This window comes from Pantoea sp. B270 (assembly GCF_018726825.1).
GTDB lineage: Bacteria > Pseudomonadota > Gammaproteobacteria > Enterobacterales > Enterobacteriaceae > Pantoea > Pantoea dispersa.
The window spans coordinates 2905093-2962763 of the sequence record NZ_JAHCSX010000001.1; the positions used below are offsets into that span (position 1 = coordinate 2905093).

The window sequence follows — 57671 nt, forward strand, 5'->3', positions numbered from 1 at the left end:
CAGCTTGGTACCCTGATGGATCAGCTGATAAAACGCGTGCTGCCCGTTGGTGCCGGGTTCACCCCAGATAATTGGGCCAGTCTGGTAATCCACCGGGTTGCCGTCGCGGTCGACGTACTTACCGTTGGACTCCATGTTGCCCTGCTGGAAGTAAGCGGCAAAACGGTGCATGTACTGGTCGTACGGCAGAATCGCTTCAGTTTCGGCACCGAAGAAGTTGTTGTACCAGATACCGATCAGCGCCAGCAGCACCGGCAGGTTTTGCTCCGCCGGCGTGTTCGCAAAGTGCTGGTCCATGGCATGCGCGCCGCTCAGCAGCTGTTCGAAGTTCTCGAAGCCGATGGACAGGATGATCGACAGACCGATGGCGGACCACAGTGAGTAGCGGCCACCGACCCAGTCCCAGAACTCGAACATGTTGGCGGTATCAATACCAAATTCGCCGACCGCTTTCGCGTTGGTTGAGAGCGCGGCAAAGTGCTTCGCCACGTGCTGCTGATCGCCGGCGGTGTTCAGGAACCAGTCGCGCGCGCTGTGGGCGTTGGTCATGGTTTCCTGCGTGGTAAAGGTTTTCGACGCCACGAGGAACAGCGTGGTTTCCGGGCTAAGCGGTTTCAGCGTTTCGGCAATGTGCGTGCCATCAACATTGGAAACAAAGTGCATGTTGAGGTGGTTTTTATACGGACGCAGCGCTTCGGTCACCATGAACGGGCCGAGGTCTGAACCGCCGATACCGATGTTCACCACGTCAGTAATCGGCTTGCCGGTGTAGCCTTTCCACTCGCCGCTGATGATGCGCTCTGAGAAGGCTTTCATCTTCGCCAGCACCGCGTTCACTTCCGGCATTACATCTTTGCCATCCACGAGGATTGGTGTGTTGCTGCGGTTGCGCAGGGCCACATGCAGCACGGCGCGATCTTCGGTGCGGTTAATCTTCTCACCGGAGAACATGGATTTGATGGCGCCCGCCAGATCGGTCTCTTTCGCCAGCGCCTGGAGTTTGTCGAGGGTTTCCTGGGTGATGCGGTTTTTTGAGAAATCCACCAGCATCTGATCATCAAAGGTGGCAGAGAATTTCGCAAAACGATCGGCATCCTGCGCAAACAGGTCTGCAATCTCTACCGATTTCATCTGATCAAAATGCTGCTGCAGCGCTTTCCAGGCTGCGGTTTGTGTCGGATTGATATTTTTCATGGCAACACTCTTGTTGATATAAGAACCGTCATTCCATCCGGGCGCATCCTGTCTGGCCCGGCATGCTGAGCATTTGTTACGGCTTGCACGCGTTTCAGTATGACCACAGTTGCAACTGAAAGGAAAAAATTTGTGACGCCAGCCGCAGCGTTTCAGGTAAATCCGGCGGCGATTGTCGGCCGGTTCGCCGCGCATTACTCTGCGCGGCATCAGCAAAACACCGGTTTTTTCGCACCGCTGACTACTTTAGGCGGCTGGCGGCTTCCGGGTTTGTTTAGCAATGCGCTGCATAAGTGTAAAAATGAATTTTCCCGGCGCCGCAAGGCTGGACAGCGGAACAATTAATCAGTATTTTGTGCGCGCGACTTGCACCTCCGGGTGCAAGCCAGAAGAGGCGCGTCGCCCAGGCAGTGTGTTTGAGGATCCGTATCCAGCGAGAACACATCAGGGGGTGCGACGCCGAGGTGGTGCAACACGCGGAGTGTTGTGCTGTCGGCTGCAGGGGCTGAATCCTCTGGGTTGTCACCAGAAGCGTCCGCAGTCGGACGTTTCGCAAGGTGAAGTGCTTTTGGTGACTCATCTCCTGATCTTGTCTGTCCAATTCTGCTCTTCTCTTGTGCCAAGGCTGTTACCCGATCTTCTCTTCCGCGAATGGGAGGAGATAACCTGACACGAGGTTTTGTTACATGTCTCAATCGTTGATCGTGGCAAAATTTGGCGGCACCAGCGTTGCCGATTTCGATGCCATGAACCGCAGCGCGGACGTCGTGCTGTCTGATGCCAATACCCGTCTGGTGGTGCTCTCTGCCTCGGCGGGCGTGACTAACCTGCTGGTTTCGCTGGCTGAAGGCCAGGAACTCGAGCAGCGCGCTTATCTGCTGGATCAAATCCGCACCATTCAATACGCCATCATCGATCGCCTGCAGTCGCCGGACGTCATCCGTCAGGAGATTGATCGCATGCTGGAGAACATCATCATGCTGGCGGAAGCGGCGGCATTAGCCCGTTCGACCGCGCTGACCGATGAGCTGGTGAGCCACGGCGAACTGATGTCGAGCCTGCTGTTTGTGGAGATTCTGCGCGAGCGCCAGGTGAATGCCGAGTGGTTTGACGTACGCAAAGTGATGCGCACCAGCGACCGTTTTGGCCGCGCCGAGCCGGATGTGGCCGAGCTGAAAACGCTGGCAGCGGCTCAGCTGCAGCCGCGCACCGCAGAAGCGCTGGTGATCACGCAGGGCTTCATCGGCAGCGAAGGCAAAGGCCGCACCACCACGCTGGGCCGTGGCGGCAGCGATTACACCGCTGCGCTGCTCGGCGAAGCGCTGCAGGCGACGCGTGTGGATATCTGGACCGACGTGGCGGGCATCTACACCACCGACCCACGCGTGGTGCCGCAGGCGAAACGCATCGAAGAGATCACCTTTGAAGAAGCGGCGGAGATGGCGATCTTCGGTGCGAAAGTGCTGCATCCGGCGACGCTGCTGCCGGCGGTGCGCAGTGATATTCCGGTGTTTGTCGGCTCCAGTAAAGATCCGGCTGCGGGCGGCACGCGCGTCTGCAACGAGACTAAAAATCCGCCGCTGTTCCGCGCGCTGGCACTGCGGCGCAAACAGACGCTGCTGACGCTGCACAGTCTGAACATGCTGCACGCGCACGGCTTCCTGGCGGAAGTGTTTGCTATCCTGGCGCGCCACAGTATTTCGGTTGATCTGGTTACCACCTCGGAAGTGAGCGTGGCGCTGACGCTGGATACCACCGGTTCAACCAGCACCGCCGACAGTCTGCTGACCCAGGCGCTGCTGACCGAGCTCTCTTCCCTGTGCCGGGTAGAAGTGGAAGAGAATCTGGCGCTGGTGGCGATCATCGGCAACAACCTGTCGAAAGCCTGCGGCGTCGGCAAAGAGGTGTTCGGCGCGCTGGAGCCGTTTAACCTGCGCATGATTTGCTACGGCGCAAGCAGCTACAACCTGTGCTTCCTGGTGCCAACGCCGGATGCGGAAGAAGTGGTGCGCGCGCTGCATAAGAATCTGTTCGAATCTTAATTGACGCATAAGCCACCTGAAGCCGGACAATGTCCGGCTTTTTTTATCTCTGCCGTTCAGCCTGACGCTATTTCGGACAAATGCCAGCGGAATGCCTATGCCTGCCTGGCGATCTTTAGCAGCCGATAGGCATTTTCTGTCGTCGGCCACGCTTATGATAATGAAATGTTATGATCCGGCGCAGGTCGCTGCGGTTCGTTCCCCGCGCGCCGTTTCATCTGTGGCAAAAAACCAATTAAGTAAAACGCTAAGGACATTTCTTCATGCTCGCCAAACTCACCCGCCTGTTTCCGCTCTGGGCCGTACTGCTGTCCGTTGCAGCCTATTATTCGCCGTCCACCTTCCTCGGCATCGGCCGTGGGTAACCTACCTGCTGATGCTGATCATGTTCGGCATGGGCGTGACGCTCAACATTGACGATTTTAAACGCGTGCTGGTGCGTCCGGCGCCGGTGATTGCCGGCACGTTCCTGCACTATCTGGTAATGCCGCTGGCGGCCTGGGCGCTGGCGAAACTGTTCCAGATGCCGCCGGATCTGGCCGCCGGGATGATTCTGGTCGGCAGCGTGGCCAGCGGGACAGCCTCGAACGTGATGATTTATCTGGCGAAGGGCGACGTGGCGCTGTCGGTGACCATCTCGTCGGTTTCGGCGCTGGTGGGCGTGTTCGCGACGCCGCTGCTGACGCGCTTCTACGTAGATACGCACATTCAGGTCGATGTGGTGGGCATGCTGCTCAGCATCGTCAAAATCGTGGTGATCCCGATTGGGCTTGGCCTGATTATTCACCACTCTATGAACAGCGTGGTGCGCCGTGTTGAGCCGTATCTGCCGGCGTTTTCGATGGTGTGTATTCTGCTTATCATTAGCGCGGTGGTCGCCGGTAGCCAGGGCTTTATCGGCTCGGTAGGGCTGATGGTGATCGCGGCGGTAATCCTGCACAACGCCATTGGGCTGCTCGGCGGCTACTGGGGTGGCAAGCTGTTTGGCTTTGACGAATCCACCTGCCGCACGCTGGCGCTGGAAGTCGGTATGCAGAATTCCGGACTGGCGGCCACGCTGGGCAAACTTTACTTCTCACCGCTGGCCGCGCTGCCCGGCGCACTGTTCTCGGTGTGGCACAACCTCTCCGGTTCGCTGCTGGCGGGTTACTGGTCGGGTAAAACGATTGAGAAGAAGCAGAAATAACGGGGCATGCGTACCGGTGGTCATCAATGACGATCGGTTACGCACCATCGTCCTGTTGATGCCGGTGCGCATAAATGCGCACCCTACAAAAAACACGCGATAACCTTGCCGAGGGCGCAATAAATGCGCCCTCTGTAAAAACGCGCAATAATCTTGTAGGGTCGCCATTCATGGCGACCGCAAACACTCAACGGGCAGCGTGGCGTCATAAATAGTCATTCAAAAATATTCCACTGGCGCACTAATCCTCACCTCATATAAATATGCAAGCACCAGGAACCCCTACACGGGCCAGCCCGATTTATTCTTTTTTTACTGATGCAGGAAAAGCCAGAAAAGGAAACAGTAAATAAGGCGCAACGATCAAAAGAATAAATACTCCCCGTGAATATCCCGCATCGTTTATTCTTCTGCTGCCACAAGCCAGCGATGGCAGAACGAAAAGCAGTAAAGGAATCCATGCTATTTCATTCGTGGGTGAAGCGAACACACTGAGATAACAACAAAACCAGATAATCTGGAACATCATAAAAATGATGTAGCATAAGCGGCTATCTTTGCCACTATAATCAAATGTCTTAATCAATCCATTCTTTATGGATGTTAATAAGAGAGTCAGCGCCATTTTATTCTAACCACCACAAAAATGATGAGAGACAGCAAGCTGTTCACCGTCGAAAAACACGTAAAGTAGAGATTTTACGATAAAACGGATAACGCGTGTTGTGAACCTGAATGTTGTCTATTAAATACCAGGCAATAACATGTGTTGAATCATGCCATTCCTGGTATTATTAATTAGCGCCGCCACCATGCGAAACGCTATAGCTTCAGGTAAACCCGAATCCCGTCCAGGAACATCTGCGTCGCCAGCATAATCAGGATCAAACCCATTAATCGCTCCAGCGCGTTGACGCCTTTATCCCCCAGCAGGCGCAGGAACAGGCCGGACATTAGCAGAATCACCACCGTGACGCCCCAGGCAATCAGCAGGGCGCCGACCAGATGCGTCATCTGATTGGGATACTGATGTGACAGCAGCATCAGGGTAGCGAGCAGTGAGGGCCCGGCGACCAGCGGGATCGCCAGCGGCACCAGGAACGGCTCTTCGCCGGCGGGCAGGCCGCTGGTGCTGGTCTCGCCGGACGGGAAAATCATGCGAATGGCGATCAAAAACAGAATGATGCCGCCGGAAATCGATACCGTTTCGGTGCGCAGATTAAGAAACGCCAGGATGCGTTCACCGGCGAACAGGAACAGCAGCATCAGAATCAAGGCGATCAGCATCTCGCGCATCAGCACTACGCGGCGGCGCTTCGGCTCCAGGTGCTTCAGCACCGACATGAAAATCGGCAGGTTGCCCAGCGGGTCCATAATCAACAGCAATAGTATGGTCGCGGATATCATTTCAGTCATCAGAGGTAAACCATCCCTTCAGGTCGGCCACAGCCGTTATAAGTTGTACTGCTGAAAAAGTTAGCGCAATCGAATTAATTCACTTGCCAGAAGTGCTGCATTTTGTAGAGTTGTGGGTCATAGGTAAACCTGATTATTACGCAGACTGGCGCATTGCTGGCGCTGGTCTTTTTTTGCACCACCCAGGCCCCGGCCCGAGTTCCTGAGACGGACAGAAAATGAAGAATGTAGGTTTTGTTGGTTGGCGTGGCATGGTCGGCTCTGTGCTGATGTCACGTATGAGCGAAGAACGCGATTTCGATGTGATCAATCCGGTCTTCTTCTCCACCTCGCAACTGGGTCAGGCTGCGCCGACGTTTGGCGGTAAGTCGACCGGTGCGCTGCAGGATGCGTTTGATATTGAGGCGCTGAAGGCGCTGGATATCATCATCACCTGCCAGGGCGGCGATTATACCAGTGAAGTCTACCCGAAGCTGCGCGAGAGCGGCTGGCAGGGCTACTGGATTGATGCGGCCTCCACGCTGCGCATGAAAGATGACGCCATCATTATTCTCGATCCGGTCAACCATCAGGTGATTCGTCAGGGCCTCGACAGCGGCATCAAAACCTTTGTCGGCGGTAACTGCACCGTCAGCCTGATGCTGATGTCGCTGGGCGGACTGTTCGCTAACGACCTGGTCGAGTGGGCCTCCGTCGCGACGTATCAGGCGGCCTCCGGCGGCGGCGCGCGCCATATGCGCGAACTGCTGACCCAGATGGGCATGCTGCACGACCACGTTGCGACTTCGCTGCAAAATCCGGCCTCCGCCATTCTCGACATTGAGCGCAGCGTGACTGACTTTACCCGTTCCGGCACGCTGCCGACCGACAACTTCGGCGTACCGCTGGCCGGCAGCCTGATCCCGTGGATCGACAAGCAGCTGGACAACGGCCAGAGCCGCGAAGAGTGGAAAGGCCAGGCGGAGACCAACAAAATTCTCTCGACCCGTCACACCATTCCGGTCGATGGCCTGTGCGTGCGCGTCGGCGCGTTGCGCTGCCACAGCCAGGCGTTCACGTTGAAGCTGAAGAAAGATGTGCCGCTGAACGAAATCGAACAGCTGCTGGCCGCGCACAACGAGTGGGTGAAAGTGGTGCCGAACGATCGCGACATCACCATGCGTGAACTGACGCCTGCCGCGGTGACCGGTACGCTGACCACGCCGGTGGGCCGTCTGCGTAAGCTGAACATGGGGCCGGAGTATCTGTCGGCCTTCACCGTCGGCGATCAGTTACTGTGGGGCGCTGCCGAACCGCTGCGTCGCATGCTGCGTTTGCTGATCGACTAAGCGCAGCGCGAATCCAGACAGGCCGGGGTTTCCCGGCCTTTTTTCTTTCCACGGGAGTGCAAAACTTAACCCAAATTGCGCCCGACAAGTGATCAGCTTCCCCTTTTTGCTCGCCCGATAACAATTTTTTGCGTTCCACCCTGGCTTCTGCCAACCCCAAGCTATGATTTAACAGTGATGTGCCGGTTGTTAACTGTTTTTACTTTGCGAATGGAATAGTTGTTGTACACGGCCAGGATCTTTCCCACGGAGGGTGTCCTTCCTTGCTGCTGTATGTATGGCTCATGAAAAGCAGCGCACCTATAGCGACAATCCTGTCTCTCCGGTCGCCTGCGCAAAAAATCATAGGAAGAAAGTCATGTCAGAGCTTCCCGATCGCCATGCGATCAATGCCCTTTTCGCCGGGAATTATGCCGACCCCTTCTCAGTACTGGGGATGCACCAGACCACACAAGGTCTCGAAGTGCGTGCGCTGTTACCGGATGCATCCGAAGTCTGGGTGATTGAAACCAACACCGGCCGCAAATGCGCCCAGCTTAAATGTCTTGATTCGCGCGGCTTCTTCAGCGGCGTGATCCCGCGCCGTAAAAACCTGTTTCGCTACCAGCTGGCAGTCAACTGGCACGGCCAGCAAAACCTGATCGACGATGCCTACCGCTTTGGCCCGCTGCTGGCGGAGATGGATGCCTGGCTGCTGGCCGAAGGCACGCACCTGCGGCCGTATGAAACGCTCGGCGCGCACGGCACCACCATTGATGGCGTTGCCGGCACGCGCTTCGCCGTCTGGGCCCCGAACGCGCAGCGCGTTTCGGTGGTAGGCGAGTTTAACTTCTGGGATGGCCGCCGCCATCCGATGCGTTTCCGCCGCGAACTCGGCATCTGGGAGCTGTTTGTCCCCGGCGCGGTTAACGGCCAGCTGTACAAATTCGAGATCATTGATGCGCACGGTCAGATGCGCATCAAAGCCGATCCGTTCGCCTTCGAGGCGCAAATGCGTCCGCAGACCGCCTCGATGATCTGCGGCCTGCCGCCGAAGCTGGAGATGCAGCCACAGCGCAAAATCGCCAACGGCTTTGACCAGCCGATCTCCATTTACGAGGTGCATCTCGGTTCGTGGCGTCGCCACACCGACAACAATTTCTGGCTGAGTTACAAAGAGCTGGCCGAACAGCTGGTGCCCTATGTCAAAGAGATGGGGTTTACCCATATCGAACTGTTACCGATCAACGAGCATCCGTTCGACGGCAGCTGGGGCTATCAGCCGCTCGGCATGTACGCGCCGACGCGCCGCTTCGGCACGCGCGATGAGTTTCGTCACTTTATCGCCGCTGCCCACGAGGCAGGTCTCAACGTGCTGCTCGACTGGGTGCCGGGCCATTTCCCCAGCGACGATTTTGGCCTCGCCAAATTCGACGGTACCGAGCTGTACGAGCACAGCGATCCGCGTGAAGGCTACCATCAGGACTGGAATACGCTGATCTACAACTTTGGCCGGCGCGAGGTCAGCAACTATCTCTCCGGCAATGCGTTGTACTGGATGGAGCGCTTCGGCATTGATGGCCTGCGCGTCGATGCGGTGGCGTCGATGATCTATCGCGACTACAGCCGCAAAGAGGGTGAGTGGGTACCTAACCAGTTTGGCGGCCGTGAAAACCTCGAAGCCATTGCCTTCCTGCGCCATACCAATCGCACGCTGGGCCGCGCCGCACCCGGCAGCATCAGCGTGGCGGAAGAGTCTACCGATTATCCCGGCGTGACGCGGCCATCCGAAGATGGCGGCCTGGGCTTCTGGTTCAAATGGAACCTCGGCTGGATGCATGACACCCTCGACTACATGAAGCTCGATCCGGTGCATCGCCGCTACCATCATCAGCTGATGACCTTCGGCATGCTGTACAACTACACGGAAAACTTCGTGCTGCCGCTGTCGCACGACGAAGTGGTACACGGCAAAAAGTCGATCCTCGACCGCATGCCGGGTGATACCTGGCAGAAATTTGCCAACCTGCGCGCCTATTACGGCTGGATGTGGGGCTTTCCCGGCAAAAAACTGCAGTTTATGGGCAATGAATTCGCCCAGGGTCGGGAATGGAACTACGACACCAGCCTCGACTGGCATCTGCTGGAGGGGCTGGATAACTGGCACCACGGCGTGCAGCGACTGGTACGTGACCTGAACCACAGCTATCGCCACTTTTCGCCGCTCTATCAGCTCGATTTCGATGCCAGCGGCTTCGAGTGGCTGGTGGTCGACGATCACGAAAACTCGGTCTTTGTGTTTGTGCGCCGCGACCGCGAGGGCAACGAACTGATCGTCGCCAGTAACTTAACGCCGGTGCCGCGCCACAACTATCGCTTCGGCGTGAATCAGCGCGGCGGCTGGCGCGAAGTGCTGAACACCGACCAGCATGATTATCACGGCAGCGATCTGCGCAATCACGGTATCGTCCATACCGATGACATCGCCAGCCACGGGCGCGAACAGTCGCTAAGCCTGACGCTGCCGCCGCTCGCCACGCTGTGGCTGGTGCGGGAGGGCGATTGATGCTCCAGCCGGGCCAGCCGGTACCGCCGGGTGCCCATTATGACGGGCGCGGCGTCAACTTTACGCTGTTCTCGCGCCACGCGGAGCGGGTGGAGCTGTGCCTGTTTGATGAACAGGGGAGTGAGCAGCGTTTCCCTCTGCCGGCGCGCAGCGGTGATATCTGGCACGGCTATGTTCCGGCGCTAAAGCCGGGGCAGCGCTATGGCTACCGCGTGCATGGACCGTGGCAGCCAGAGCGCGGTCATCGTTTCAATCCGGCCAAACTGCTGGTCGATCCCTGTGCCAAAGCGGTATGCGGCGCGGTGCCAGACGACGCGCGCCTGCTGGGTGGTGAGTGGCAGCAGGATGATGCCGATAGCGCTGGCGTTGCCCCCAAATCGCTGGTGATCGCCGACGATTTTGACTGGCAGGACGATTGTGCGCCGCGCACGCCGTGGGGCAAGACGGTGATTTACGAGGCACACGTACGCGGCCTGACGCAGCAGCATCCGGAAATTCCGGAAAGGCTACGCGGGACATATGCGGCGCTGGGGCATCCTGCTATGGTGAGCTATCTGCGCCGGCTGGGTATCACCGCGCTGGAGCTGCTGCCGATAGCCGCGTTTGCCAGCGAGCCGCGCCTGCAACGGCTCGGCCTGAGCAACTACTGGGGCTACAACCCGTTTGCGCTGTGGGCGCTGCATCCGCATTACGCGGCGGGTGAAGCGGGCCAGACGCCGCTGCAGGAGTTTCAGCAGGCGGTAAAAGCGCTGCACGCGGCGGGCATTGAAGTGATTCTGGACGTGGTGTTCAACCACAGCGCCGAGCTGGAAGAGATTGGCCCGACACTGTCGCTGCGCGGCGTCGACAACGCCAGCTATTACTGGCTGGGCGATAACGGTGAATATCACAACTGGACCGGCTGCGGTAATACGCTGAACCTCAGCGATCCGCAGGTGCTTGACTGGGCGCTGGGCGCGCTGCGTTACTGGGTGCAAACCTGCCACGTTGACGGCTTTCGTTTCGATTTGGCCAGCGTGCTCGGGCGCACGCCGGATTATCGCCAGGATGCGCCGCTGTTTGTGGCCATGCAGGCCTGCCCGGTGCTGTCGCAGGTGAAGCTGATCGCTGAACCCTGGGATATCGGCCCCGGCGGCTATCAGGTGGGCAACTTTCCGCCCGGCTTCGCCGAATGGAACGACCATTTTCGCGATACGGCGCGCCGCTACTGGCTGCACGGTGAGTTGAGTAACGGTGATTTTGCCCGCCGCTTTGCCGGCTCCAGCGATGTATTTCAGCGCGCGGCGCGTCTGCCGCACGCCAGCATTAATCTGATCACCGCGCACGACGGCTTCACGCTGCGTGACGTGGTGAGTTATAACCAGAAGCATAATCAGGCCAACGGCGAGGATAATCGCGACGGCAGCAGCAGTAATTTCAGCCATAACCATGGTTTTGAAGGGCTGCAGGGCAACTTCGATGTGGTCGAGCGGCGGCGGCGCAGCGTGCATGCATTGCTGACCACGCTGCTGCTGGCGCAGGGCACGCCGATGCTGCTGGCCGGTGACGAACGCGGTCACAGCCAGCACGGCAACAATAATGCGTACTGTCAGGATAATCCGCTCACCTGGCTGAACTGGCAACAGGATGATTTTGGACTGGTCGACTTCACTGCCGCGTTAATCCGGCTGCGTCAGCATATTCCCGCGCTGACGCAGGACAGCTGGTGGCAGGAGGGCGATGGCAACGTGCAGTGGTTGAATGCCAGCGGCAAACCACTGGAAAGGGATGAGTGGGAACAGGGGATGCACAGACTGCAGATCCTGCTCTCCGGCCGCTGGTTACTAACGATAAACGCCACGGATTCGGTGAGTGACCTTGCCTTACCAGACGGAGAATGGCGAGCCATTCCTCCTTTCGCCGGGGAAGATAACCCCATCCTGACAACTGTCTGGCACGGGCCCGCACACGGCGTGTGTGTGTTCCTAAAGCAATCATAAGGAGTCAGACATGGTGAAATTAGATAGAAACGACCCCCTGATGCTGGCGCGCCAGCTCCCTACACAGACGGTTGCCCTGATCCTTGCTGGCGGGCGCGGTACGCGCCTGAAAGATCTTACCGCCAAACGCGCCAAGCCTGCCGTGCACTTCGGCGGCAAGTTCCGCATCATCGACTTTGCGCTCTCCAACTGTATCAACTCCGGGATTCGGCGCATCGGCGTCATCACCCAATATCAGTCACATACGCTGACGCAGCACATTCAGCGCGGCTGGTCCTTGTTCAACGAAGAGATGAATGAGTTTGTCGATCTGCTGCCGGCGCAGCAGCGCGCCTCGACCGAACACTGGTATCGCGGTACCGCCGATGCGGTCACGCAGAATCTCGACATCATTCGCCGCTATAACGCGCAGTACATCGTGATTCTCGCCGGGGATCACATCTACAAAATGGATTACTCGCGCATGCTGCTCGACCACGCCGATCGTGGCGCTAAGTGCACCATCGCCTGTCTGCCCGTACCGCTGCATGAGGCCACCGCATTTGGCGTGATGGCAGTCGATGCGGACAACAATGTAATCGATTTCGTTGAGAAACCGGCGCAGCCGCCGTCCATGCCGGGCGACGAAAGCAAAGCGCTGGCCAGCATGGGCATCTACGTGTTCAACGCCGATTACCTCTATGAGCTGCTGGAGGAGGATTTGCAGATCGCCGACTCGAGCCACGATTTCGGTAAAGATCTGCTGCCGAAGATCGTCGCCAGCGGCGAAGCCTACGCGCACTCCTTCACGCTGTCGTGCGTACAGAACGACGAAAACGCGGAACCTTACTGGCGCGATGTCGGTACGCTGGAAGCTTACTGGCGCGCCAACCTCGATCTGGCCTCGGTGACGCCCGAACTCGATATGTATGACCACGAATGGCCGATTCGTACCCACATGGAGCCGCTGCCGCCGGCCAAATTTGTCCAGGATCGATCCGGCAGTCACGGCATGACCATGAACTCGCTGGTCTCCGGCGGCTGCATTATTTCCGGCTCGGTGGTGGTGAATTCGGTGCTGTTCCCGCGCGTGCGCGTTAACTCGTTTTGCAATATTGATTCGGCGGTGCTGCTGCCCGATGTGGTTATCGGGCGATCGTGCCGTTTGCGTCGCTGCGTCATAGACCGTGCCTGCGTCATTCCGGAAGGCATGGTGATTGGCGAAAATCCGGATGAGGATAGTCGCCGTTTTTACCGTTCAGAAGAGGGCATCGTACTGGTGACGCGCGCCATGCTGGCCAAATTGGCCGCTGCGGGTCAGTAAGTGACGAAAGGCAAAGAACATTGCCGCGTGGAACGCGGGCGATAACACAATAGGGGTTCAGGATGCAGGTTTTACATGTCTGTTCAGAGCTTTTCCCGCTGCTAAAAACCGGCGGACTGGCTGATGTCGTCGGCGCATTGCCTCAGGCACAAATTGCCGAAGGTATGGACACGCGGGTGCTGATTCCGGCGTTTCCGGATCTGCGTAAAGGGATTCCTGATACCGAAGTGGTGGCGGAGCTGCAAACCTTTGCCGGGCCGGTCCGCTTGCTGTTTGGGCCCTTCAACGGCGTGGGGATATATTTGATTGATGCGCCGGGACTGTACGATCGTCCCGGCAGCCCGTACCACGATACGTCGCAGTTTGCCTATGTCGATAACTACCTGCGCTTTGCGCTGCTCGGCTGGATGGCGGCCGAGCTGGCCAGCGGGCTGGATACTTACTGGCAGCCGGACATCGTGCACGCGCACGACTGGCACGCCGGTCTGGCCCCGGCCTATATCGCCGCACGCGGACGTCCGGCGAAAACGGTGTTTACCGTGCATAACCTGGCGTATCAGGGGCTGTTTTCCGCGCGACATCTGGACGAAATCCAGATCCCGCGCGCCTATTTTGAAATGCACGGGCTGGAATTCTACGGCCAGATTTCTTACCTAAAGGCCGGCCTGTTTTATGCCGATCATATAACTGCGGTCAGCCCGACCTATGCGCTGGAGATCACCCGGCCGGAGTTTGGCTATGGCATGGAAGCGCTGCTGGAGCAGCGGCTGCGCGAAGGACGGCTGAGCGGTATTCTCAACGGCGTCGATCCCGGCATCTGGGATCCGGCACATGACCTGTTGCTGACCGCCCGCTACGACCGCGACACGCTGGAGAGCAAAGCGGAGAATAAACGTCAGCTGCAGATTGCCATGGGGCTGAAGGTCGATGACAAAGTGCCTGTGTTCTGCGTTATCAGCCGTTTAACCAAACAGAAAGGGCTGGATCTGGTGCTGGAAGCACTGCCGGGACTGCTGGCGCAGGGCGGGCAACTGGTGCTGCTAGGTCAGGGCGATGCGGAACTGCAGCAGGGCTTCCTCGCCGCAGCCGCTGAGCATCCGGGCAGCGTCGGCGTGCAAATTGGTTATCACGAAGCGTTCTCGCACCGCATTGTCGGTGGCGCGGACGTCATTATGGTGCCCAGCCGTTTCGAACCGTGCGGTCTGACGCAGTTGTACGGCCTGAAATATGGCACGCTGCCGCTGGTCAGGCGCACCGGTGGACTGGCGGATACCGTACAGGACAGCTCGCTGGAAAACCTCGCCGACGGCGTAGCCAGCGGCTTCAGCTTCGAAGACAGCAATGCCTGGTCACTGCTGCGCGCGATTCGTCGTGCTTTTGTTTTATGGTCCCGTCCTTCACTCTGGCGTTATGTTCAGCGCCAGGCGATGGGGATGGATTTTAGTTGGCAGGTGGCAGCACAAGCCTACCGCGATCTTTATCAACGCTTGCTGTAATGAGAGATTGGGATACCGCATATGAACGCACCTTTCACCTATGCCTCACCCACGCTGACGGTTGACGCCCTCAAGCACTCAATCGCCTATAAGCTGATGTTTACCATTGGTAAAGATCCGTCGATCGCCAACAAGCATGAGTGGCTGAACGCCGCGCTGCTGGCGGTACGCGATCGCATGGTGGAGCGCTGGCTGCGCTCCAGCCGTGCGCAACTGTCGCAGGATGTGCGCCAGGTTTATTACCTGTCGATGGAGTTCCTGATGGGGCGTACGCTGGGCAATGCCTTGCTGGCGATGGGCATCTATGACGATCTCAACCAGGCGCTGGATGAGATGGGACTCGACCTCAGCGAGCTGATGGAAGAAGAGAACGACCCCGGACTCGGCAACGGCGGTCTTGGCCGGCTGGCGGCCTGCTTCCTCGACTCGCTGGCCACGCTGGGCCTGCCCGGGCGCGGCTACGGCATTCGCTACGATTACGGCATGTTCAAACAGAACATTGTTGACGGGCAGCAGCGTGAATCGCCGGATTACTGGCTGGAATACGGCAACCCATGGGAGTTCCAGCGCTTTAATACCCGCTACAAAGTGCGTTTTGGCGGGCGGTTGCAGCATGAAGGCAGCCGGGTACGCTGGGTTGAGACCGAAGAGATCGTGGCGATGGCTTACGATCAGATCATCCCTGGCTTCGACACCGATGCCACCAACACGCTGCGGCTGTGGGGCGCGCAGGCCAGTAACGAAATCAACCTCGGCAAGTTCAATCAGGGCGACTACTTCGCGGCGGTGGAAGATAAAAACCACTCGGAGAACGTGTCGCGCGTGCTCTATCCCGACGACTCGACCTACTCCGGGCGCGAGCTGCGTCTGCGCCAGGAGTATTTTCTCGTCTCCGCCACGGTGCAGGATATCCTCAATCGCCACTGGCAGATGCATGAAACCTGGGACAACCTGGCCGACAAAATTGCCATCCACCTCAACGATACCCATCCGGTGCTAGCGATTCCCGAGCTGATGCGTCTGCTGATTGATGAGCACAAGTTTACCTGGGACGACGCCTTTGAAGTCACCTGCCAGGTGTTCTCGTACACCAACCATACGCTGATGAGCGAAGCGCTGGAGACCTGGCCGGTGGACATGATCGGCAAGATCCTGCCGCGTCACCTCAGCATCATTTTCGAAATCAATGACTACTTCCTGAAGACCATTCAGGACTACTATCCGGACGACTGGGATCTGATGGCGCGCATCTCGATCATCGACGAAAACGATGGTCGCCGCATCCGCATGGCGTGGCTGGCGGTGGTGGTTAGCCACAAAGTTAACGGCGTGTCGGAGCTGCACTCTAATCTGATGGTGCAGTCGCTGTTCGCCGATTTTGCCCGTCTGTTCCCGGGGCGCTTCTGCAATAAAACCAACGGCGTGACGCCGCGCCGCTGGCTGGCGCTGGCCAACCCGGCCTTGTCTGAGGTGCTGGATGACGCGATTGGCCGCACCTGGCGTACCGATCTGGCTCAGCTGAGCGAGCTGGTGCCGCACATTGACTATCCGGCCTTTATTGAACAGATTGCCGATGCCAAGTTCGCCAACAAAAAGCGCCTCGCGGAGTGGGTGGCGAAGAATATGGATATCGTGCTGGATCCGCAGGCGCTGTTCGACGTGCAGATCAAGCGTATTCACGAATACAAACGTCAGCTGCTGAACGTGCTGCATGTCATCACGCGTTACAACCGTATCAAAGCCGATCCGACCGCAGAGTGGGTGCCGCGCGTCAATATCTTCGCCGGGAAAGCGGCGTCGGCCTATTACGTCGCCAAGCACATCATTCACCTGATCAACGATGTCGCCAACGTGATCAACAACGATCCGCAGGTGAAGAACAAGCTGAAGGTGGTGTTTATCCCTAACTACGGCGTCAGCCTGGCGCAGATCATCATTCCGGCGGCGGATCTCTCCGAGCAGATCTCTACCGCCGGCACCGAAGCCTCCGGCACCAGTAACATGAAATTTGCGCTAAACGGCGCGCTGACCATCGGTACGCTGGACGGGGCCAACGTGGAGATGCGCGAGCACGTCGGCGCAGAGAATATCTTTATCTTCGGCAACACCACGCCGCAGGTGGAGAAGCTGCGCACTGAGGGCTATAACCCGCGCAAATACTATGAAGAGGATGCGGAACTGCACCAGGCGCTGACGCAAATCGCCAGCGGCGTCTTCAGTCCGCAGGAGCCGGGGCGCTACCGTAACCTGTTCGACGCGCTGGTCAACTTTGGCGATCACTATCAGCTGCTGGCGGATTACCGCAGTTATGTGGATACCCAGGATAAGGTGGATAAGCTTTATCGTCAGCCGGAAGAGTGGCAGCGGCGTGCGGCGCTGAACATCGCCAATATGGGCTATTTCTCCGCCGACCGTACCATTCAGGAGTACGCGGATGAGATCTGGCATATTTCGCCGGTGAGGTTATAAAAAAGGTCGCCATGAATGGCGACCCTACAAAATATGACCCGATGCGCATTGATGCGCATCGGATACAATCCCACAACCGCTGCTGTTTGTCACAGGGTGCGCATTAATGCGCAACTGGCACAATCCCACAACCGTTGCTGTTTGTCACAGGGTGCGCATTGATGCGCAACTGGCTCAATCTCACAACCGCTGCTGTTTGTCGTAGGGTGCGCATTAATGCGCATCGGGTAACGGCTTACTTCAGAGTAATGCTCTTCACAATCGCATCGGCATCGCTCTGCGCCTGCTGCTGATTGTCGGCGGGCAGGGTGATCTGCAGCGTCAGCAGTTTACCGTCCACCTTCGCCAGAATAACCGAGGACCAGGAGGTCTGGTTATTGGCGGAAATCACCGTATCCAGCTGCTGTGCCGGCTGGTCTTTCAGCGTCACCGCTTTGTTCGACACCACCTGCAGCTGCGGATCGCGGTTGCGCTGCTGCTGCTCCAGACGCTGAGCCAGCGCATCCAGTCCTTCACTGGTCGGATCGCCCGCAATCACGATAATCGCGCGCTGGCCGGTTTCATCAGCATACACGTGCATATTGGTGGATTCCGAACCCAGCTTGCCGCTCTTATCCGACATGCCTGCTGGCAGGCTGAAACTCAGCTTACCGTCCATCAGGTTCACAGTCTGTGCTGACTGACTGGCGCTGGCGCCGTTGCTGTTTGCCGCTGTGTCGTCTTTCTTCTGATCACACGCCGCCAGGCCTAACACCAGCAGGCCGATGCCCGCATATTTCACTAAGTTACGCATTCTTATCCCTTCGTAAGGTTTCCATCAGCCGTTATCAAAACGGAATCGGTGCTTAAAAGCAATCAGCGCTTTGTCAGGAAATCTTAGCGTGCCGTGGCGTTTCGTCTACGTTCAATTAGCCGAAATTCATCTGGCGCTGAGCCGAACGTTCCGCCAGGCGCTTAAGTGCCGCATTGAGCAGAACACCGTAAGCAGGCAGGAAGAAAACCATGCAGATCAGCACTTTGAAGCTGTAATCCACCAGTGCGATCTCCACCCAGTGGCTGGCCATGAACGGGTCCGGACTCTTATAAAAGGCGATAAAGAAGAAGGCCAGCGTATCGCTGATATTGCCGAGGAACATGGCACAGGCAGGCGCAATCCACCATTGCGGCAGTTTACGCAGACGGTTAAACACGTGCACATCAAGGATCTGCCCCAGCGCATAGGCCATAAAGCTGGCGCAAGCGATACGCGCCACGAACAGATTGACCTCCTGCAGCGAGGCCCAGCCCTGCCACGCGCCCTGATAAAACACGCACGACACGATGTAGGAGATAAACAGCGCCGGAATCATCACCGCAAGGATAATGCGCCGTGCCAGCGGTGCGCCAAAAATTCGCACGGTGAGATCGGTGGCGAGAAAAATAAACGGGAAGCTAAACGCACCCCAGGTGGTGTGGAAACCGAAAATCGCGACCGGCAGCTGCACCAGATAGTTACTGGAGGTAATCACCAGCAGGTGAAACAGCGATAGCCAGAATAGCGCATGCATGCGCTGACGAGCAGAGAAGTTGATCATAAAGGCCTTTTTTTAAAAATGGGGTGAGGGAACCCAATCCCCTTCATCGTTGGCATTTTTGCTGCGTTGGCCGCGCTTGCGTACCCCGGTCACTTACTTCAGTAAGCTCCCGGGGATACGCGCACTTGCCGCCTTGCAGAAAAGCCAACGATCTTGGGGATGTCTGGTATTGCTTAATAAAAAATCGGACGGCATCTTAGCGTGTTGCGCAACAAATGCAATGGTTAATTTTAGCGCAATCGTTCTCGCCTTGCGCGCGCGCTGTAGCGCGTTAGAATGAGCGCCCACCCTGAATAAAGACAGAGAATCATGAGCGATCCTTTTTCCGCTGCGGACCATACGCTTGATGCGCTTGGGCTGCGCTGCCCGGAGCCGGTGATGATGGTGCGCAAAACCGTGCGTACCATGCAGGCGGGCGAAACGTTGCTGATCATCGCCGACGATCCGGCGACCACGCGTGATATTCCCGGCTTCTGCCGCTTTATGGAGCATCAGCTGCTGGCACAGCAGACCGAGAGCCTGCCGTACCAGTATCTGATCCAGAAAGGCGCGGATGCCTGATCGCGGCATCCGCCCGCCTCAGCGCTGACGCAGCAGGCGCAGCGCGTTGGCGGTGACCAGCGCGGTGGCACCCGAATCGGCCAGCACCGCCAGCCAAAGGCCGGTAAAGCCGAGCAGCGTGGTGACGAGGAAAATCGCCTTCAGCCCCAGCGCCAGCGCAATATTCTGACGGATAATGGCGCGCGTGCGGCGTGCCAGCTGCACGGTGCGCGGCAGAATCGCCAGGTTATTCTGCGTCAGAGCCGCATCGGCCGCTTCCAGCGCCACATCGGTGCCGCTGCCCATGGCAATCCCCAGCGTCGCGGCCTTCATGGCTGGCGCATCGTTGATGCCATCGCCGACCATCGCCAGCGGCTGCTGTTCGCCCAGTTCACGTACGGCGGCTACCTTATCCGCAGGCAACAGACCGGCGCGATAGCTGATGCCGAGTTCGGCGGCTATCGCGGCGGCGGCGCGCGGATTATCGCCGGTCAGCATCACGCTGCGAATTCCCAGCGCCTGCAGCGCCGCCAGCGCACTGCGGGCCTCCTCGCGCAGCAAATCCTGCAGCGCCAGCAGCCCGAGCGGCTGTGCTTCGCGCAACAGCACCACCACGGTTTTGCCCTGTGCCTCCAGCTGCGCAATCTGCTGCTGCTGCGCGTCACTCAGCGCCGCCGCATCACGCGGTGCCAGCAGTTGATGCATCACGCCGTCGATTTGTGCGCGAATGCCGCTGCCGGCCAGCGTTTGCTGATGCTGCGCCGGTGGAATCACCTGCTGCTGGCGCTGCGCTTCCGCGACTATCGCCCGCGCCAGCGGATGGCCGGAGCCCTGCTCGATAGCGGCCGCGAGGCTGAGCAGCTGCTGCTGTGTATCCGCGCCAAACGGTTGCACGTCGGTGACCTGCGGTTTACCGGCGGTCAGGGTGCCGGTTTTATCAAACGCCAGCGCCTGCACCCGGCTGAGGCGTTCGAGCGCCGCACCGCCTTTAATCAGCGCGCCCTGGCGAGCCGCCGCCGCCAGGCCGGAAGTGATAGCGGCAGGCGTGGAGATCACCAGTGCGCACGGGCAGCCAATCAGCAGCAGCGTCAGCCCTTTGTAGATCCACGGCAGCCAGTCGCCTAATCCGAGCAGCGGCGGCAGCACCATCACCAGCAGTGCCAGCAGCATGATGGCCGGCGTGTAGAGGCGGCTGAAGCGATCGATAAAACGCTCCACCGGCGCGCGGTGACTTTCAGCTTCTTCTATCAGCTGCAGAATGCGGTCGATAGCGCTGTGGCCCGGCTGTGAGGTCACGCGCAGCGTCACCAGCCGATCCACGCTGGTTGCGCCTGCCATCACGGCATCGCCCGGCTGATGGGCCACCGGTAGCGATTCGCCGGTCAGCGCGCTTTCATCAAAGCTGGCGCTGGCGTGCAGCAGCTCGGCATCGGCGGGCAGACGACCGCCTGCCGCCACTTCAATCACATCGCCAGGCTGCAGCGCCGCCAGTGCCACCTGCTCACGCTGTGTGCCATTGACGCGCGTGGCGGTGTCCGGACGCAGCGCCATCAGCGCGGTGACGCCACGGCGCGCCCGCGCGGCGGCATAGGCTTCCAGCCGTTCTCCCAGCTGGAACAGCAGCAGCACCATGGCAGCTTCGGCATGGGCGCCAATCACCAGCGCGCCCGCGGCGGCGAGGGTCATCAGGGTTTCAATGCTGAACGGTGAGCCGCTGCGTATGGCCTGCCACGCGCTGCGGGCTACTGGCACCAGACCAACCAGCGTGGTAAGCACAAACAGGCGATCGCCCCACAGCGGCGTGAGCTGGCTCAGCAGCCAGCTGGCGATCATCAACAGCGTGAGCAGTATGAGCGAGGCATTATCGCGCCAGCGGCGCGCCGCCGGTGCGGGGTTCTCAGTGGATTTCAGGCTAAAGCCGGCGTGGTTAACGGCCTGTTCGATAGCCGGACGAATATCGCTGTGCGCCTCCACCAGCAGATTTTCACTGGCGAATATCACCCGCGCGCTGGCGACCTGCGGCAGCTTTTGCACGGCGGTTTCGATTTTGCGGGCGCAGCTCGGGCAGTCCATGCCGGCAATCTGCCAGCGGAACTGATAGGGCGCGGATGCGCGCCTGTCGCTGTCGGCGGCGTCGCCGCCGGGACTGTCGTCATCGCTGGCGCAGCAGCCGCAATCGCTGGACGCGGCCACCGGTTGCGCGGCGGAAATCTTCAGGGATGCAGGCTGAACGCTGCGTACCGCGCACAGCGGTTTTGGCTGACGGTGTGATTTGCCACAGCGGCAAGAGTGGGCATGTTGATGCATGTGACCTCCGGTTGCAGAAGCGGGCCGATGCCCGCAGTCTGCATGCTACACTCTGGAGTGGACTCCAGAGTCAAGCGGTGAGGTCACTTTTTTCAGTACAGCCACAGTGAACGCACAATCATGAAGTGACCGGCGAAGTAGCAGGCGGCAACGATGGCGCTGTCAGCGCTGAAGCGGCGGCGATAGTGCGAGATAAACCACACGATATTAGCCAGCAACAGTAGCACGGCCCCCACTAGCAGCGAGAAGCTGTAATCGGTCGGACGGAAGAAGTAGTTTTCCGCCGCCATCCAGTTCATCACCAGCGTCATGCCAATCAGCGTACAGATCGGCCAGCGCAGCGTATCCAGTTTTGACCAGATAATGGCGATCACGATGATACCAATCACCAGGAAGGTGAGCGGAATCGGCCAGAAGAAGCTCATGGTCATGTGCGCGGCAAAGCTGATGGTGTACAGCAGATGCGAAAGGAAAAAGGCGCCGAGCGCATACAGCATCTGCTGACGCGGCAGCAGGGTTAACGCATCGCCCACCAGCGTGGCGACCAGGCCAGCCAGAATCAGGTAGTCGGTGGTGTTAAGCGTGGGAGCCTGCCACGCCCAGGCAACCAGCAACAGCAGCGTAACGGGTTTGAACAGCCAGCGCTGCCACTGCGGGCCGCGGTAGGAGGCATCGACATACAGCCAACCGGAAAAAAGGACTGCAAGGAAAGACCAAAGCATTTTTTCTCCCTTTTGTGAACGTGTCGCCCACATTGATGAATTTTCCCAAAATCGCGATCTCAGTTTAAGTTACTGGCGGCAAATGTGACAATCGGGCAACTCTGGTTGTATGCTTTGGCGTCTTTTATCTGTTAACCCCCGACGTAAAGTGCGAGAGAAAACATGAGCAAACCACCGCTAATCTTTTTTATCGTCCTGGCTGTAATTGCCATCCTGGCAACCCGTCAGTTTATCAAGCAGCGCCGCGAAGCCGCGGTCAACGACGCTTCACCGGTGCGCTCAATGAGTGTGGAAGTGAAAACCAAGCGAGAGTTTCCGGCCCCCAATCGCCGTTCGCGTCAGCGCGAAGAGATTGTGGCGGAAGAGATGAAGTATGAAGCCTGGTTCCATCCGCTGAACGGCGCCGGTGATTTTAAGGTCAACGTCAGCGCCAGCGATTATCACCAGATGGACAAAGGCGTGAAGGGCGAGCTGAAAATGCAGGGCACGCGCTTTGTCAGCTTTACCCCGGCGCAATAGGCACTAAAGCGCACGGGGCTGAAGCCGCGCGCGCTGTCTTGAGTTACGACGGATAGTGCTTTTTCTGCCACGCCAGCAGTTCAAATACGCCAAAGAAGAAGATTTTCGCCTGCGTGGCGCGGCTCAGCTTTGGCGCTTCCTTTGGTTGCGTGGCACGCAGCAGCACCAGCTGCAGGCCGTGCATCACCACCATAAAGAACAGCGCAACATGGACAAAGTAGCGCAGCGGCGTCGGGAAGGGGTGCACCAGGTTAAGCAGCAGAAATGCCCAGACGCAAATCATCAGCAAACGTCCCAGATTAAGCCACATCATCGGTCTCCTGTTGGCGTTGATAGAGGCGATAGGCCACCTGACCGGCAATCTTCTCGCGATACAGATCCCAGTTAGCCGGTGCCAGCGGGGTGCCGTGCTCCACTTCGCTCTCAACATAAATCAGCGCGTGGGCGGCGAGCCAGCCATTGTTCTCCAGCAGCGTTAGTGTCTCCTGCAGCAGGCCTTTGCGGAACGGCGGATCAACAAACACCACGTCGAATGGCTCGCCAGGCTGGCTTAGCCACTGCAGCGTATTGGTCTGGACGACGCTGGCGTTACTGGCGCGCAGCGTGTGCAGGTTTTGCGTCAGCTGCTGCGCCACGTGACGTTCCAGTTCCAGCAGGATCGCGGAGGCGGCATAGCGCGATAGCGCTTCTAAGCCCAGCGCGCCGCTGCCGGCATAGCAATCGAGGCAGCGCGCCTGCTGGATATCCGGCGCCAGCCAGTTGAATAGCGTTTCACGCACGCGATCGGTGGTCGGGCGCAGGCCGGCGCTGTCCGGCACCGGCAATTTGCGGCCGCGCCACTGTCCGCCAATCAGGCGAATCTGGCCTGCCGCGCCGCTGTTGCGGGGGGATTTACTCATTTCGCTCACAACTCGTCATAATTTGTTGCGTAGTTTAACGGGCGTAGCAGGCAGAAGAAACGTTAAAAAAGGGTGCTGTGGTGCGCTGGCAGGAAAGTGTTAGACTACTAAGTTGATAAAGCGGACGTAATTGCCTGATTTTTACGCCGCTCACGCGCGAAAAAGTGAATTTTTTATCCCCTGGGAACAGCGTGCTACCGGGAATAAGCCATCGAGGAGTGTGGTCACACAATGGCAAAAGAGAAAAAACGCGGCTTTTTTTCCTGGCTGGGCTTTGGCAAAGAAGAGCAGCAGCCAGCGGAAGAGCAGGCGCAGCAGCAGCCGACCGATCAACCGGCACCCGCCGCTGAAGAGAGCGCGTTAGCAAGCGCCGAAGCGCAGGCCGCCGAAACCGTGATCGTCACTGAGCAGGTGGCAGAACAGCAGGCCGAATCGTCGGTTCACGCCGACGCTGAAATGCATCCCGTTGCGGAAGCAGAAACCGCAGCCGAATCCAATGCTAACGCTGATGACGCAGAAACCACTGCCGTCAGCGCGATTGAAGAAGAGGTACTGCCGGAAGATCATCCGCAGCCGGAGCTGATGCCGGTTGAAGAGGAGCCGCAGGCTGAAGAACTGATTATTGAAGCACCGGTTTTCTCTGAGGAGCCTCAGCCAGAGGACGCAGAGGACGCAGACGCACCGCTGAGCGATGAAGAGCTGGAAGCGCTGGCGTTAGCGGAAACCTATGCCGAAGACGCGGCAGAAGAGCGCGTGGCGACAGACACCGTGAGCGATCTGCCGCTGGCGGCCGCGCCGATTGTGGCCCAGGAGCAGGAGCGCCCCACCAAAGAGGGCTTCTTTGCCCGCCTGAAACGCAGCCTGGTCAAAACGCGTGAAAACCTCGGATCCGGCTTTATCAGCCTGTTCCGCGGCAAAAAAATCGATGACGAGCTGTTTGAAGAGCTGGAAGAGCAGCTGCTGATTGCCGATGTCGGCGTGGAAACCACGCGCCGCATCATCACCAGCCTGACGCAACAGGCCAGCCGTAAGCAGCTGCGCGATGCCGAAGCGCTGTATGGCCTGCTGAAGGCTGAAATGGCCGGCATTCTGGAAAAGGTCGATGCTCCGCTGGACGTGGCGGGCAAAACACCGTTCGTTATCCTGATGGTCGGCGTTAACGGCGTGGGTAAAACCACCACCATCGGTAAGCTGGCGCGTCAGTATCAGGCGCAGGGCAAGTCCGTCATGCTGGCGGCGGGGGACACCTTCCGCGCGGCGGCAGTAGAGCAGCTGCAGGTCTGGGGCCAGCGCAACAATATTCCGGTGGTCGCGCAGCATACGGGCGCGGATTCCGCGTCGGTCATTTTTGACGCCATCCAGGCGGCGAAATCGCGCCACGTTGACGTGCTGATCGCCGATACCGCCGGCCGCCTGCAGAATAAAGCGCACCTGATGGAAGAGCTGAAGAAAATCACCCGCGTGATGAAGAAGCTGGACGAAGAGGCACCGCATGAGGTGATGCTGACGATTGACGCCAGCACCGGCCAGAACGCCATCAGCCAGGCGAAGCTGTTCCACGAAGCGGTCGGCCTGACCGGTATCACCCTGACCAAGCTCGACGGCACTGCAAAAGGTGGCGTGATCTTCTCGGTGGCCGATCAGTTTGGCATTCCGATTCGTTATATCGGTGTCGGGGAAGGCATCGAAGATTTACGGCCGTTTAAGGCCGCCGACTTTATTGAGGCACTGTTTGCCCGAGAGGAATAATTGGCATGATTCGCTTTGAAGAGGTCAGTAAGGCTTATCTGGGAGGACGCCAGGCGCTGCAGGGCGTGGATTTCCATTTGCGTCCCGGTGAGATGGCGTTTCTGACCGGCCACTCAGGCGCGGGGAAAAGTACCTTACTGAAGCTGATTTGTGGCATTGAGCGCCCGAGCGCCGGGCAAATCTGGTTCAGCGGTCACGATATTTCCCGGCTGCGTCACAGCGAAGTGCCTTTCCTGCGCCGCCAGATCGGCATGATTTTCCAGGATCACCATTTGCTGATGGATCGTTCGGTCTACGACAACGTAGCGATTCCGCTGATTATTTCCGGGGCCAGCGGCGAGGATATTCGCCGTCGCGTGTCGGCGGCGCTGGACAAAGTCGGCCTGCTCGACAAAGCAAAAAGTTATCCGATTCAGCTCTCTGGCGGTGAACAGCAGCGCGTCGGCATTGCCCGCGCGGTAGTGAATAAACCGGCCGTGCTACTGGCGGATGAACCGACCGGTAACCTCGATAACGCGCTGTCGGAAGATATTTTGCGCCTGTTTGAAGAGTTCAACCGCGTGGGCGTTACGGTACTGATGGCGACGCACGACATCGGGCTGATCGCACGCCGCAATTATCGCGTGATGACGCTTAATCAGGGACGTCTGCACGGAGGCCACGATGGTCAATAAACGTAACAAGCGTCCGGCTGCGCCGAAAGCGGCGAAGCAGCCGTCAAAGAGCAAAGCGCTGAAGGGCGGCTGGCAGGAGCAGTGGCGCTACGCGTGGCGCGGTACCCTGTCCGACATGTATCGTCAGCCGCTGGCGACGCTGCTGACGGTAATGGTGATCGCGATTTCGCTGACGCTGCCCAGCGTGTGCTACATGGTGTGGAAAAACGTCAGCCAGGCCGCCGCACAGTGGTACCCGGCGCCGCAGCTGACGGTTTACCTCGACAAAGCGCTGGATGACACGGCGGCAGAGAACGTGACCGCCGAGCTGAAAAAGCTCGATGGCGTGGACAAGGTGAACTACCTGACGCGTGAAGAGGCGCAAAGCGAGTTCCGCAACTGGTCCGGCTTTGGTGGTGCGATGGATATGCTGGAGCAGAACCCGCTGCCGGCGGTGGCGATCATCACGCCGAAGCTGAACTTCCAGAACTCCGATACCATGGCCAATCTGCGCGATCGCGTGGCGAAAGTGCAGGGCGTGGATGAAGTGCGCATGGATGACAGCTGGTTTGCGCGTTTAGCCGCACTCACCGGGTTGGTGGGGCAGGTGGCGTCAATGATCGGCCTGCTGATGGTGGTGGCGGTGTTCCTGGTGATTGGCAACAGCGTGCGCCTGAGCATTTTTGCCCGGCGTGACACCATCAACGTACAGAAGCTGATTGGCGCGACCGATGGCTTTATTCTGCGGCCTTTCCTCTACGGCGGCGCGCTGCTAGGTTTCAGCGGTGCGGTGCTGTCGCTGATTCTGTCGGAAGTGCTGGTACTGCGCCTGCAGTCGGTGGTGGCGCAGGTCGCCTCCGTCTTCGGCACCAGCTTCGCGCTGGAGGGCTTTTCATGGGATGAAGGTCTGCTGCTGCTGTTAATCGCGGCCATCATCGGCTGGATTGCCGCGTGGCTGGCAACGGTGCAACATTTACGTCGTTTTACGCCGCAGTAACCCATAGCAACGATTTTTTGATATACTCTTCCTCTGCTGCCGACGACCTGGGAGCAGAGGATTTCTCCGATTTCCCCCGCCGTCATCTGTGTGTAAAATATTCACTGCTATAATTGAACTTGTGGATAACTTTGACGTCCAAGTAGCACAGATTGCTTTTGGTTTTCACGCGTCGTTGACATAATGTAACGGCTGCGCAGGGAAACGAGCAGCAAGTCCATTGAATTTGTGAGGGTTTGAATGACCAAAGAAATGCAAACTTTAGCGATTGCTCCTCTGGGCAACCTGGAATCTTACGTCCGGGCTGCTAACAACTGGCCGGTATTAACGGCAGAAGAGGAAAAAGCACTGGCTGAGCGGCTGCATTACCAGGGCGATCTGGATGCAGCTAAGACGCTGATCCTGTCTCACCTGCGCTTTGTTGTTCATATCGCTCGTAACTATTCCGGTTACGGCCTGCCGCAGGCGGACCTGATCCAGGAAGGTAACATCGGCCTGATGAAGGCGGTGCGTCGCTTCAACCCGGAAGTCGGGGTGCGTCTGGTGTCGTTTGCCGTGCACTGGATCAAAGCGGAGATTCACGAGTACGTGCTGCGTAACTGGCGTATCGTGAAAGTTGCCACCACCAAAGCACAGCGCAAACTGTTCTTTAACCTGCGTAAAACCAAGCAGCGTCTCGGCTGGTTCAATCAGGATGAAGTCGAAATGGTGGCGCGCGAGCTGGGTGTCAGCAGCAAAGACGTGCTGGAAATGGAGTCGCGCATGGCGGCCCAGGATATGACCTTCGACATGTCATCTGATGACGATGCGGGCGAAGGCAAGCCGATGGCACCGGTGCTGTATCTGCAGGATAAAACCTCTGACTTTGCCGACGGCATTGAAGAGGATAACTGGGATGCGCACGCTGCTGACAAGCTGAGCGATGCAATGCTGAGCCTTGATGAGCGTAGCCAGCACATTATCCGTGCTCGCTGGCTGGATGATGACAACAAAACCACGCTGCAGGAGCTGGCCGACCAGTACGGTGTGTCTGCCGAGCGCGTGCGTCAGCTGGAAAAGAACGCCATGAAGAAACTGCGTATGGCGATTGAAGCCTGATTAACGGCTGACAGATAAATGGGGCGACCACCGGGTCGCCCTTTTTTATGCGCGCAATAACCTGCGATGACTTATGACCTGTGCGGATTACAGCACGGTCGCCATGAATGGCGACTCTTCAGGACGCGCATTCATAGGCATCGTTAATCACGATCCCACGCAATCTGTACGCTCGTTCGCAATCCCCGTAGGGTGCGCATTCATGCGCACCGTTAATCACGCTCCTGCGCCACATACGTATTCATGCGCACCGCTCTGCACGGCGTAAATTCGCCGCTTAACGCACCCACCCGTCGCTCTGCGCGCGAAAGCCACACGCCTGCATAAACGCCGCGCGCACGCGCTGATCGTCTTCGCCGTCATCGGCAACCCACCAGTGATCCAGCGCGCTGTTCTGCGCTATCGTCTCTTCCAGCAGATATTGCCCTACGCCGCGCCGCCGCGTGACTTCACGCACTTCCAGCTGCGTAATCTTGCCCAGCGTGCCGCGAATCTCCAGCCGCAGCGCCCCAAGCAGGCGATCGTTAAAGCGCGCCGCATACAGCCGCTGCGCTTCACTGAGGCTGGCTTCCAGCTGCGCGATATCCTGCTGCGGCCAGACTTTGGCTAAATCCAGTCGATCCTGCGGCGTCAGCGTGTTGATGCGCTGAATAGTGAGCTTCATAACCCTTACCTGTACTGGCAGAAAGGCCTTAGTGTAGCGAATTTAGACAGTCAGAGCGCTGTCACTTTTTTGCGATGAAAAGAGGTCAAATGCCAGCCACTTTGCCAGGATTGTGGAGTAAGCCAGCATCGATCGCTGAAAAAGCCAGCATAACGCGCTGGCCTGGTGGTGAAAAACCGGCCATAAAAACCAGAGTAATCTGCTGTTCCCGTCAGCTTTTACTGAATATGTCAGTTGATTTACAGAAGAAAGTTCCTGTTTAATAACCTGAAAAATAAAGCCTTCTTAACAAAAAATGCCAGAAAAGAGCGCTAACTCATTATTCTCAAATCAGTTTTGCTCTTTGACTGGCAGATAAATAACCAATCACAACAGACACGACACAACAGATGGGGAAGTTCGCATGAAAATGAGTAAAGGACGCGCATTACTGGCGGGTTGCGTAGCGCTGGCGATGAGCCATGCGGTACTGGCGAAAGACATCAAAATTGCGATTGTCGGTGCGGCAACCGGCCCGGTGGCGCAGTACGGTGACATGCAGTTCACCGGTGCGGCCCAGGCGATCAAGGACATCAACGCCAAAGGCGGCGTAAACGGCGACAAGCTGGTCGGCGTAGAATATGACGACGCCTGTGACCCGAAACAGGCGGTTGCGGTGGCCAACAAAGTGGTCAATGACGGTATCAAATACGTTATCGGCCACCTGTGCTCCTCCTCCACTCAGCCAGCATCAGACATTTATAACGATGAAGGCATTCTGATGATCACCCCGGCGGCTACTGCGCCTGAACTGACCGCGCGCGGCTATGCCGACGTGATGCGTACCACCGGTCTGGATTCCGATCAGGGCCCGACCGCTGCCAACTACATCCTCGATCAGATCAAACCAAAACGTATTGCCGTGGTGCATGACAAGCAGCAGTACGGTCAGGGCCTGGCGGAATCCGTGCAGAAAACCCTGAAGGCGAAAGGCGGCAACGTGGTGCTGTTCGAAGGGATCACCGCTGGCGATAAAGACTTCTCCACGCTGATTGCGCGCCTGAAGAAAGAGAACGTCGACTTCGTTTACTACGGCGGTTACTACCCGGAACTGGGCCAGATTCTGCGTCAGGCCAAAACCGCCGGTCTGAAAGCCGGCTTTATGGGACCAGAAGGGGTCGGCAACGCTTCCCTGTCTAACATCGCGGGTGACGCCTCTGAAGGCCTGTACGTGACGCTGCCGAAGCGCTACGACCAGCTGCCAGACAACAAAGCGATTGTGGACGCGATCAAAGCCAACAGCGCATCAAACCGCAAAGATCCAACCGGCCCGTTCGTCTGGACCACCTATGCGGCTATTCAGTCACTGGTGGCGGGCATTGAGCGCAGCAAAAGCGATGAGCCTGATGCGATTGCTAAAAACCTGAAAGAGGGTGCGCCGGTACCCACCGTGATGGGTAACCTGAGCTGGGACCAGAAGGGCGATCTGAAGGGCTTCGAATTTGGCGTCTTCAAATGGCACAAAGACGGTTCTTCTACCGCAGTTAAGTAAGCACGCTCCTGAATTGTCCCTCTCCCGATGGGCGAGGGCAGGGTGTGGCACCGCGCGCACGCGCTGAATGAGGCGCTGCGACGCGGTGCTCTCACCCTAACCCGGTGCCGAACGCACCGGGGATTTCCCGTTTACATGCAGGTCCTCACTATGTCCGAGCAGTTTCTCTATTTCATTCAGCAGATGTTCAACGGGGTCACCCTCGGGAGCACCTACGCGCTGATCGCCATCGGTTACACCATGGTTTACGGCATCATCGGCATGATCAACTTCGCCCACGGCGAGGTATACATGATCGGCAGCTATGTCTCCTTTATCGTGATCGCCGCCCTGATGATGATGGGTATCGACACCTCGTGGCTGATGATTGCCGCCGGGTTCGTGATGGCGGTGATTATCTCCAGCGCCTACGGCTGGAGCATTGAGCGCGTGGCGTATAAGCCAGTGCGCTCCTCCAAACGCCTGATCGCGCTGATCTCGGCGATTGGTATGTCGATCTTTCTGCAGAACTACGTCAGCCTGACGCAGGGCTCGCGCGATCTGGCGCTGCCCAGCCTGATCACCGGCCAGTGGACGCTGGGTGAGAGCAACGGCTTTGCCGCCACGCTCACCACCATGCAGCTGGTTATCTGGGTCGTCACCTTCCTCGCGATGCTGGCGCTGACGCTGTTCATCCGCTATTCGCGCATGGGCCGCGCCTGCCGTGCCTGCGCTGAAGATCTGAAAATGGCCAGCCTGCTGGGCATCAACACCGACCGCGTCATCTCACTGACCTTTGTGATCGGCGCAGCGATGGCGGCCGTGGCTGGCGTGCTGCTGGGGCAGTTTTACGGCTCCATTAACCCGTTCATCGGCTTTATGGCCGGCATGAAAGCCTTTACCGCGGCGGTACTGGGCGGCATCGGCAGCATTCCGGGCGCGATGATTGGCGGCCTGGTGCTGGGCATTGCGGAAGCGCTGACATCAGCCTATCTGTCGACCGAATATAAAGACGTGGTGTCGTTCGCGCTGCTGATCGTGGTGCTGCTGGTGATGCCAACCGGTATCCTTGGCCGTCCGGAGGTGGAGAAAGTATGAAACGCCTCGGTCTGGTTAACGCCGTGGTCTCCACGGTGATGCTGCTGGTACTCGCCAGCTTCTTTATGGGTATGCGCCTCGATCTCGACGGCACCAAACTGGTGGTGGCGAATGCGGGCACCGTGCGCTGGAACTGGATCTTCCTCGGCTGCGCAGTGGTGTTTGTATTCCAGCTGCTGCGTCCGCTGTTGCAGGGCAAGCTCAAACGCAGTGGCAAAGGGCTGGTGCTGCCGGGTTTTGACGGTTCGACACCAAAGCAAAAACTGCTGATGCTGCTGGTGATTGTTGCCGCCGTCGCCTGGCCCTTCTTCGTGTCGCGCGGCAGCGTGGATATCGCCACCCTGACGCTGATCTACGTGATGCTCGGCCTCGGCCTGAATGTGGTAGTGGGCCTGTCCGGCCTGCTGGTGCTGGGCTACGGCGGCTTTTACGCCATCGGTGCTTATACCTTTGCGCTGCTGAATCACTATTACGGCTTTGGCTTCTGGGAGAGTCTGCCGCTGGCGGGTATTGTCGCCGGTGCCTTTGGCCTGCTGCTGGGCTTCCCGGTGCTGCGGCTGCGCGGTGACTATCTGGCGATTGTGACGCTCGGCTTTGGTGAGATCGTGCGTATTCTGCTGCTGAACAGCACATCAATCACTGGCGGTCCCAATGGAATCGCGCAGATCCCCAAGCCGAGCCTGTTTGGTATTGAATTTGGCCGGCGCGTCAGTGAAGGCGGCTGGACCACCTTCCACGAGCTGACGGGCCTGGCGTACGATCCCAATCATCGCGTAATTTTCCTTTATCTGGTGGCGCTGCTGCTGGTGGTGCTGACGCTGTTCGTCATCAATCGTCTGCTGCGCATGCCGCTGGGGCGCGCGTGGGAAGCGCTGCGTGAAGATGAGATCGCCTGCCGTTCGCTCGGTCTCAGTCCGACGCGCATCAAGCTGACGGCCTTTACCATCAGCGCGGTGTTCGCCGGTTTCGCCGGTACGCTGTTTGCCGCGCGTCAGGGCTTTGTCAGCCCGGAATCTTTCACCTTTGTCGAGTCCGCGTTTGTGCTGGCGATTGTGGTGCTGGGCGGCATGGGTTCGCAGCTGGCGGTGATCCTGGCCGCGATTCTGCTGGTGGTGTCGCGCGAGCTGATGCGTGATTTGAACGAGTACAGCATGCTGGTGCTCGGTGGGTTGATGGTACTGATGATGATCTGGCGTCCGCAGGGGCTGCTGCCGATGAAGCGTCCGCACCTGAAGCTGAAACAGGCAAAACAAGGAGAGCAGGCATGAGTCAGCCTTTATTAGCCGTTGAAGGCCTGATGATGCGCTTCGGCGGCCTGCTGGCCGTCAACAACGTGGCGCTGGAACTGCATCCGCAGGAGATCGTCTCGCTGATTGGCCCGAACGGGGCGGGGAAAACCACGGTATTCAACTGCCTGACCGGTTTCTATAAGCCAACGGGCGGCACCATCAAACTGCGCGATCAGCCATTGCAGGGCCTGCCGGGGCAGAAGATCGCGCGCATGGGCGTGGTGCGAACTTTCCAGCACGTGCGCCTGTTCCGTGAGATGACGGTGATTGAAAACCTGTTGGTGGCGCAGCATCAGCATCTGAAAAGCGGCGTGTTCTCCGGGCTGTTTAAAACCCCGGCGTTCCGGCGCGGCGAGAGCGAAGCGCTGGACTGCGCGGCCAGCTGGCTGGAGCGCATTGGTCTGCTGGAGCTGGCTAACCGCCAGGCCGGCAACCTGGCTTACGGCCAGCAGCGCCGGCTGGAGATCGCCCGCTGCATGGTGACGCGTCCGGAAATCCTGATGCTCGACGAACCGGCCGCCGGCCTCAATCCGCGTGAAACGCACGAGCTGGATGAGCTGATCGCTGAACTGCGCGGCGAACACAAGGTGACGGTGTTGCTGATTGAACACGATATGAAACTGGTGATGGGCATTTCTGACCGCATTTATGTGGTGAATCAGGGAACGCCGCTGGCCAACGGTACGCCGGAAGAAGTGCGTAACAACCCGGATGTGATCCGTGCTTATTTAGGTGAGGCGTAACATGGCGAACCCGATTTTAACTTTACAGGGTGTCAGTGCGCACTATGGCCCGATCCAGGCACTGCATAACATTAATCTGCACATCAGCCAGGGCGAAATCGTGACGCTGATTGGCGCTAACGGCGCAGGCAAAACCACGCTGCTCGGTACGCTGTGTGGCGAACCGCGCGCCACCAGTGGCACCATCACCTTTGATGGCAAAACCATTACCGACTGGCAGACGGCAAAAATCATGCGTGAAGCGATTGCCATCGTACCGGAAGGCCGGCGCGTGTTTTCGCGCATGACGGTGGAAGAGAACCTGGCGATGGGCGGTTTCTTCGCGACGCGTCAGCAGTATCAGGAGCGCATTGAGCGCGTTTATCAGCTGTTCCCCCGGCTGGCGGAGCGCAAAGTGCAGCGCGCCGGCACCATGTCCGGCGGTGAGCAGCAGATGCTGGCGATTGGCCGCGCGCTCATGAGCCAGCCGCGCCTGCTGCTGCTGGACGAGCCGTCGCTGGGTCTGGCGCCGATCATTATCCAGCAGATTTTCGACACCATCGAACAGCTGCGTAAAGAGGGCATGACCATCTTCCTCGTCGAGCAGAACGCCAACCAGGCGCTGAAGCTGGCCGATCGCGGCTACGTGCTGGAGAACGGCCACGTGGTGCTGGAGGATAGCGGTGAAGCGTTGTTATCCAATGAAGCGGTGAGAAGCGCGTATTTAGGCGCCTGACCTGGCTTACTTGTCAGATTGCGGTTGGGCAGTGCTCGCCATCCTCACGTACTAGATGTACGCTGCGGTGGCTGCGCGCTGTCCGCCCGTCATCTGACTGCGCCGCCGACGGTCATTAACCGGAGTGCGGAATAACCAATAATTCCCACCCACTTACACTCCATCGCCCCTGCGCTTATCCCGTCACACTCCCGTCATAATCCTGTTATTTTTCCGTCATTTCCTCGTGTCATGTTACTTCGCGAACAAAAAATGCGTGATATCGCGCGCGCCACAAGCACAGGAAACCCTTATGTCCGCTTTTACGCTTCGTCCCCGCCTGATGAGTCTGCTGCTCGGTCTGGCGATCAGCGGTAATGCGCTGGCTGCTACCGAAATCCCTTTCTGGCACTCAATGGAAGGCGAGTTAGGCAAAGAAGTCGATTCTCTGGCACAGCGTTTTAACCAGGCTCACCCGGATTACAAAATCGTTCCGACCTATAAAGGCAACTACGAGCAGAGCCTGGCCGCGGGTATCGCTGCGGTGCGCAGCGGTAAGGCACCGGCCATTCTGCAGGTTTACGAAGTGGGCACCGCCACCATGATGGCCTCTAAAGCCATCGTGCCGGTGCATGAAGTGTTTAAAGACGCCGGCGTGCCGATGGACCCGAAACAGTTTGTTCCTGCCGTTGCCGGTTACTACAGCGACAGCAACGGCCAGCTGATCTCACAGCCGTTTAACAGCTCCACGCCGGTGCTGTACTACAACAAAGACGCGTTCAAAAAAGCCGGTCTTAACCCGGATCAGCCACCGAAAACCTGGCAGGCGCTGGCACAGGATGCCGCCGCGCTGCGTAAAGCCGGCATGAGCTGCGGCTATGCCAGCGGCTGGCAGGGCTGGATTCAGATCGAAAACTTCAGCGCCTGGCATGGCCTGCCGGTTGCCACCAAAAACAACGGCTTTGACGGTACCGACGCGGTGCTGGAGTTCAACAAACCCGTGCAGGTGCGCCACATCCAGCTGCTGGAAGAGATGAATAAGAAAGGTGATTTCACCTACTTTGGCCGTAAAGACGAGTCGACGTCCAAGTTCTATAACGGCGACTGCGGTATCACCACCGCCTCATCCGGTTCGCTGGCCGACATTAAGCATTACGCCAAATTCAACTTTGGCGTGGGCATGATGCCGTACGATGACACCGTGCCGAACGCACCGCAGAACGCCATTATCGGTGGCGCCAGCCTGTGGGTGATGAAAGGCAAAGATGCAGCGACTTACAAAGGCGCGGCGGAGTTCATGAAGTTCCTCGCCCAGCCGGATATCGCGGCAGAATGGCACCAGAAAACCGGTTATCTGCCGATCACCACCGCGGCTTATGAGCTGACCAAACAGCAGGGCTTCTATGACAAAAACCCGGGCGCGGACATCGCCACGCGGCAGATGCTGAATAAAGATCCGCTGCCGTTCACCAAAGGGATGCGTCTGGGCAACATGCCGCAGATTCGTACCATCGTCGACGAAGAGCTGGAAGGCGTGTGGACCGGGAAACAGTCGCCACAGGCAGCGCTGGACAACGCGGTGAAACGCGGCAACGAACTGCTGCGTCGCTTTGAACAGCAAGTGAAGTAACTCCGTAATGGCGGGATGGACGGGTATGTCCGTCCCGCTGTCTCTTTCTGACGAGCCTGCTATGTCCTCATCATCACGTCCGGTTTTCCGCGCCCGTTTGTTGCCGTATCTGCTGGTGGCCCCGCAGCTGGCGATCACCGCGATCTTTTTTCTCTGGCCCGCCGGAGAGGCGCTGTGGTACTCGCTGCAAAGCATCGATCCGTTTGGCATCTCCAGCACCTTTGTTGGCCTTGATAACTTCCGCCGCCTGTTCAGTGACGACTACTACCTTGATTCGTTCTGGACCACCCTCGTGTTTAGCGCGCTGGTGACGGTATGCGGCATGACATTCTCGCTGCTGCTGGCGGCGCTGGTGGATTACGTTATCCGGCTGAAAAAGCTCTATCAGACGCTGCTGCTGCTGCCGTATGCGGTAGCGCCGGTGGTTGCGGCAGTACTGTGGATGTTCCTGTTCAATCCGGGGCTGGGGCTGTTCAGCCATCTGCTGAACCAGTTTGGCTACAACTGGAACTATGCGCAGAACAGCGGTCAGGCGATGTTCCTGATTGTATTAGCGTCGATCTGGCAGCAAATGAGCTACAACTTCCTGTTTTTCTTTGCCGCGCTGCAGTCCATTCCTAAATCGCTGGTGGAAGCCGCGGCGATTGACGGTGCCGGACCGGTGCGCCGTTTCTTTCATCTGTCGCTGCCGCTGATTACGCCGGTCAGCTTTTTCCTGCTGGTGGTGAATCTGGTTTACGCCTTTTTCGACACCTTCCCGGTGATCGATGCCGCTACCGGCGGCGGGCCGGTCCAGGCCACCACCACGCTGATCTACAAAATCTATCGCGAAGGCTTCACCGGACTCGATCTCTCGTCGTCCGCCGCGCAGTCGGTGGTGCTGATGCTGCTGGTTATCGGCCTGACCATTCTGCAATTCCGCTTTGTCGAGCGTAAGGTGCAATACCAATGATTGAAAACCGACGCGGGCTGGATATCTTCGCCCACACGCTGCTGGCGCTGGGGGTGCTGACCATTCTGTTCCCGCTGTACGTGGCGTTTGTCGCCGCGACGCTGGATAACAACGCGGTGTATCAGGTGCCGATGACGCTGGTGCCGGGCCCGCATCTCATCGACAACATCACCCACATCTGGCGCGATGGCGTCAACGGCAGCGCGGCGTTTGGCCTGATGATGCTGAACAGCCTGATCATGGCGCTGGGCATCACCGTGGGCAAAATCACGGTGTCGATGCTCTCGGCGTTTGCGCTGGTGTGGTTTCGCTTTCCGCTGCGCACGCTGTTTTTCTGGCTGATCTTTATCACCCTGATGCTGCCGGTAGAAGTGCGTATTTTCCCGACGGTGGAGGTGATCTCCACGCTGCACATGCTGGACAGTTACAGCGGTCTGACATTGCCGCTGATGGCCTCCGCGACCGCCACGTTCCTGTTCCGCCAGTTTTTTATGTCGCTGCCGGATGAGCTGATTGAAGCGGCGCGCATTGACGGCGCCAGTCCGATGCGTTTTTTCTGGGATATCGTGCTGCCGCTGTCAAAAACCAATCTCGCCGCGCTGTTTGTCATCACCTTTATTTACGGCTGGAACCAGTATCTGTGGCCGCTGCTGATCATCAACGATGCCGACCTGAGCACTGCCGTGGCGGGGGTGAAAAGTATGATCAACACCAGCGGCGGTCCGACGCAGTGGAACGAAGTGATGGCGGCGATGTTATTAACCCTGATCCCACCGGTGGTGGTGGTGCTTGTGATGCAGCGCGCTTTTGTGCGTGGCCTGGTGGAGAGTGAGAAATAGATGGCAGCGGTAACCCTTCAGACCGTTACGAAATCGTATGACGGCAAAAACCAAATCATTCAGCCGCTGAACATCACCATCAATGACGGTGAGTTTATGGTGATGGTCGGCCCGTCCGGCTGCGGGAAATCGACGCTGCTGCGCATGGTGGCCGGGCTGGAGCGCGTCACGTCGGGCGATATCTACATTGATGATCGGCGCGTCACCGACATGGAGCCGAAAGATCGCGGCATCGCCATGGTATTCCAGAATTACGCGCTCTACCCGCACATGACGGTGGGAGAAAACATGGCTTACGGCCTGAAGATCCGCGGCATGGGCAAGGAACAGATTACCCAGCGGGTGATGGATGCGGCGCGCAGTCTGGAGCTTGATCACCTGTTGCAGCGCCGTCCGCGCGAGCTCTCCGGCGGCCAGCGTCAGCGCGTGGCCATGGGCCGCGCCATCGTGCGGGAACCGGCAGTGTTTCTGTTTGATGAGCCGCTGTCGAACCTGGATGCGCGCCTGCGCGTGCAGATGCGTCTGGAGCTGCAGCAACTGCACCGCCGGCTGAAAACCACCAGCCTGTACGTCACGCACGATCAGGTTGAAGCCATGACGCTGGCGCAGCGCGTGATGGTGATGAATAAAGGCGTGGTGGAGCAGGTGGGCACGCCGGTGGAGGTGTATGAGCGTCCGGCCAGTCAGTTTGTTGCGTCGTTCATCGGCGCGCCGGCGATGAACCTGCTACCCGGTCAGATCAATAGCGATGGCTCGCGCTTTACGCTCGACGCGCTCAACAGCCTGCCGCTCGGCGCCGGCAAAGCGCGATGGGCCAACCGTCCGCTGACACTCGGCATTCGTCCCGAGCATATTCAGCTCAGCAGCCGTGAGGCCGGCGGTGTGCCGCTGGTGGTGGATACGCTGGAGATCCTCGGCGCGGACAATCTTGCGCATGGCCACATTGGCAACACGCGGCTGGTGGTGCGTTTGCCGCACAGCGAGCGGCCACAGGCTGGCAGCAGCCTGTGGCTACAACTGCCGCCAGATGCGTTACACTTCTTCGATTCTACCCATGGAAAGCGTCTGGAATGAGTGTAAAAAACTGGCCCTATCCGCACATTGTTGCGCATCGCGGCGGCGGCAAGCTGGCCCCGGAAAACACCCTGGCGGCGATTGATGTCGGCGCGCACTACGGTCATACCATGATCGAATTCGACGCCAAACTGTCACAGGATAAGCAGATTTTCCTGCTGCACGATGACACGCTGGACCGCACCAGCAACGGCTGGGGCGTGGCGGGCGATCTGCCGTGGCAGCAGCTGGCGCAGCTGGATGCCGGCAGCTGGTTTAGCCGTGAATTTGACGGTGAACCGCTGGCATTGCTGAGCGAGGTGGCGGCGCGCTGCCGCCAGCATCAGATGATGGCCAACATTGAGATCAAACCCAGCAGCGGTACAGAGGTAGAGACCGGACGTGATGTGGCGCTGGCCGCACGAACGCTGTGGCAGGGACAAACGGCACCGCTGCTGTCCTCGTTCTCGTACGCGGCGCTGGAAGCGGCGATGCAGGCCGCGCCGGAGCTGCCGCGCGGCCTGCTGCTGGATGAGTGGCACGACGACTGGCAGGCGCTGACCGCCGCGCTCGACTGCGTCTCAATCCATTTAAATCATCGCTTGCTGGACGCCGGACGCACCGCCGCGCTTAAAGCCGCCGGTCTGCGTATTCTGGTGTATACCGTGAATCAGCCCGCGCGGGCGCGCGAGCTGCTGAGCTGGGGCGTGGATGCCATCTGTACCGATCGCATTGATGCTATCGGCCCGGACTTCCGTTAATTGCCGTACTGCGTCTGCGCATTGCTGTTCTGCTGGCCCGGCTGCGACTGAATCACGCGCTGCCGGGCGCTATCGCGCCGCTCCTGCAGCTTACGCTGCATCTCCTGATTTTGCTGCTGCTGATCCTGACGCAACTGCTGCTGCTGTTGCTGCTGCTGGACCTGCATGCGCGTCTGCATCCGCTGCTGGCTTGGGTTATAGCCGGGTTGATTCGGTTGGTTAGTGTTGTTCAGCATGTTCGCCATGCCGCTCAGCGGCATCAGTGCCGCGATAACAATCAGCCATTTTTTCATGGTGTTCCTCCATCAGTGCGGCCTGCTGTGTGAGGTTGCTCGCCACCCGGCAGCAACCGCCGCAACCATAAGTTTATGCGATATCACAAACCCCAAAACCAGGAGTGCACCTAATTTGGCTTAACTGCTATCTTTTTTACAGTATTTGCAAACACTTGCAGCAATCAATAACAAATGTAAACAACTGAAAGGATGGTGGCGGGATGAGGATACATAACGGTGTGCGCCAGTTCGGCTGGGCGCTGTTAATGAGTTTTACCGTGGTGCAGGGGGCGCAGGCAGCGCCAGCCAGCGCACCGCCGGTGTCATATGGCGTCGACAGCGACACCTTTCACCCGGTGAAAGCGCAGCACGGAATGGTTGCGTCAGTGGACGCCATGGCAACCCGGGTGGGCGTCGATATCCTCAAACAAGGGGGTAACGCGGTAGATGCAGCGATTGCGGTGGGCTTTGCGCTGGCGGTCACTCACCCGCAGGCGGGCAACCTGGGCGGTGGCGGCTTTATGCTGCTGCGCACCGCTGCCGGCCGCACCACCGCCATCGATTTCCGCGAGATGGCGCCGGCGCGTGCCTCGCGCGATATGTTCCTGGATAAGCAGGGCAATGCGGATAGTAAGTTATCACTCACTTCTCATCTGGCGTCCGGCACGCCGGGAACCGTAGCCGGTTTTGCCCTGGCGGCGCAAAAGTATGGCACGCTGCCGCTCAGCACGCTGCTGGCGCCGGCGATCAAGCTGGCGCGCGACGGCATCATCGTTAACGATGCGCTGGCTGACGATCTCGCTACCTACGGTAAAGAGAACCTGATCAACCACGACAACAGTCGCGCCATTTTCTACAAAGTCGACGGTCAGCCTTACCAGAAGGGCGATCGCCTGGTGCAGAAAAACCTCGCGCACAGCCTGCAGCTGATTGCCCAACAGGGGCCGGATGCTTTCTACAAAGGCAAAATTGCCGATGAGATCGCTGCCGAAATGGCGCAGCACGGCGGACTGATTGGCAAGGCGGATCTGGCGGCCTACCGCGCAGTGGAACGCAAGCCGGTAAGCGGCAGCTACCGTGGCTACGAGGTGTTCTCCATGCCGCCACCGTCGTCCGGCGGCATTCATATCGTGCAGATCCTCAATATCCTGGAAAACTTCGACCTGGCGAAATGGGGCTTCGGCAGCGCGGACGCGATGCAGGTTATGGCCGAAGCGGAAAAATATGCCTACGCCGACCGCTCCGAGTATCTCGGCGATCCCGACTTCGTTAAAGTGCCGCAGCAGGCGCTGACCAGCAAAGCCTACGCCAAAACGCTGGCCCAGCAGATTGATGTCAACAAGGCGCGCCCCTCAGCCGACATCAAGCCCGGCAAGCTGGCACCGTACGAGAGCAATCAAACCACCCACTTCTCGGTGGTGGATAAAGACGGCAACGCGGTGGCGGTGACCTATACGCTGAATACCTACTTTGGCAGCGGCGTGGTGGCCGGTAACAGCGGCATTCTGATGAACAATGAAATGGATGATTTCTCTGCCAAGCCGGGCACGCCAAACGTCTATGGCCTGGTGGGCGGTGAGGCGAACGCGATCCAGCCGGCCAAACGTCCGCTGTCATCGATGTCGCCAACCATTGTGGCGAAAGACGGTAAAACCTGGCTGGTGACCGGCAGCCCGGGCGGCAGTCGGATTATCACTACCGTGCTGCAAATGGTGGTGAACAGTATCGATTTCGGTATGAACGTGGCGGAATCCACCAATGCGCCGCGCTTCCACCATCAGTGGCTGCCGGATCAGCTGCGCGTCGAGAAGGGCTTCAGCCCGGATACGCTGCGTCTGCTGGAAGCAAAAGGTCAGCATGTCAAAGTGCTGCCAGCGATGGGCAGCACGCAGAGCATCATGATTGGCCCGGACGGCATGCGCTACGGCGCGTCCGACCCACGCTCGGTGGATGATTTGAGTGCCGGGTATTAACGTCGCGCAATAAATTGCGCCGCTACCTCACCGTGCACCGGCCGGTAGCGGCGCGATTCATCGCGCATTCCCTTTCAGACGCGCCATGTAGTGCGTATCGATCATCTGGCCGTCGCGGACCGCGAAACCTCTGGCGGTACCTTCAATCTCAAAACCAAACTGCTGATACAAACCCATGGCCTGGTGGTTATCCGCAAACACCGTCAGTTCAATCCGCGTGACCTGCAGCCAGTTGTCGCACAGATCCACCATCGCCGCCATCAGCGCTTTACCCACGCCGCGCCGATGGAATGCCGGATCAACGCCCATGCCGATAGTGGCGCAGTGACGGCGGCGTGCCACCGCCATAACTTCCAGCGTCAGCTGACCGACAACCTGCCCGTCAATACAGGCCACCAGCATGGTGACATGGGGACGGGGATTCGCGAGCCGCTCCTGCCAGAGTGACGGTGACTGATACGGCAGATGCAGCGTGCCCGCCTGTGTTTCCGGCTGGCTATAGATACGCGTCAGAACGGCGGCATCTTCGGGCGTTGCGTGACGAACAGTAACCTGACTCATAAAGCAGCTCCTTGCACTCAGTGAATGAAATCCCCTTTAACATCAGGGAATTCGCGCGCAACGTCAACGGTAAAAAAATCGGGAAAGGGCTTTACAGACGCGAATGATAATGATTATTATTGTCAACGCGAATCCGGCTGCGTCTCCTGACAAACCGGGTAAGCACGACATTGCTCACATTGCTTCCAGTGTTTCTTAGCCAGCTCGGGTGCTGGCTTTTTTTTGCCTGCGCCTCAGCCGAACGCCGTCCTCAGCATTTTATCCCTCTTCTCCTTCCGTGGCCGCAACGGCATAACATGACAAAAAAATGATAAACTCAGCGTATCTCTGACCTCAGGCGCACACGATGAAGAAGAAAAGACCGGTATTACAGGATGTTGCCGATCGCGTCGGCATCACAAAAATGACCGTCAGCCGCTACCTGCGGAACCCCGATCAGGTCTCTGCGGCGCTGCGCGACAAAATCGCCGTGGCGCTGGATGAACTCGGCTATATCCCCAACCGTGCGCCCGACATGCTCTCTAACGCCACCAGCCGCGCGATTGGCGTGCTGCTGCCCTCGCTCACCAACCAGGTGTTTGCCGACGTGCTGCGCGGCATTGAAACCGTGACCGATGAAGCGGGCTATCAGACGCTGGTGGCGCACTTCGGCTATAACCCGCACAAAGAGGAGCTGCAGCTGCGTTCGCTGCTGGGCTGGAACATTGATGGCGTGATCCTGACCGAACGTTCCCACACGCCGGGCACGCTGCGCATGCTGGAAGTGGCGGGCATTCCGGTGATCGAAATGATGGATTGCGTCACGCCGTGTCTTGATATGGCCGTGGGCTTCGACAACGTCGAGGCGGCGCGGCAGATGACGCATGCTATCCTCAGGAAAGGCCATCGTCACACCGTCTATCTGGGCGCGCGCCTCGATGAGCGTACGCTGCAAAAGCAGCAGGGCTACGAACAGGCGATGCGCGAAGCCGGGCTGACGCCACACAGCGTCATGATGGAAGATGCCTCCTCCTTCAGCGCCGGTGCCCAGTTGCTGCGCGAGGCGCAGAAGCGCTATCCGCACACTGACAGCCTGTTCTGTACCAATGATGACCTGGCGGTAGGCGCGATGTTTGAGTGCCAGCGCCAGGGGTTGCGCGTGCCGGAGCAGATGGCGATCGCCGGCTTTCACGGCCACGACATCACGCAGGTGGTCAATCCGCGGCTGGCTACGGTGCTGACGCCACGCGAACGCATGGGGCGTGAATCAGCCGCCATGCTGCTGGCGCGGATTGGCGGCGATCGCAGCGTGACCGCGCCGCTGGATGTCGGTTTTGAGATTGCCGAAGGTGGCAGCATCTGATTTTGGCGATTTTTTGAGTCAGTTCACACTTTCGTGCTTTTCCGCCTGACAAGGGTTGCCAGCGTCTGAGCGCGCTCGGACAATGGCAATCAAAATTGTTATCGGTAACATTGGCAGCTTAACCTGCCGGAGCGCAAAACCATGACCACGCCATCTCCATCGCACCACGTCTTTATCCTGATGGGTGTTTCCGGCAGCGGAAAGTCTGCCGTCGCCAATCAGGTGTCTCATCAGCTCAGCACCGCGTTTCTGGATGGTGACTTCCTGCATCCGCGCAGCAACATTACCAAAATGGCGGAAGGCCATCCGCTGAACGACGACGATCGCCAGCCGTGGCTGCAGGCGCTGAATGATGCGGCGTTCGCGATGCAGCGTACCCAGGCGATCTCGATCATCGTCTGTTCAGCGCTGAAAAAGTCCTATCGTGACATCCTGCGTCAGGGCAATCACAACCTGAAATTCATCTATCTGAAGGGTGATTTTGCCACCATTGAGTCTCGTCTCAAGGCGCGCAAAGGCCACTTCTTCAAACCGCAGATGCTGGTGACACAGTTTGAAACCCTGCAGGAACCGGGTGCCGACGAGCCGGATGTACTGGTTGTCGATATCAATCACTCACTGGATGAGGTAGTTGCGGCCACGGTTGCGACCATCGAGGGCGCAATCAACAAGGGCTAGTCATGAGTACCGCAACGCTGGTGTTAACCGCAGCAGGCTCTGTCCTGCTGCTGCTGTTTTTGGTGATGAAAGCGCGGATGCACGCCTTTGTCGCCCTGATGTTAGTATCGATGGGTGCCGGTCTGTTCTCCGGTATGCCGCTGGATAAAATTGCCGAGACCATGCAAAAAGGCATGGGCGGCACGCTCGGCTTTCTCGCCATTGTGGTGGCGCTGGGCGCCATGTTCGGCAAAATTCTGCATGAAACCGGTGCGGTCGATCAGATCGCCATTCGCATGCTGAAAACCTTTGGCGAGCGGCGCGCGCACTATGCGATGGGCATTGCCGGGCTGATCTGTGCGCTGCCGCTGTTCTTTGAAGTGGCCGTGGTGTTGTTGATCAGCATCGCCTTCGCGGTGGCACGTCGTACCCACGATAATCTGGTTAAACTGGTGATCCCGCTGTTTGCCGGTGTCGCCGCCGCGGCGGCCTTTTTGCTGCCCGGACCGGCACCGATGCTGCTGGCGGCGCAGATGCACGCTGACTTTGGCTGGATGATCCTGCTGGGGCTGTGCGCGGCGATCCCCGGCATGCTGATTGCCGGTCCGCTGTTCGGCAACCTGATTGCGCGCCATGTGACGTTCAGCGCGCCGCCGGAAGATCATCAGCCGGACGTCAGCGAGGGCCAGCTGCCGTCGTTTGGCTTTAGCCTGTCGCTGATTCTGTTCCCGCTGCTGCTGGTCGGGCTGAAAACCATCGGCGCGCGCTTTACCACACCGGATTCACGTCTGTATGCATGGCTGGAGTTTATCGGCCATCCGTTTACCGCCATCCTGCTGGCGCTGCTGGTAGCGATTTACGGCCTGGCTTACCGTCAGGGCATGGATAAAGAGAAGGTGATGCAGGTATGCGGCAGCGCGCTGCAGCCGGCGGGGATTATCCTGCTGGTGATTGGTGCGGGCGGCGTGTTCAAGCAGGTGCTGGTGGATTCCGGCGTTGGCCCGGTGCTGGGCCACGCGCTGACCGGTGCCGGCATGCCGATTGCGCTGGCCTGTTTTATTCTCTCCGGCGCGATTCGGGTGATTCAGGGCTCGGCCACGGTGGCCTGTTTAACCACCGTCGGTCTGGTGATGCCGGTGATTGAACCGTTGCATTACAGCGGTGCGCAGCTGGCGGCGCTGTCGATCTGCATCGGCGGCGGCTCGATTATTATCAGCCACGTCAACGATGCCGGTTTCTGGCTGTTTGGTCGCTTCACCGGTGCCACCGAAGGCGAGACGCTGAAGACCTGGACGCTGATGGAGACGATTCTCGGCACCACCGGCGCCATCGTCGGGATGATCGCGTTTAGTTTGTTGTCGTAATGGCAATGCGCAATAAATTGCGCCGTTACAGATTAATGCACAGCCTGTAGCGGCGCGATTTATCGCGCGTTGTAAAAATGATCAATCCACCTCGCGCTCATCGTCCGGCTGGTCCAGCACAGTGTACGCCACCGCGCAGAACAGCGAATTCAGGCGCTTCATATCTCCCAGCAAACCTAAATGCAGCGAACTGGTTTCGATGCTTTGCACATTCTGCCGGTGCAGGCGCTCGACGTGGGCGTGGGAATAACGGCGAATCAGGATGCGGAAACGGTGCTTGGCACGGCGCAGGCGCTTGGCGCTGGTGACGTCGTGTGACAGAAACACCGACAGGCTCAGGCGCAGGTTGCTTAACACCTGCTCCTGCAGCGAATTCAGCTCTTCCAGCCCTTCCGGCGAAAACGCCCGGCGCGCCTGCAGCGATTTGTCCGCTACGTCGGCGCTCATGCGTTCGATAATGTCGCCTGCCTGCTCCAGATTCAGCGCCATCTCAATCACCTCGGCCCAGCGGCGTGAATCCTCTTCCGCCAGATCCTCCTTCGGCATGCGCGCCAGATAGAGCTTAATGGCGGTGTACAGCACGTCCACATCATCATCCAGCCGCCGCACTGCGCGCTCCTCGCGCAGTTCGCCCATCACCACCTTGTTGAAGCTCTCCAGCATCTGCTCCACCACATCGCCAATGCGCAGCGTTTCCCGCGCCGCGTTGGCCAGCGCCAGCGCCGGGGTATCCAGCGCGCTGCTGTCGAGGTGCTTAGGCTTGAGATGGGTCTGGTTTTCCGCATCGTCGGCGATCATGCGGCGGCACAGGCGCGCCATCGGTTCGGCAAACGGCACCATCACCAGACAGCGCACCAGGTTGTAGAACACGTGGAAGAAGATCACCATCTCTTCATCGTTAACCGGCAGCTTATCCAGCAGGTCGGCGATGTAATCGACAAACGGCAAAATAACGATGCTGCCAATCAGCTTGAACAACAGGCTACCGAGCGCCACCCGCTTGCCGGCAGCATTCGATCCGCTGGCGTTGATCATCGCCAGCAAGCCGCTGCCGAGGTTAGCGCCAATCACCAGACACAGCGCCACTTTGAACGAGATAACGCCGGTGGCGGTCAGCGTGGCGGTAATCAGCACCGCGGCCAGGCTGGAGTAGCTGATTATGGCGAATACCGCGCCAATCAGCGCATCCAGCATGATATCGCCGGTCAGCGTGGAGAACAGCACCTGTACGCCAGCGGCCTGCGTAATGGGTTTGGCGGCGGCGACAATCAGCTGCAGCGCCAGCAGAATCAGCCCGAGGCCGATGGCCGCGCGTCCGATCTGACCGGCGCGCGTCTGTTTGCGGCTGAGGAAAAATACCACGCCAAAAAAGATAAACAGCGGCGACAGCCAGGAGAGATCGAAGGTCAGGATACGCGCCATGATGGCGGTCCCGACGTCAGCTCCCAGCACCACCACCAGCGCGGGCGTCAGGCTGACCAGATTCTGCGCCACAAACGAGGTGACTAATAACGTGGTGGCGTTACTGCTCTGCACCAGCGCGGTAACGCCAATCCCGGCAAGAAACGCCATCGGTTTTTTTTCCACGCTGCGGCTTAACACGCGACGCAGATCGGCACCGTATACGCGCATCACGCCGGTGCGGACAATGTGGGTGCCCCATACCAGCAGGGCGACGGCGGAGAGAAGGTTAAGCAGGGTTAGCACGAATAAAGGCTCCTATGCGCCAGGCAGAAAACAGGCGGCTGCCTGCCTGGCGATAAGCACAGCCGATAAATACCTGCGTCGCGCTGCGTTGCCAATTTTTCGTTTAATTTAAGCGACCTGGCGCAACGTCGACATCTCTAACTGTAGTCCAATCTGCATGCCGGCGGGGTGTAAATCTGCCACGCTGCGGTTGAGCACATCCACCGACAACTCGACCTGATTCGCCAGCACGCGATAGCGGATCACGTTCCCGAGCAGGCTATGGCTGAGAATGGTGGCCGCGATGCCTGCCTGCGGTGCGCACAGCTGGATGGATTCCGGACGAATCGCCACCTGGCTGCTGAACGGCTGGCCGGTCAGCTGCGTTGCCTGTTCGGCGCTCAGCAGGTTGTAGTTACCAATAAAGCCCGCGGCGAACAGATCCACCGGCTGGGTATAGAGCGTTTCCGCGTTGCCGTTTTGCACAATGCGACCGCGATTCATCAGCACAATACGGTCCGACAGCGTCAGCGCCTCTTCCTGATCGTGGGTGACAAAAATGGTGGTCAGCTTCAGCTCCTGCTGAATGTGGCGAATCTGCTCGCGCAGATGGCGGCGAATGCGGGCGTCCAGCGCCGACAGCGGTTCATCCAGCAGCAGCAGGCGCGGCCGCGTCACCAGCGAACGCGCCAGCGCCACGCGCTGACACTGGCCGCCCGACAACTGGTGCGGATAGCGGCGCGCGAAGTCGGTCAGTTCCACCAGCGCCAGCGCTTCCATCACGCGTTGCTGAATCTCGCCGGCGGGCAGTTTCTGCATCTTCAGGCCAAACGCGACGTTCTTCTCCACCGTCATATTGGGAAACAGCGCATAGCTCTGGAACACCATGCCAATGGTGCGCTTTTGTGGCGGCAGCGGCACCAGATCCTGGCCCTGCAGCAGAATGGTGCCGCTGTCGACATCGGTCAGGCCGGCGATGCAGCGCAGCAGTGTTGACTTGCCGCAGCCGCTCGGGCCGAGCAGGGTGACAAACTCACCTTCGTCGGCGCTGAAATCGATGTTTTCAAAAATGGTGGTGGGGCCGTAGCTTTTATTCAGTTGGGTAACGTTCAGGTAACTCATGGTCAGCCTCGTTCAGGATTGAGGGCATTGGCCAGCCAGGTGACCAGCAGGACAACCGCAAAATAAGAGATCACCAGCGCGCTGGTGAAATGCCCGCTGCCGTTGCGCATGTTGTAGAGATAAACCTGCAGCGTTTCATAGCGGGTGCCGACCAGCAGGTTAGCAAAGACAAACTCACCAATCAGAAACGAGAAGGAGAGCAGCACGGCAATAAACACCCCTTTGCGCAGATTTGGCAGCACCACAAACAGGGCTGCCTGCCAGGTGCTGGCGCCCAGCAGATGAGCCGCGTCAATCAGCTCTTTCAGGTTGATGGCCTGCATATTGTTGGCAATGGCGCGGTAGATAAACGGCAACGCAATGGTGAAGTAACAGCCGATGAGAATCCACGGCGTGCCGGTCAGCATCAGCGGGCCCGAGGAGTAGAGCTGCAGCAGCCCGACCGACGAGACTACCGGCGGCACGGCAAACGGCATCAGAATCAGCACGTTCATCACCGCGTCCAGTTTTGGATAGTAGTAAGCGATTACAAACATCGCAGGCAGCACCAGCAGCAGGGAGAACAGCAGCGCACCCACGCAGATCAGCAGCGAATGACCGAGCGCGGTGAGGAAGCGCGGATCGCTCCACAACTGCGTCAGCCACTTCAAGGTAAAGCCCTGCGGCAGAATGGTATCGCTCCACTCGCTGGAGATGCCGTACAGCAGCGTCGCCAGCAGCGGTGCGGCGAGCACGATCAGCAGCAGCCAGACAATCAGGCGATGGTAGAGTTTTTCGACGCGAGACATGTCAGGACTCCTGTACGCGGGCATGCAGATAGCTGCGACGCACCAGATACTGCTGCACCACGGTAATCAGCGCCATAATCAGCACCAGCAGCATCGCCAGCGCGCCGCCGGTATTGGGATCGAGCGAGATATCGCCTGACACCAGCGCGGCGATGCGCACTGGCACCACGTTGAAGTTGCCGGTGGTCAGCGCGTAAATGGTGGCGTAGGCGCCCAGCGCGTTGGCCAGCAAAATCACAAAGGTGCCGAGCAGCGCCGGAAACAGAATCGGCAGGCCGATGTGCCACCAGTAGCGCCAGCGGCTGGCACCGAGCAGTGCCGCCGACTCTTCCCAGTCTTTCCGCAGCCCGTCAAACGCCGGGTAGAGCAGCAGAATACCGAGCGGAATCTGGAACCAGGTGTAAACCAGCACCATGCCGTCGCGCGAAAACAGTTTAAAGCTGTCCAGCCAGCCGTAGTGGCGCAGCAGCAGCGTCAGGCAGCCGTTCAGTCCAAGCAGGATGACAAAGGCGAAGGCCAGCGGCACGCCGGCGAAGTTGCTGGTCATATTGGTGAACGACAGCAAAAAGCGCTGAAAACGCCCGGTGCCGAGCTTGTGCAGCGAATAACCGGCAAGCAGCGCGATCAGCAGACCGTAAACGCTCGACCACAGTGAAATATCCAGCGACAGGCGAAAGGCCTGCAGGTAGAACGGTGAAGTGAGGATATCGCTGTAGTTATCGATGCCCCAGCGCTCATTGATATCGCTCCAGAAGCTGTTGATGGCAATCCACAGCAGCGGCGCGAGCTGGAAGGCGATCCAGAACAGCACGAACGGCAGCAGCAACAGCGAGGCCAGGGTTTTGCCCTTCATCAGCGCGGCTCCGCCAGCAGACCACGACACAGCGGTTTGTCGTGCGTGACGCCGAGCAGGGTGCAGACGGTGCCGCACAGGTCGGTTTGCTGCGGTTCCAGGTCGGGCTGCAGCGAGAAGCCGCGGCCAAAAACAAACAGCGGCACCTGCGTCTCTTCCGGCAGAATACCGCCGTGCGAGCGATCGTCGTTCATGCCGTGGTCGGCGGTGACAATCACCTGATAACCGGCGGCCAGCCAGCCGGGCATCCACTGCGATAGATAGCCATCCGCCATTCGTGCCCGGTTACGGTACTGCGGTGATGACAGGCTGTGCTTGTGCCCGGCATCGTCGATGTTCATTGGGTGAATCAGCAGGAAATCGGGATCGTGCTGCAGGCGCAGGCTTTCGGCATCCTCAAACAGATGCGAGTCGGGGTAACCGTCGTCCCAGTAGAAATGGCCGTACTGGATCGGCAGGTCGGGCGCGTTAGTGTGGCGGTCGCGCGCGGCGTTAAACGGCGAGCGGTTATACAGTTCGCTCACCCAGTGATAAGCGGCAGCGGCGGTAGTGAGTCCGGCGTCGCGCGCGTAGTGGAAGATACTGCGCTGAGTGCTCAGGCGATTGACGCCGTTGTGAATGATGCCGCTGCGCACCGGCGGAATGCCGGTCAGAATGCATTCGTACAGCGGACGCGACAGCGACGGCAGTTCGCAGGTCAGCGTGTAATAGTGACCGTTGCCCTGTTTGCATTCGGCAAACAGATAGCCCATGGCGTGCTGCGCCACCTGATTACTCAGCCCATCGAGTACCACCAGGATTGTTTTCATCCCCGCTCCCTCAGGTGCGCATGAATGCGCACCCTGTAAAAATTGGTGATAGGTACCGGCGCAATGTATTGCGCATTGCCGGAAAACGGATGCGCGATACATCGCGCCGCTACGGTATGTGCGACTGGCAAAACGTCTGCGTTACTGCTTCATGTTAATCACTACATTCTCCTGCCACAGACGCGGCAGCAGTTTTGAGGTCTTATCCCAGGCAGCCTGATCTTTGATCGGGCGGGCATTTTTGTATTCGGACTGTGGCAGCAGCTTGGCCTGCACGTCTGCCGGCAGCGTTAAATGCTCGGCGCGAATCGGGCGCGCATAGCCTTTCGCCAGGTTGATCTGGCCCTCATCCGACAGAATGTATTCACGCGCCAGCTTCGCCGCGTTCGGGTGGCGGGCGTATTTGTTGATAATGGTGGTGTAGCCAGAAGTCACGGACCCGTCCGACGGAATCACCACTTCGTAGCGATTTTTATCAATCTGATCGCGGTAGTTCAGGCCGTTGAAGTCCCACACCACGGCGACCTGAATCTCACCTTTTTCGATGTTGGCGATCACCGGATCGGTCACGCCAAGGCGGCCCTGTTTCGCCAGCTCGCCAAAGAACGCCAGCGCCGGCTTGATGTTCTTCTCGTCACCGCCCAGCGCATAGCTGGCGGCGAGGACGCCGTTTGCCGCCTGAGCTGCCGTGCCGACGTCGCCGATAGTGACCACATACTTACCTTTTTTCAGATCGGCCCAGCTGTGCGGTGCGTCTTTCACCTGCTGCTTGTCGATCAGGAAAGCGATGGTGCCGGTGTAGGCCAGCATCCAGTTGCCATCGGCGTCTTTCGCCCATGCCGGAATCTGATCCCAGTGCGTCGGTTTATAGGGTTGCGCCACGCCTTTGGCGACGGCAATCGGACCGAAAGCGGCGCCCACGTCGCCGATATCGGCGCTGGCGTTATCCTGCTCGGCGGCAAACTTCGCCAGCTCCTGCGCCGAAGACATATCGGTATCGCTGTGCTTCAGACCATATTTGGTGCTGAGATCGTTCCAGGTATCTTTCCAGTTAGCCCAGGTGTCAGGCATACCGACGCTGTTAACCTGGCCTTCGGCGCGCGCGGCTTTTTCCAGTGCGGCAACATCGTTATCGGCGGCATGCGCGGCGGGCAGCGCAAGCAGAACAGCACTGGCTACTACAGAAGAGATAAACGCTTTCATCTCGATTGCTCCGGGTGTAAGTTGTGGGTCGTCGTGGTCTAGTCCAGCAAGAACCGAGCCAATGTAGCCCGGATAGATGAAGGTTTTATGACCGGGGTGTTGAAATGGGATGTGGCGCGTCGTTCCACATGCGGTTACAGCGCGCTAAAGCGTGGGATGTGCCTTGTCACATTGTAGTCATCGAACTGTCATAGTGCAGATTTGCCCCAAAATGAGGCTGAAAAAAATGTCGTCGAAAACCGCAGATGTGATCGCCGCCGCACTATGCGAACGGATTGAAAACGGAGAGTTTGTCACCAGACGATTGCCGGCCGAGCGCGCGTTGAGCGAACAATATTCCACCACGCGCATCACGCTGCGTGAAGCGCTTGGCCTGCTGGAAGCGCAGGGCGTCATCTACCGCGAATTACGGCGCGGCTGGTTTATTGCGCCGCCGCGTCTCATCTATAACCCGGCACATCACAGCCACTTTCACGCCATGGCGCTGCAGCAGGGGCGCATTGCCAGCACTGAGGTGATGGAGGCGCGCGAGGTGCCGGCGCAGCTGGCAATTGCGCGTCATCTGCAACTGCTGGAAGGCGATCAGGTGTACCGCATTCGCCGCCTGCGCCGCATTGATGGCCGCGCGGTGCTATACGTCGAGCATTACCTCAATCCGGCCTTCTTTCCCGGTCTGCTGCGTGAAGATCTCACCCGCTCGCTGACCGATCTGTATGACCAGCGCTACGGCATTCACTACGGCGGCGCACGGTTTACCATTGTGCCCGGTCCGCTTCCGGCGCGGGCGGCGCCCGCACTGAACGTGGCGAGCGGTACGCCCGGCCTGCTGATTACGCGTATCAACCGTGACCAGCATAAGCGGGTGATTGACTGCGACTGCGAGTACTGGCGTTATGACGCGCTGTGCGTTGATGTTGAGGTGTGATGTATTGTGATTTAGATCACATTACAGCATGATAGCGCCAGAAGAATCTCGTCATCTGAGGCGCAAAATAATGACAACAAAACCAGCGGCGGGGCAGCTTATTGCTTCGGTATTACAGTGGGTACTGAACATTGGCCTGGTGATTCTGGCCGTTATTCTGGTGGTGTTTCTCGGTAAAGAGACCATTCACCTGGCGAATGTGCTGTTCAGCACCGGTGAGCAGGCGTCTTCGTATCTGCTGATCGAAGGCATTGTGATCTACTTTCTCTATTTCGAGTTTATCGCGCTGATTGTGAAGTACTTTCAGTCCGGCTATCACTTTCCGCTGCGCTACTTCGTCTATATCGGCATCACGGCGATTATTCGTCTGATCATTGTCGATCATAAAAATCCTTTCGATACGCTGTGCTACTCGGCGGCCATTTTGATTCTGGTGGTGACGCTGTGGCTGGCCAACAGTAACCGCCTGAAACGCGAGTAATTCCTCCCGCGACGCCAGCGTGGCACAAGCAGATGTGTCACGCTGAGCGCGGTGCGCTACACTAGGGCAACTTTTTTACCGGAGATGTCCTGATGTCGCATGACGCGCTGCGCCAGTTACGCGCACTGCACTGGCTGCCAGCCTCTTCCCCGTTACTTTCACCGCCGCTGCTTGACTGGCTGCTGGAAGAAGACTCAATGACGCGCCGCTTTGAGCAGCACTGCCAGCAGGTTACCGTACAACTGCTGCGGGAAGCGTTCATTACCGCCGATGAGATGCCGCAGGAAGCGGCGTTTCTGCCTGCCGACACGCGCTTCTGGCTGCGTGAAATCGTGCTGTGCGGTGACAATGAACCCTGGCTGATTGGCCGAACCGTGGTGCCGGAGAGCACGCTGAACGGCCCGGAACAGATGCTGCAAAATCTCGGCACGCGGCCACTGGGACGCTACCTGTTTTCCTCCTCGACGCTGAGCCGCGATTTTATCGATCCGGGCCAGATTGATGACCTGTGGGGACGCCGCTCGCGGCTGCGCCTGTCCGGCAAACCGCTGCTGTTAACTGAACTGTTTTTACCGGCGTCGCCGCTGTACCGCGCGCTGAAGCAAGGATAACGCCCCGTGCAAAAGACTTTAACCATGAGCAAATGGCAGGCCTATAGTCGCCTGATGCGTATTGATAAACCGATTGGCACGCTGCTGCTGCTGTGGCCGACGCTGTGGGCGTTGTGGCTGTCCGGCATGGCGATTCCGCCGCTATCGGTGCTGCTGGTGTTCGTACTGGGGGTGTTTGTGATGCGCGCGGCGGGCTGCGTGATTAATGATTACGCCGACCGTAACCTCGACGGCCACGTGAAACGCACCGCCGCGCGACCGTTAGCCAGCGGCGCGGTAACGGAGAAAGAGGCGAAGCTGCTGTTTACCGGCCTCGGTCTGCTGGCGTTCCTGCTGGTGCTGACCATGAACCGCATGACCATTCTGCTGTCGTTTGGCGGGCTGGCGCTGGCGTGGGTTTATCCCTTTATGAAGCGCTATACCCATCTGCCGCAGGTAGTGCTGGGCGCGGCGTTTGGCTGGGCGATTCCGATGGGCTGGGCGGCGGTTAGTGAGTCCTTACCCTTTGTCTGCTGGCTGGTGTTTCTTGCCAATATTTGCTGGACGGTGGCTTATGACACCCAGTACGCCATGGTTGACCGCGACGACGATCTGAAGATTGGCGTGAAATCGACGGCGATTCTGTTTGGGCGTTACGACAAGCTGATTATCGGGCTGTTACAGCTGGCCGCGCTGGGCCTGATGGCGCTGGTGGGCATTTTACTGCATCTGAACGGTGCGTTTTACTGGTCGCTGCTGCTGGCGGGCGGGCTGTTTGTGCATCAGCAGAAACTGATCGCCGGGCGTGAACGTGAGCTGTGCTTCCAGGCATTCCTCAACAACAACTACGTTGGCCTGGTGCTGTTTATTGGCGTGCTGCTCAATACCCAGCCGTTTGTCGCGCTGTTTTGATGGTGGGGTGATTAACCCCGGCGGTGCGTCGGTCGCCGCAGTGGGAAGCGCGTTCTTTCCGCGTCTGAATTCTGACAACGAAAACCGCGGCGCAATCTGGCGTGTGACAGATGCGCCGCGGTTTCCAGTCGTCCATTAGTCGTGCGCCACGGCACTCTCAATGGTCAGACGGACATCGCTGGTGACCAGTTCGGCCAGCATCTGCCACATCATATTGGTACGTTCAGCATCCGCATCACCGGAATCACTGATATAGCCTTCATCACGCAGCGACAGCACCAGCGCGGTAAAGACCGCCTTATCAAAGAACTCCGGCGCATTGATACCGTGCAGCACTGACAGACGCTGAGCCAGCGTGCGGCTCTCTTTCTCCAGCGTGCCACGGTTAATGGTCGGCTTGGCGCTGAGAATGGCGAAGGTAATGGCGAAACGCTGCAGCGTTTCACGAATCCCGGCCGCCAGCAGCTGCAGCGTACGGTAACGCGCCGCACTCATTTTCAGCTGGCCTTCCTGTACGGTAATCAGCCCCTGCCGCGCCATTTCGGCGCAGAGCGCATTCAGCAGGGCCGGCAGTTCGGCACTGTCCCAGCGCAGGAACAGTTCGCTCTTCAGCATCGGATAGACCAGGCTGACCTGACGCAGCAGTTCCGCCTCGCTGATCTCCCGATGCTGCTGCACGATAGCGGCAATCAGCGACGGCATCACCAGCATATGGTGGATGTTGTTGCGATAGTAGGTCATCAGCACCGCCTGCTCGCGCGGCAGAATGATGATCTCGCCAATACTGTCCTGCTCGGTCTCGAACTTGTTCATGCCCATGGCGTGATCGAGCAGCGCTTCAGCGCTGAGATCCGGCACGGTTGACTCGGGTGAGTACGGCACATTGCGCAGCAGCTGGGTATAGCACTCCAGCTGTTCCGTCAGCTGTTCACGCGTCAGCGAGCGCTGGCGCGATGCCAGCAGCGCGGTCACGCACAGGTTCATGGCGTTGGCCGCGCCGGCTTCGTTGATGCGAACCATCAGACGTGCCGCGATATCGTTCACTACCGGCGTCATCCACGCCGGACGCTGAGGATCGATAGGGTCAATCGCGTCGCGCCACTCCGGAACCTGTTTATTGAGATAGTTAACCAGCGACAGCGGCTCACCGAAGTTCACATAGCCCTGGCCGAGGTTACGCAGCTTGCGCAGGCCGCGCACCATCTGCATGAAGCCCTCTTTCTCTTTCGCGGCACCGCGCAGCTCTTTGGCATAAGTGCCGACTTCCATCACGTGCTCATAACCGATGTAGATCGGCACAAAGGTGATAGGACGGCTGCCGCCGCGCAGCAGCGCCTGTAACGTCATCGACAGCGTGCCGGTTTTCGGGTCGAGCAGACGGCCAGTACGTGAGCGCCCGCCCTCAACAAAATACTCAACCGAATAGCCGCGGCTGAACAGCTCGCCCAGATACTCGCGGAACACCGTGGAGTAGAGCTTGTTGCCTTTAAAGGTACGACGAATAAAGAAGGCACCGAGGCGACGGAAAATCGGTCCGGCTGGCCAGAAGTTGAGATTGATACCGGCAGCAATGTGCGGCGGCACCAGGCCCTGATGATAGAGCACGTAGGACAGCAGCAGATAATCCATGTGGCTGCGGTGGCAGGGCACGTAAACAATTTCGTGACCATCCTGCGCCAGCTGGCGCACGCGTTCGCCGCCGTGCACGTTAATGCCCTGATATAGCCGACTCCACAGCCAGCCCATCACACGGTCAGTCACGCGGATCGCTTCGTACGAGAAATCCGCCGCCACTTCTTCCATCATTTCGATGGCATTCTGCTGCGCTTTTTCATGCGAAATCTTCTTGCTGCGCGCTTCGTCTTCAACCGCTTTCTCAATCGCTTTGGATTGCAGCAGCTTGTTGAACAGATCCTGGCGTGCCGGCAGACGCGGGCCGACGGCTGCCAGCCGCTGGCGGGCAAAATGAATGCGCGCGACACGTGCCAGTTTCTGCGCGATCGACTGATCGGTACCGTGTTCGGTGGCCATCTGACGCAGCGAAACCGTGGGCGAGAAACGGACAAAGCTGTCGCGACCGTGCCACAGGATGGCAAAGAACTTCTGTATGCCGTTAAGAATACGCAGATGTGGCGTCGGTTCGCCCTGAATTTCACGGCCTGGCGCACGGCCAAACATCACGGAAACCGGCAGCATCTGTACGTCCAGCGCCGCATTATTGCGGTGCAGATCGAGGTAGTCATGGAAAAGCTTGACCGACTCCGGGTTCGCCACGAAATAGGGGAAGACGCGCGGCCCATCGTGAATAAATACGTGGCGCGGCAGCAGGGTGCCGTCAATCTCCAGCGGCGCCAGCGGATCCGGCAGATCGTGCTTCAGGCACTGTGCGCGTAGCGTGAGCAGGTCCGCCTTTGAATCATAAGGCAAAACATACATCACCGGACGGGTCGGATCGATACCGTGTTCCGAGATCGGATCGGTCGGAATGACCTTACTTTTTACCAAAATAGAGAGTGGTAAATTCAACAATTTGTAATAGAGTTTACGCCAACCTGACATAGACAACTTGAAGCCTCTTGTTAGCAAAGCGCGGCAAGCATACCAGAAAGTGCGGCGAAGATCTGTGGCTGTGCCACCTCGCGCGCCCAGACATTGACGTCAAAAACAGTTAAGGGTTCCACAACATGGCAAATAACGTCACCGGTTTCCTGAGAATCATTAAAGCCGCCGGTTATTCCTGGCAGGGGCTGCGCGCTGCCTGGCAGCATGAAGCCGCTTTTCGCCAGGAGGCGATTGCCGCACTGGTCGCGGTTGCCATCGCCTGCTGGCTGGATGTCGATATCATCACGCGTGTGTTGCTGATTGGCTCGGTGGTGCTGGT

Annotated in this window: 52 protein-coding genes, 1 pseudogene and 1 riboswitch (2 of these 54 only partly in view); of the genes and pseudogenes, 34 read left to right on the forward strand and 19 right to left on the reverse strand. The window is 58.6% G+C overall.

Annotated features, from left to right (window positions below):
- A protein-coding gene (gene pgi / locus KOL70_RS13830) for a glucose-6-phosphate isomerase (protein WP_021508030.1) crosses the window boundary here: on the reverse strand, positions 1–1194 show its 5' portion. 453 nt of this gene lie to the left of the window's left edge; the window shows 1194 of its 1647 coding nt (coding positions 1–1194); the start codon lies at positions 1192–1194; its stop codon lies beyond the left edge, outside the window.
- A gap of 99 nt (positions 1195–1293) precedes the next feature.
- On the opposite strand from pgi, the gene KOL70_RS13835 reads away from it, so the two are divergent.
- The 3 genes and pseudogenes from KOL70_RS13835 to panS all read left to right on the forward strand — a co-directional run bounded on the left by KOL70_RS13835 (position 1294) and on the right by panS (position 4422).
- Positions 1294–1539 (forward strand): hypothetical protein, encoded by a 246-nt coding sequence (locus KOL70_RS13835; protein WP_125309290.1) that lies wholly within the window; start codon positions 1294–1296, stop codon positions 1537–1539.
- 36 nt (positions 1540–1575) lie between these two features.
- Positions 1576–1770, forward strand: a riboswitch (Lysine riboswitch).
- Positions 1771–1880: 110 nt separating this feature from the next.
- Positions 1881–3236 carry a lysine-sensitive aspartokinase 3 gene (gene lysC, locus KOL70_RS13840; protein ID WP_021508028.1) on the forward strand — a complete coding sequence of 452 codons (1356 nt, stop codon included), beginning with the start codon at positions 1881–1883 and terminating at the stop codon, positions 3234–3236.
- 263 nt (positions 3237–3499) lie between these two features.
- A pseudogene (gene panS / locus KOL70_RS13845) lies at positions 3500–4422 on the forward strand (ketopantoate/pantoate/pantothenate transporter PanS).
- Positions 4423–4723: 301 nt separating this feature from the next.
- Here the strand turns inward: panS and KOL70_RS13850 are convergent.
- Both KOL70_RS13850 and KOL70_RS13855 read right to left on the reverse strand, forming a co-directional pair.
- Positions 4724–5047, reverse strand: coding sequence for a DUF805 domain-containing protein (locus tag KOL70_RS13850; protein ID WP_215480792.1), 324 nt, complete (start codon positions 5045–5047; stop codon positions 4724–4726).
- 197 nt (positions 5048–5244) lie between these two features.
- On the reverse strand, positions 5245–5838 hold the full coding sequence (locus KOL70_RS13855; RefSeq protein WP_031279795.1) for a YhgN family NAAT transporter: 594 nt from the start codon (positions 5836–5838) through the stop codon (positions 5245–5247).
- Between the two features lie 218 nt (positions 5839–6056).
- Here KOL70_RS13855 and asd point away from each other — a divergent pair, with 218 nt between their 5' ends.
- From asd to glgP, 6 genes are all read left to right on the forward strand, one after another.
- On the forward strand, positions 6057–7166 hold the full coding sequence (gene asd, locus KOL70_RS13860) for an aspartate-semialdehyde dehydrogenase (protein WP_031279794.1): 1110 nt from the start codon (positions 6057–6059) through the stop codon (positions 7164–7166).
- A gap of 358 nt (positions 7167–7524) precedes the next feature.
- On the forward strand, positions 7525–9711 hold the full coding sequence (gene glgB, locus KOL70_RS13865) for a 1,4-alpha-glucan branching enzyme (protein WP_215480793.1): 2187 nt from the start codon (positions 7525–7527) through the stop codon (positions 9709–9711).
- Positions 9711–11690, forward strand: coding sequence for a glycogen debranching protein GlgX (gene glgX / locus KOL70_RS13870; RefSeq protein WP_058780908.1), 1980 nt, complete (start codon positions 9711–9713; stop codon positions 11688–11690). The genes glgB and glgX overlap by 1 nt, the downstream gene beginning before the upstream one ends.
- Before the next feature lie 10 nt (positions 11691–11700).
- A complete protein-coding gene (gene glgC, locus KOL70_RS13875; protein WP_021508022.1) occupies positions 11701–12993 on the forward strand; it encodes a glucose-1-phosphate adenylyltransferase in 1293 nt (430 codons plus the stop codon).
- A 62-nt stretch (positions 12994–13055) separates the two neighbouring features.
- On the forward strand, positions 13056–14489 hold the full coding sequence (gene glgA, locus KOL70_RS13880) for a glycogen synthase GlgA (RefSeq protein ID WP_058757589.1): 1434 nt from the start codon (positions 13056–13058) through the stop codon (positions 14487–14489).
- Between the two features lie 21 nt (positions 14490–14510).
- Positions 14511–16958: a glycogen phosphorylase gene (gene glgP, locus KOL70_RS13885; protein WP_058769996.1), complete on the forward strand. Its 2448-nt coding sequence runs from the start codon at positions 14511–14513 to the stop codon at positions 16956–16958.
- 235 nt (positions 16959–17193) lie between these two features.
- Here the strand turns inward: glgP and KOL70_RS13890 are convergent, their stop codons facing one another.
- Together KOL70_RS13890 and KOL70_RS13895 are read right to left on the reverse strand one after the other, a co-directional pair.
- Positions 17194–17751, reverse strand: coding sequence for a DcrB family lipoprotein (locus tag KOL70_RS13890; RefSeq protein ID WP_021508019.1), 558 nt, complete (start codon positions 17749–17751; stop codon positions 17194–17196).
- A 115-nt stretch (positions 17752–17866) separates the two neighbouring features.
- Positions 17867–18532 carry a 7-cyano-7-deazaguanine/7-aminomethyl-7-deazaguanine transporter gene (locus KOL70_RS13895; RefSeq protein WP_021508018.1) on the reverse strand — a complete coding sequence of 222 codons (666 nt, stop codon included), beginning with the start codon at positions 18530–18532 and terminating at the stop codon, positions 17867–17869.
- A 309-nt stretch (positions 18533–18841) separates the two neighbouring features.
- On the opposite strand from KOL70_RS13895, the gene tusA reads away from it, so the two are divergent.
- Positions 18842–19093: a sulfurtransferase TusA gene (tusA, locus tag KOL70_RS13900; protein ID WP_021508017.1), complete on the forward strand. Its 252-nt coding sequence runs from the start codon at positions 18842–18844 to the stop codon at positions 19091–19093.
- Between the two features lie 18 nt (positions 19094–19111).
- Here tusA and KOL70_RS13905 read toward each other — a convergent pair whose 3' ends face one another.
- Together KOL70_RS13905 and KOL70_RS13910 are read right to left on the reverse strand one after the other, a co-directional pair.
- The gene (locus KOL70_RS13905) at positions 19112–21379 is read right to left on the reverse strand and encodes a zinc/cadmium/mercury/lead-transporting ATPase (protein ID WP_215480794.1); all 2268 of its coding nucleotides are present in this window, start codon (positions 21377–21379) and stop codon (positions 19112–19114) included.
- Positions 21380–21471: 92 nt separating this feature from the next.
- Complete coding sequence (locus tag KOL70_RS13910) at positions 21472–22101, reverse strand: lysoplasmalogenase (protein ID WP_021508015.1); 630 nt, start codon at positions 22099–22101, stop codon at positions 21472–21474.
- Positions 22102–22263: 162 nt separating this feature from the next.
- Between KOL70_RS13910 and KOL70_RS13915 the strand changes: the two genes are divergently transcribed.
- Positions 22264–22620 (forward strand): DUF2500 domain-containing protein, encoded by a 357-nt coding sequence (locus KOL70_RS13915; protein WP_021508014.1) that lies wholly within the window; start codon positions 22264–22266, stop codon positions 22618–22620.
- A 43-nt stretch (positions 22621–22663) separates the two neighbouring features.
- Here KOL70_RS13915 and KOL70_RS13920 read toward each other — a convergent pair whose 3' ends face one another.
- On the reverse strand, positions 22664–22930 hold the full coding sequence (locus tag KOL70_RS13920; RefSeq protein ID WP_021313674.1) for a DUF1145 family protein: 267 nt from the start codon (positions 22928–22930) through the stop codon (positions 22664–22666).
- The gene (gene rsmD, locus KOL70_RS13925; protein ID WP_104093901.1) at positions 22920–23519 is read right to left on the reverse strand and encodes a 16S rRNA (guanine(966)-N(2))-methyltransferase; all 600 of its coding nucleotides are present in this window, start codon (positions 23517–23519) and stop codon (positions 22920–22922) included. Before rsmD ends, KOL70_RS13920 begins: the two co-directional genes overlap by 11 nt.
- A gap of 231 nt (positions 23520–23750) precedes the next feature.
- Here rsmD and ftsY point away from each other — a divergent pair, with 231 nt between their 5' ends.
- The 4 genes from ftsY (at position 23751) to rpoH (ending at position 28016) form a co-directional block, all read left to right on the forward strand.
- Positions 23751–25268, forward strand: a complete 1518-nt coding sequence (ftsY, locus tag KOL70_RS13930) for a signal recognition particle-docking protein FtsY (protein ID WP_211726517.1) — start codon at positions 23751–23753, stop codon at positions 25266–25268.
- Positions 25269–25273: 5 nt separating this feature from the next.
- Positions 25274–25942, forward strand: coding sequence for a cell division ATP-binding protein FtsE (ftsE, locus tag KOL70_RS13935; protein ID WP_021508011.1), 669 nt, complete (start codon positions 25274–25276; stop codon positions 25940–25942).
- The gene (ftsX, locus tag KOL70_RS13940; protein WP_058770000.1) at positions 25932–26918 is read left to right on the forward strand and encodes a permease-like cell division protein FtsX; all 987 of its coding nucleotides are present in this window, start codon (positions 25932–25934) and stop codon (positions 26916–26918) included. The genes ftsE and ftsX overlap by 11 nt, the downstream gene beginning before the upstream one ends.
- Positions 26919–27158: 240 nt before the next feature.
- Entirely contained in the window at positions 27159–28016 is an 858-nt protein-coding gene (gene rpoH / locus KOL70_RS13945; protein ID WP_021508009.1) for an RNA polymerase sigma factor RpoH, read from the forward strand.
- A gap of 277 nt (positions 28017–28293) precedes the next feature.
- Here the strand turns inward: rpoH and panM are convergent, their stop codons facing one another.
- Positions 28294–28680, reverse strand: coding sequence for an aspartate 1-decarboxylase autocleavage activator PanM (panM, locus tag KOL70_RS13950; protein ID WP_058770001.1), 387 nt, complete (start codon positions 28678–28680; stop codon positions 28294–28296).
- A 403-nt stretch (positions 28681–29083) separates the two neighbouring features.
- Here panM and KOL70_RS13955 point away from each other — a divergent pair, with 403 nt between their 5' ends.
- The 10 genes from KOL70_RS13955 to ugpQ all read left to right on the forward strand — a co-directional run bounded on the left by KOL70_RS13955 (position 29084) and on the right by ugpQ (position 39249).
- Positions 29084–30211 (forward strand): branched-chain amino acid ABC transporter substrate-binding protein, encoded by a 1128-nt coding sequence (locus tag KOL70_RS13955; protein ID WP_021508007.1) that lies wholly within the window; start codon positions 29084–29086, stop codon positions 30209–30211.
- A 150-nt stretch (positions 30212–30361) separates the two neighbouring features.
- Positions 30362–31288, forward strand: coding sequence for a high-affinity branched-chain amino acid ABC transporter permease LivH (livH, locus tag KOL70_RS13960; protein ID WP_010615899.1), 927 nt, complete (start codon positions 30362–30364; stop codon positions 31286–31288).
- Complete coding sequence (locus tag KOL70_RS13965) at positions 31285–32556, forward strand: high-affinity branched-chain amino acid ABC transporter permease LivM (protein WP_166712208.1); 1272 nt, start codon at positions 31285–31287, stop codon at positions 32554–32556. Before livH ends, KOL70_RS13965 begins: the two co-directional genes overlap by 4 nt.
- Entirely contained in the window at positions 32553–33320 is a 768-nt protein-coding gene (livG, locus tag KOL70_RS13970) for a high-affinity branched-chain amino acid ABC transporter ATP-binding protein LivG (protein ID WP_166712209.1), read from the forward strand. Before KOL70_RS13965 ends, livG begins: the two co-directional genes overlap by 4 nt.
- A gap of 1 nt (position 33321) precedes the next feature.
- On the forward strand, positions 33322–34035 hold the full coding sequence (gene livF / locus KOL70_RS13975) for a high-affinity branched-chain amino acid ABC transporter ATP-binding protein LivF (RefSeq protein WP_010615896.1): 714 nt from the start codon (positions 33322–33324) through the stop codon (positions 34033–34035).
- A 292-nt stretch (positions 34036–34327) separates the two neighbouring features.
- On the forward strand, positions 34328–35644 hold the full coding sequence (gene ugpB, locus KOL70_RS13980; RefSeq protein ID WP_058757579.1) for a sn-glycerol-3-phosphate ABC transporter substrate-binding protein UgpB: 1317 nt from the start codon (positions 34328–34330) through the stop codon (positions 35642–35644).
- A 61-nt stretch (positions 35645–35705) separates the two neighbouring features.
- A complete protein-coding gene (gene ugpA / locus KOL70_RS13985) occupies positions 35706–36596 on the forward strand; it encodes a sn-glycerol-3-phosphate ABC transporter permease UgpA (RefSeq protein WP_058757578.1) in 891 nt (296 codons plus the stop codon).
- Positions 36593–37435 (forward strand): sn-glycerol-3-phosphate ABC transporter permease UgpE, encoded by an 843-nt coding sequence (gene ugpE / locus KOL70_RS13990; RefSeq protein WP_215480795.1) that lies wholly within the window; start codon positions 36593–36595, stop codon positions 37433–37435. Before ugpA ends, ugpE begins: the two co-directional genes overlap by 4 nt.
- Positions 37436–38509 carry a sn-glycerol-3-phosphate import ATP-binding protein UgpC gene (locus KOL70_RS13995; protein ID WP_021508001.1) on the forward strand — a complete coding sequence of 358 codons (1074 nt, stop codon included), beginning with the start codon at positions 37436–37438 and terminating at the stop codon, positions 38507–38509.
- Entirely contained in the window at positions 38506–39249 is a 744-nt protein-coding gene (ugpQ, locus tag KOL70_RS14000) for a glycerophosphodiester phosphodiesterase (protein ID WP_021508000.1), read from the forward strand. Before KOL70_RS13995 ends, ugpQ begins: the two co-directional genes overlap by 4 nt.
- Here the strand turns inward: ugpQ and KOL70_RS14005 are convergent.
- Positions 39246–39542: a DUF2756 domain-containing protein gene (locus KOL70_RS14005; RefSeq protein WP_150360504.1), complete on the reverse strand. Its 297-nt coding sequence runs from the start codon at positions 39540–39542 to the stop codon at positions 39246–39248. The two genes, ugpQ and KOL70_RS14005, sit on opposite strands and share 4 nt — an antisense overlap.
- Positions 39543–39745: 203 nt before the next feature.
- On the opposite strand from KOL70_RS14005, the gene ggt reads away from it, so the two are divergent.
- Complete coding sequence (gene ggt, locus KOL70_RS14010; RefSeq protein WP_215480796.1) at positions 39746–41497, forward strand: gamma-glutamyltransferase; 1752 nt, start codon at positions 39746–39748, stop codon at positions 41495–41497.
- A 57-nt stretch (positions 41498–41554) separates the two neighbouring features.
- On the opposite strand, the gene KOL70_RS14015 is transcribed toward ggt, so the two are convergent.
- Positions 41555–42058: a GNAT family N-acetyltransferase gene (locus KOL70_RS14015; RefSeq protein WP_058770006.1), complete on the reverse strand. Its 504-nt coding sequence runs from the start codon at positions 42056–42058 to the stop codon at positions 41555–41557.
- 346 nt (positions 42059–42404) lie between these two features.
- On the opposite strand from KOL70_RS14015, the gene gntR reads away from it, so the two are divergent.
- From gntR to gntU, 3 genes are all read left to right on the forward strand, one after another.
- Complete coding sequence (gene gntR / locus KOL70_RS14020) at positions 42405–43400, forward strand: gluconate operon transcriptional repressor GntR (protein WP_021507996.1); 996 nt, start codon at positions 42405–42407, stop codon at positions 43398–43400.
- Between the two features lie 141 nt (positions 43401–43541).
- Positions 43542–44078: a gluconokinase gene (gene gntK / locus KOL70_RS14025; RefSeq protein WP_010615889.1), complete on the forward strand. Its 537-nt coding sequence runs from the start codon at positions 43542–43544 to the stop codon at positions 44076–44078.
- 2 nt (positions 44079–44080) lie between these two features.
- Positions 44081–45421 (forward strand): gluconate transporter, encoded by a 1341-nt coding sequence (gene gntU / locus KOL70_RS14030; protein WP_021507994.1) that lies wholly within the window; start codon positions 44081–44083, stop codon positions 45419–45421.
- Positions 45422–45502: 81 nt separating this feature from the next.
- On the opposite strand, the gene KOL70_RS14035 is transcribed toward gntU, so the two are convergent.
- From KOL70_RS14035 to KOL70_RS14060, 6 genes are all read right to left on the reverse strand, one after another.
- On the reverse strand, positions 45503–47128 hold the full coding sequence (locus tag KOL70_RS14035; protein ID WP_031279764.1) for a Na/Pi cotransporter family protein: 1626 nt from the start codon (positions 47126–47128) through the stop codon (positions 45503–45505).
- 108 nt (positions 47129–47236) lie between these two features.
- Positions 47237–48229 (reverse strand): ABC transporter ATP-binding protein, encoded by a 993-nt coding sequence (locus KOL70_RS14040; RefSeq protein WP_021507867.1) that lies wholly within the window; start codon positions 48227–48229, stop codon positions 47237–47239.
- Between the two features lie 2 nt (positions 48230–48231).
- Positions 48232–49017 carry an ABC transporter permease gene (locus KOL70_RS14045; protein WP_058757571.1) on the reverse strand — a complete coding sequence of 262 codons (786 nt, stop codon included), beginning with the start codon at positions 49015–49017 and terminating at the stop codon, positions 48232–48234.
- A gap of 1 nt (position 49018) precedes the next feature.
- Entirely contained in the window at positions 49019–49870 is an 852-nt protein-coding gene (locus tag KOL70_RS14050; protein ID WP_021507865.1) for an ABC transporter permease subunit, read from the reverse strand.
- Complete coding sequence (locus KOL70_RS14055; protein ID WP_215480797.1) at positions 49870–50679, reverse strand: alkaline phosphatase family protein; 810 nt, start codon at positions 50677–50679, stop codon at positions 49870–49872. The genes KOL70_RS14050 and KOL70_RS14055 overlap by 1 nt, the downstream gene beginning before the upstream one ends.
- 141 nt (positions 50680–50820) lie before the next feature.
- Entirely contained in the window at positions 50821–51882 is a 1062-nt protein-coding gene (locus KOL70_RS14060) for an ABC transporter substrate-binding protein (protein ID WP_058770009.1), read from the reverse strand.
- Between the two features lie 226 nt (positions 51883–52108).
- On the opposite strand from KOL70_RS14060, the gene KOL70_RS14065 reads away from it, so the two are divergent.
- From KOL70_RS14065 to ubiA, 4 genes are all read left to right on the forward strand, one after another.
- Complete coding sequence (locus tag KOL70_RS14065; RefSeq protein ID WP_021507862.1) at positions 52109–52807, forward strand: UTRA domain-containing protein; 699 nt, start codon at positions 52109–52111, stop codon at positions 52805–52807.
- A gap of 70 nt (positions 52808–52877) precedes the next feature.
- Entirely contained in the window at positions 52878–53288 is a 411-nt protein-coding gene (gene psiE / locus KOL70_RS14070; protein ID WP_010616618.1) for a phosphate-starvation-inducible protein PsiE, read from the forward strand.
- Between the two features lie 92 nt (positions 53289–53380).
- Positions 53381–53899 carry a chorismate lyase gene (ubiC, locus tag KOL70_RS14075; RefSeq protein WP_010616617.1) on the forward strand — a complete coding sequence of 173 codons (519 nt, stop codon included), beginning with the start codon at positions 53381–53383 and terminating at the stop codon, positions 53897–53899.
- 24 nt (positions 53900–53923) lie between these two features.
- Positions 53924–54790, forward strand: a complete 867-nt coding sequence (gene ubiA, locus KOL70_RS14080) for a 4-hydroxybenzoate octaprenyltransferase (protein WP_215480980.1) — start codon at positions 53924–53926, stop codon at positions 54788–54790.
- 135 nt (positions 54791–54925) lie between these two features.
- On the opposite strand, the gene plsB is transcribed toward ubiA, so the two are convergent.
- The gene (gene plsB / locus KOL70_RS14085; RefSeq protein WP_031279763.1) at positions 54926–57349 is read right to left on the reverse strand and encodes a glycerol-3-phosphate 1-O-acyltransferase PlsB; all 2424 of its coding nucleotides are present in this window, start codon (positions 57347–57349) and stop codon (positions 54926–54928) included.
- 125 nt (positions 57350–57474) lie between these two features.
- On the opposite strand from plsB, the gene KOL70_RS14090 reads away from it, so the two are divergent.
- Positions 57475–57671 carry the 5' portion of a diacylglycerol kinase gene (locus KOL70_RS14090; protein WP_058780895.1) on the forward strand. Its footprint extends 172 nt past the window's final position, so the window shows 197 of its 369 coding nt (coding positions 1–197); the start codon lies at positions 57475–57477; its stop codon lies off the right edge, out of view.

Coding starts and splice junctions, on each gene's coding strand:
- KOL70_RS13995 (WP_021508001.1), top strand. CDS start 37,436: ATGGCAGCGGTAACCCTTCAGACCGTTACGAAATCGTATGACGGCAAA.
- KOL70_RS13890 (WP_021508019.1), bottom strand. CDS start 17,751: ATGCGTAACTTAGTGAAATATGCGGGCATCGGCCTGCTGGTGTTAGGC.
- KOL70_RS13965 (WP_166712208.1), top strand. CDS start 31,285: ATGAAACGCCTCGGTCTGGTTAACGCCGTGGTCTCCACGGTGATGCTG.
- KOL70_RS13895 (WP_021508018.1), bottom strand. CDS start 18,532: ATGATCAACTTCTCTGCTCGTCAGCGCATGCATGCGCTATTCTGGCTA.
- glgB (WP_215480793.1), top strand. CDS start 7,525: ATGTCAGAGCTTCCCGATCGCCATGCGATCAATGCCCTTTTCGCCGGG.
- ftsY (WP_211726517.1), top strand. CDS start 23,751: ATGGCAAAAGAGAAAAAACGCGGCTTTTTTTCCTGGCTGGGCTTTGGC.
- livG (WP_166712209.1), top strand. CDS start 32,553: ATGAGTCAGCCTTTATTAGCCGTTGAAGGCCTGATGATGCGCTTCGGC.
- KOL70_RS13855 (WP_031279795.1), bottom strand. CDS start 5,838: ATGACTGAAATGATATCCGCGACCATACTATTGCTGTTGATTATGGAC.
- ugpE (WP_215480795.1), top strand. CDS start 36,593: ATGATTGAAAACCGACGCGGGCTGGATATCTTCGCCCACACGCTGCTG.
- KOL70_RS14015 (WP_058770006.1), bottom strand. CDS start 42,058: ATGAGTCAGGTTACTGTTCGTCACGCAACGCCCGAAGATGCCGCCGTT.
- glgX (WP_058780908.1), top strand. CDS start 9,711: ATGCTCCAGCCGGGCCAGCCGGTACCGCCGGGTGCCCATTATGACGGG.
- gntK (WP_010615889.1), top strand. CDS start 43,542: ATGACCACGCCATCTCCATCGCACCACGTCTTTATCCTGATGGGTGTT.
- ubiC (WP_010616617.1), top strand. CDS start 53,381: ATGTCGCATGACGCGCTGCGCCAGTTACGCGCACTGCACTGGCTGCCA.
- glgP (WP_058769996.1), top strand. CDS start 14,511: ATGAACGCACCTTTCACCTATGCCTCACCCACGCTGACGGTTGACGCC.
- KOL70_RS13955 (WP_021508007.1), top strand. CDS start 29,084: ATGAAAATGAGTAAAGGACGCGCATTACTGGCGGGTTGCGTAGCGCTG.
- KOL70_RS13910 (WP_021508015.1), bottom strand. CDS start 22,101: ATGCTTTGGTCTTTCCTTGCAGTCCTTTTTTCCGGTTGGCTGTATGTC.
- KOL70_RS14005 (WP_150360504.1), bottom strand. CDS start 39,542: ATGAAAAAATGGCTGATTGTTATCGCGGCACTGATGCCGCTGAGCGGC.
- lysC (WP_021508028.1), top strand. CDS start 1,881: ATGTCTCAATCGTTGATCGTGGCAAAATTTGGCGGCACCAGCGTTGCC.
- ubiA (WP_215480980.1), top strand. CDS start 53,924: ATGAGCAAATGGCAGGCCTATAGTCGCCTGATGCGTATTGATAAACCG.
- KOL70_RS13905 (WP_215480794.1), bottom strand. CDS start 21,379: ATGCATCAACATGCCCACTCTTGCCGCTGTGGCAAATCACACCGTCAG.
- rpoH (WP_021508009.1), top strand. CDS start 27,159: ATGACCAAAGAAATGCAAACTTTAGCGATTGCTCCTCTGGGCAACCTG.
- KOL70_RS14050 (WP_021507865.1), bottom strand. CDS start 49,870: ATGAAGGGCAAAACCCTGGCCTCGCTGTTGCTGCTGCCGTTCGTGCTG.
- KOL70_RS14055 (WP_215480797.1), bottom strand. CDS start 50,679: ATGAAAACAATCCTGGTGGTACTCGATGGGCTGAGTAATCAGGTGGCG.
- KOL70_RS14065 (WP_021507862.1), top strand. CDS start 52,109: ATGTCGTCGAAAACCGCAGATGTGATCGCCGCCGCACTATGCGAACGG.
- gntU (WP_021507994.1), top strand. CDS start 44,081: ATGAGTACCGCAACGCTGGTGTTAACCGCAGCAGGCTCTGTCCTGCTG.
- panM (WP_058770001.1), bottom strand. CDS start 28,680: ATGAAGCTCACTATTCAGCGCATCAACACGCTGACGCCGCAGGATCGA.
- ftsE (WP_021508011.1), top strand. CDS start 25,274: ATGATTCGCTTTGAAGAGGTCAGTAAGGCTTATCTGGGAGGACGCCAG.
- ugpA (WP_058757578.1), top strand. CDS start 35,706: ATGTCCTCATCATCACGTCCGGTTTTCCGCGCCCGTTTGTTGCCGTAT.
- plsB (WP_031279763.1), bottom strand. CDS start 57,349: ATGTCAGGTTGGCGTAAACTCTATTACAAATTGTTGAATTTACCACTC.
- KOL70_RS13915 (WP_021508014.1), top strand. CDS start 22,264: ATGAGCAAACCACCGCTAATCTTTTTTATCGTCCTGGCTGTAATTGCC.
- ugpB (WP_058757579.1), top strand. CDS start 34,328: ATGTCCGCTTTTACGCTTCGTCCCCGCCTGATGAGTCTGCTGCTCGGT.
- rsmD (WP_104093901.1), bottom strand. CDS start 23,519: ATGAGTAAATCCCCCCGCAACAGCGGCGCGGCAGGCCAGATTCGCCTG.
- glgA (WP_058757589.1), top strand. CDS start 13,056: ATGCAGGTTTTACATGTCTGTTCAGAGCTTTTCCCGCTGCTAAAAACC.
- gntR (WP_021507996.1), top strand. CDS start 42,405: ATGAAGAAGAAAAGACCGGTATTACAGGATGTTGCCGATCGCGTCGGC.
- KOL70_RS14040 (WP_021507867.1), bottom strand. CDS start 48,229: ATGAGTTACCTGAACGTTACCCAACTGAATAAAAGCTACGGCCCCACC.
- KOL70_RS13850 (WP_215480792.1), bottom strand. CDS start 5,047: ATGGCGCTGACTCTCTTATTAACATCCATAAAGAATGGATTGATTAAG.
- ggt (WP_215480796.1), top strand. CDS start 39,746: ATGAGGATACATAACGGTGTGCGCCAGTTCGGCTGGGCGCTGTTAATG.
- asd (WP_031279794.1), top strand. CDS start 6,057: ATGAAGAATGTAGGTTTTGTTGGTTGGCGTGGCATGGTCGGCTCTGTG.
- KOL70_RS14060 (WP_058770009.1), bottom strand. CDS start 51,882: ATGAAAGCGTTTATCTCTTCTGTAGTAGCCAGTGCTGTTCTGCTTGCG.
- KOL70_RS13835 (WP_125309290.1), top strand. CDS start 1,294: ATGACCACAGTTGCAACTGAAAGGAAAAAATTTGTGACGCCAGCCGCA.
- glgC (WP_021508022.1), top strand. CDS start 11,701: ATGGTGAAATTAGATAGAAACGACCCCCTGATGCTGGCGCGCCAGCTC.
- psiE (WP_010616618.1), top strand. CDS start 52,878: ATGACAACAAAACCAGCGGCGGGGCAGCTTATTGCTTCGGTATTACAG.
- livH (WP_010615899.1), top strand. CDS start 30,362: ATGTCCGAGCAGTTTCTCTATTTCATTCAGCAGATGTTCAACGGGGTC.
- ftsX (WP_058770000.1), top strand. CDS start 25,932: ATGGTCAATAAACGTAACAAGCGTCCGGCTGCGCCGAAAGCGGCGAAG.
- KOL70_RS13920 (WP_021313674.1), bottom strand. CDS start 22,930: ATGTGGCTTAATCTGGGACGTTTGCTGATGATTTGCGTCTGGGCATTT.
- livF (WP_010615896.1), top strand. CDS start 33,322: ATGGCGAACCCGATTTTAACTTTACAGGGTGTCAGTGCGCACTATGGC.
- ugpQ (WP_021508000.1), top strand. CDS start 38,506: ATGAGTGTAAAAAACTGGCCCTATCCGCACATTGTTGCGCATCGCGGC.
- KOL70_RS14045 (WP_058757571.1), bottom strand. CDS start 49,017: ATGTCTCGCGTCGAAAAACTCTACCATCGCCTGATTGTCTGGCTGCTG.
- tusA (WP_021508017.1), top strand. CDS start 18,842: ATGAGCGATCCTTTTTCCGCTGCGGACCATACGCTTGATGCGCTTGGG.